The 57,671-nt window shown below is 62.6% G+C and carries 49 protein-coding genes, 1 pseudogene and 1 riboswitch (1 of these 51 running past the window's edge); of the genes and pseudogenes, 20 read left to right on the top strand and 30 right to left on the bottom strand.

The window, feature by feature from the left end:
- Window positions 1–231 carry the 5' portion of a bifunctional 3-(3-hydroxy-phenyl)propionate/3-hydroxycinnamic acid hydroxylase gene (locus NH14_RS03600; protein WP_035521457.1) on the bottom strand. Its footprint begins 1,629 nt before the window's first position, so the window shows 231 of its 1,860 coding nt (coding positions 1–231); the start codon lies at window positions 229–231; its stop codon lies off the left edge, out of view.
- A 192-nt stretch (window positions 232–423) separates the two neighbouring features.
- On the opposite strand from NH14_RS03600, the gene NH14_RS03595 reads away from it, so the two are divergent.
- Entirely contained in the window at window positions 424–1,224 is an 801-nt protein-coding gene (locus tag NH14_RS03595; RefSeq protein ID WP_035521459.1) for a DNA-binding transcriptional regulator, read from the top strand.
- A 33-nt stretch (window positions 1,225–1,257) separates the two neighbouring features.
- Here NH14_RS03595 and NH14_RS03590 read toward each other — a convergent pair whose 3' ends face one another.
- Window positions 1,258–1,749: an SRPBCC family protein gene (locus tag NH14_RS03590; RefSeq protein WP_035521460.1), complete on the bottom strand. Its 492-nt coding sequence runs from the start codon at window positions 1,747–1,749 to the stop codon at window positions 1,258–1,260.
- A 220-nt stretch (window positions 1,750–1,969) separates the two neighbouring features.
- On the opposite strand from NH14_RS03590, the gene NH14_RS03585 reads away from it, so the two are divergent.
- Window positions 1,970–2,575 carry a LolA-like protein gene (locus tag NH14_RS03585; protein WP_035521463.1) on the top strand — a complete coding sequence of 202 codons (606 nt, stop codon included), beginning with the start codon at window positions 1,970–1,972 and terminating at the stop codon, window positions 2,573–2,575.
- A gap of 86 nt (window positions 2,576–2,661) precedes the next feature.
- Here the strand turns inward: NH14_RS03585 and NH14_RS03580 are convergent, their stop codons facing one another.
- Window positions 2,662–2,958: a cupredoxin domain-containing protein gene (locus tag NH14_RS03580; protein ID WP_152617064.1), complete on the bottom strand. Its 297-nt coding sequence runs from the start codon at window positions 2,956–2,958 to the stop codon at window positions 2,662–2,664.
- Window positions 2,959–3,044: 86 nt separating this feature from the next.
- Complete coding sequence (locus tag NH14_RS03575) at window positions 3,045–3,989, bottom strand: metallophosphoesterase family protein (protein ID WP_035521466.1); 945 nt, start codon at window positions 3,987–3,989, stop codon at window positions 3,045–3,047.
- A gap of 335 nt (window positions 3,990–4,324) precedes the next feature.
- On the opposite strand from NH14_RS03575, the gene NH14_RS03570 reads away from it, so the two are divergent.
- The 5 genes from NH14_RS03570 (at window position 4,325) to phaC (ending at window position 9,347) form a co-directional block, all read left to right on the top strand.
- Window positions 4,325–4,666 carry an H-NS family nucleoid-associated regulatory protein gene (locus NH14_RS03570; RefSeq protein ID WP_035521468.1) on the top strand — a complete coding sequence of 114 codons (342 nt, stop codon included), beginning with the start codon at window positions 4,325–4,327 and terminating at the stop codon, window positions 4,664–4,666.
- A gap of 222 nt (window positions 4,667–4,888) precedes the next feature.
- A complete protein-coding gene (locus tag NH14_RS03565; protein WP_035521469.1) occupies window positions 4,889–5,836 on the top strand; it encodes a pseudouridine-5'-phosphate glycosidase in 948 nt (315 codons plus the stop codon).
- A 179-nt stretch (window positions 5,837–6,015) separates the two neighbouring features.
- Window positions 6,016–7,017 (top strand): AraC family transcriptional regulator, encoded by a 1,002-nt coding sequence (locus tag NH14_RS03560; RefSeq protein ID WP_035521470.1) that lies wholly within the window; start codon window positions 6,016–6,018, stop codon window positions 7,015–7,017.
- Between the two features lie 155 nt (window positions 7,018–7,172).
- Window positions 7,173–7,637 carry a MaoC family dehydratase gene (locus tag NH14_RS03555; protein ID WP_035521472.1) on the top strand — a complete coding sequence of 155 codons (465 nt, stop codon included), beginning with the start codon at window positions 7,173–7,175 and terminating at the stop codon, window positions 7,635–7,637.
- 18 nt (window positions 7,638–7,655) lie between these two features.
- Complete coding sequence (phaC, locus tag NH14_RS03550; RefSeq protein ID WP_035521474.1) at window positions 7,656–9,347, top strand: class I poly(R)-hydroxyalkanoic acid synthase; 1,692 nt, start codon at window positions 7,656–7,658, stop codon at window positions 9,345–9,347.
- Window positions 9,348–9,504: 157 nt separating this feature from the next.
- Here the strand turns inward: phaC and pqqE are convergent, their stop codons facing one another.
- The 6 genes from pqqE to NH14_RS03520 form a co-directional block, all read right to left on the bottom strand.
- Complete coding sequence (gene pqqE, locus NH14_RS03545) at window positions 9,505–10,623, bottom strand: pyrroloquinoline quinone biosynthesis protein PqqE (RefSeq protein WP_035521476.1); 1,119 nt, start codon at window positions 10,621–10,623, stop codon at window positions 9,505–9,507.
- A gap of 1 nt (window position 10,624) precedes the next feature.
- Window positions 10,625–10,906 (bottom strand): pyrroloquinoline quinone biosynthesis peptide chaperone PqqD, encoded by a 282-nt coding sequence (gene pqqD / locus NH14_RS03540; protein WP_035521478.1) that lies wholly within the window; start codon window positions 10,904–10,906, stop codon window positions 10,625–10,627.
- Entirely contained in the window at window positions 10,903–11,628 is a 726-nt protein-coding gene (gene pqqC / locus NH14_RS03535; RefSeq protein WP_407947114.1) for a pyrroloquinoline-quinone synthase PqqC, read from the bottom strand. Before pqqC ends, pqqD begins: the two co-directional genes overlap by 4 nt.
- Window positions 11,625–12,548: a pyrroloquinoline quinone biosynthesis protein PqqB gene (gene pqqB, locus NH14_RS03530; RefSeq protein WP_035521483.1), complete on the bottom strand. Its 924-nt coding sequence runs from the start codon at window positions 12,546–12,548 to the stop codon at window positions 11,625–11,627. The genes pqqC and pqqB overlap by 4 nt, the downstream gene beginning before the upstream one ends.
- Window positions 12,549–12,614: 66 nt before the next feature.
- A complete protein-coding gene (gene pqqA, locus NH14_RS03525) occupies window positions 12,615–12,689 on the bottom strand; it encodes a pyrroloquinoline quinone precursor peptide PqqA (protein ID WP_006485436.1) in 75 nt (24 codons plus the stop codon).
- A gap of 353 nt (window positions 12,690–13,042) precedes the next feature.
- Window positions 13,043–15,025 (bottom strand): sigma-54-dependent Fis family transcriptional regulator, encoded by a 1,983-nt coding sequence (locus tag NH14_RS03520; protein WP_035521484.1) that lies wholly within the window; start codon window positions 15,023–15,025, stop codon window positions 13,043–13,045.
- A 324-nt stretch (window positions 15,026–15,349) separates the two neighbouring features.
- Between NH14_RS03520 and NH14_RS03515 the strand changes: the two genes are divergently transcribed.
- The 3 genes from NH14_RS03515 to NH14_RS03505 all read left to right on the top strand — a co-directional run bounded on the left by NH14_RS03515 (window position 15,350) and on the right by NH14_RS03505 (window position 19,801).
- Window positions 15,350–16,420, top strand: coding sequence for an alpha/beta fold hydrolase (locus NH14_RS03515; protein ID WP_052147759.1), 1,071 nt, complete (start codon window positions 15,350–15,352; stop codon window positions 16,418–16,420).
- Between the two features lie 316 nt (window positions 16,421–16,736).
- On the top strand, window positions 16,737–18,464 hold the full coding sequence (locus tag NH14_RS03510) for a methanol/ethanol family PQQ-dependent dehydrogenase (RefSeq protein ID WP_035521485.1): 1,728 nt from the start codon (window positions 16,737–16,739) through the stop codon (window positions 18,462–18,464).
- A gap of 98 nt (window positions 18,465–18,562) precedes the next feature.
- Window positions 18,563–19,801 (top strand): c-type cytochrome, encoded by a 1,239-nt coding sequence (locus NH14_RS03505; protein ID WP_035521878.1) that lies wholly within the window; start codon window positions 18,563–18,565, stop codon window positions 19,799–19,801.
- 87 nt (window positions 19,802–19,888) lie between these two features.
- On the opposite strand, the gene NH14_RS03500 is transcribed toward NH14_RS03505, so the two are convergent.
- Complete coding sequence (locus tag NH14_RS03500; RefSeq protein WP_035521486.1) at window positions 19,889–21,313, bottom strand: aminotransferase-like domain-containing protein; 1,425 nt, start codon at window positions 21,311–21,313, stop codon at window positions 19,889–19,891.
- 325 nt (window positions 21,314–21,638) lie between these two features.
- Here NH14_RS03500 and cyoA point away from each other — a divergent pair, with 325 nt between their 5' ends.
- The 4 genes from cyoA to cyoD are packed head-to-tail and all read left to right on the top strand — an operon-like array spanning window position 21,639 to window position 25,570.
- Window positions 21,639–22,550, top strand: a complete 912-nt coding sequence (cyoA, locus tag NH14_RS03495) for a ubiquinol oxidase subunit II (RefSeq protein WP_052147760.1) — start codon at window positions 21,639–21,641, stop codon at window positions 22,548–22,550.
- 6 nt (window positions 22,551–22,556) lie between these two features.
- Complete coding sequence (gene cyoB, locus NH14_RS03490) at window positions 22,557–24,578, top strand: cytochrome o ubiquinol oxidase subunit I (protein WP_052147761.1); 2,022 nt, start codon at window positions 22,557–22,559, stop codon at window positions 24,576–24,578.
- 3 nt (window positions 24,579–24,581) lie between these two features.
- Entirely contained in the window at window positions 24,582–25,187 is a 606-nt protein-coding gene (gene cyoC / locus NH14_RS03485; RefSeq protein ID WP_035521487.1) for a cytochrome o ubiquinol oxidase subunit III, read from the top strand.
- A complete protein-coding gene (gene cyoD / locus NH14_RS03480; protein WP_035521488.1) occupies window positions 25,184–25,570 on the top strand; it encodes a cytochrome o ubiquinol oxidase subunit IV in 387 nt (128 codons plus the stop codon). Before cyoC ends, cyoD begins: the two co-directional genes overlap by 4 nt.
- Window positions 25,571–25,688: 118 nt before the next feature.
- On the opposite strand, the gene NH14_RS03475 is transcribed toward cyoD, so the two are convergent.
- The 3 genes from NH14_RS03475 to NH14_RS34095 all read right to left on the bottom strand — a co-directional run bounded on the left by NH14_RS03475 (window position 25,689) and on the right by NH14_RS34095 (window position 29,378).
- Window positions 25,689–26,984, bottom strand: a complete 1,296-nt coding sequence (locus NH14_RS03475; protein WP_035521489.1) for an NRAMP family divalent metal transporter — start codon at window positions 26,982–26,984, stop codon at window positions 25,689–25,691.
- A gap of 690 nt (window positions 26,985–27,674) precedes the next feature.
- Window positions 27,675–28,667 (bottom strand): D-alanyl-D-alanine carboxypeptidase family protein, encoded by a 993-nt coding sequence (locus NH14_RS03470; protein ID WP_084225018.1) that lies wholly within the window; start codon window positions 28,665–28,667, stop codon window positions 27,675–27,677.
- A 66-nt stretch (window positions 28,668–28,733) separates the two neighbouring features.
- Window positions 28,734–29,378: an Hsp20/alpha crystallin family protein gene (locus tag NH14_RS34095; protein WP_084225020.1), complete on the bottom strand. Its 645-nt coding sequence runs from the start codon at window positions 29,376–29,378 to the stop codon at window positions 28,734–28,736.
- Window positions 29,379–29,477: 99 nt separating this feature from the next.
- On the opposite strand from NH14_RS34095, the pseudogene NH14_RS33330 reads away from it, so the two are divergent.
- From NH14_RS33330 to NH14_RS03450, 3 genes and pseudogenes are all read left to right on the top strand, one after another.
- Window positions 29,478–29,573: pseudogene (locus tag NH14_RS33330) on the top strand (diguanylate cyclase); the annotation flags it as partial.
- 62 nt (window positions 29,574–29,635) lie between these two features.
- On the top strand, window positions 29,636–29,824 hold the full coding sequence (locus tag NH14_RS03455) for a hypothetical protein (RefSeq protein WP_035521491.1): 189 nt from the start codon (window positions 29,636–29,638) through the stop codon (window positions 29,822–29,824).
- Window positions 29,825–30,025: 201 nt separating this feature from the next.
- Window positions 30,026–30,571: a hypothetical protein gene (locus NH14_RS03450; RefSeq protein WP_035521493.1), complete on the top strand. Its 546-nt coding sequence runs from the start codon at window positions 30,026–30,028 to the stop codon at window positions 30,569–30,571.
- Between the two features lie 27 nt (window positions 30,572–30,598).
- On the opposite strand, the gene NH14_RS03445 is transcribed toward NH14_RS03450, so the two are convergent.
- The 6 genes from NH14_RS03445 to NH14_RS03420 all read right to left on the bottom strand — a co-directional run bounded on the left by NH14_RS03445 (window position 30,599) and on the right by NH14_RS03420 (window position 39,495).
- The gene (locus NH14_RS03445) at window positions 30,599–31,438 is read right to left on the bottom strand and encodes a 4Fe-4S dicluster domain-containing protein (protein WP_035521495.1); all 840 of its coding nucleotides are present in this window, start codon (window positions 31,436–31,438) and stop codon (window positions 30,599–30,601) included.
- Between the two features lie 10 nt (window positions 31,439–31,448).
- Complete coding sequence (locus NH14_RS03440) at window positions 31,449–34,427, bottom strand: molybdopterin-dependent oxidoreductase (RefSeq protein WP_035521497.1); 2,979 nt, start codon at window positions 34,425–34,427, stop codon at window positions 31,449–31,451.
- A gap of 108 nt (window positions 34,428–34,535) precedes the next feature.
- On the bottom strand, window positions 34,536–35,240 hold the full coding sequence (locus NH14_RS03435; protein ID WP_035521499.1) for an OmpW/AlkL family protein: 705 nt from the start codon (window positions 35,238–35,240) through the stop codon (window positions 34,536–34,538).
- Between the two features lie 242 nt (window positions 35,241–35,482).
- On the bottom strand, window positions 35,483–37,438 hold the full coding sequence (locus NH14_RS03430; RefSeq protein WP_035521501.1) for an acyl-CoA synthetase: 1,956 nt from the start codon (window positions 37,436–37,438) through the stop codon (window positions 35,483–35,485).
- Window positions 37,435–38,391, bottom strand: a complete 957-nt coding sequence (locus tag NH14_RS03425) for a fumarylacetoacetate hydrolase family protein (protein WP_035521503.1) — start codon at window positions 38,389–38,391, stop codon at window positions 37,435–37,437. The genes NH14_RS03430 and NH14_RS03425 overlap by 4 nt, the downstream gene beginning before the upstream one ends.
- Window positions 38,392–38,424: 33 nt before the next feature.
- The gene (locus NH14_RS03420; RefSeq protein ID WP_035521505.1) at window positions 38,425–39,495 is read right to left on the bottom strand and encodes a VOC family protein; all 1,071 of its coding nucleotides are present in this window, start codon (window positions 39,493–39,495) and stop codon (window positions 38,425–38,427) included.
- A gap of 335 nt (window positions 39,496–39,830) precedes the next feature.
- On the opposite strand from NH14_RS03420, the gene NH14_RS03415 reads away from it, so the two are divergent.
- Window positions 39,831–40,586, top strand: a complete 756-nt coding sequence (locus NH14_RS03415; RefSeq protein ID WP_084225022.1) for a TetR/AcrR family transcriptional regulator — start codon at window positions 39,831–39,833, stop codon at window positions 40,584–40,586.
- Window positions 40,587–40,725: 139 nt separating this feature from the next.
- On the opposite strand, the gene NH14_RS03410 is transcribed toward NH14_RS03415, so the two are convergent.
- The 3 genes from NH14_RS03410 to NH14_RS03400 are packed head-to-tail and all read right to left on the bottom strand — an operon-like array spanning window position 40,726 to window position 46,498.
- A complete protein-coding gene (locus NH14_RS03410; protein WP_035521509.1) occupies window positions 40,726–42,195 on the bottom strand; it encodes an efflux transporter outer membrane subunit in 1,470 nt (489 codons plus the stop codon).
- A gap of 2 nt (window positions 42,196–42,197) precedes the next feature.
- The gene (locus NH14_RS03405) at window positions 42,198–45,371 is read right to left on the bottom strand and encodes an efflux RND transporter permease subunit (RefSeq protein ID WP_035521510.1); all 3,174 of its coding nucleotides are present in this window, start codon (window positions 45,369–45,371) and stop codon (window positions 42,198–42,200) included.
- Window positions 45,368–46,498, bottom strand: coding sequence for an efflux RND transporter periplasmic adaptor subunit (locus NH14_RS03400; RefSeq protein ID WP_407947125.1), 1,131 nt, complete (start codon window positions 46,496–46,498; stop codon window positions 45,368–45,370). Before NH14_RS03400 ends, NH14_RS03405 begins: the two co-directional genes overlap by 4 nt.
- Here NH14_RS03400 and NH14_RS03395 point away from each other — a divergent pair.
- Both NH14_RS03395 and NH14_RS03390 read left to right on the top strand, forming a co-directional pair.
- Window positions 46,425–46,706, top strand: a complete 282-nt coding sequence (locus NH14_RS03395) for a hypothetical protein (RefSeq protein WP_162531581.1) — start codon at window positions 46,425–46,427, stop codon at window positions 46,704–46,706. The two genes, NH14_RS03400 and NH14_RS03395, sit on opposite strands and share 74 nt — an antisense overlap.
- A gap of 35 nt (window positions 46,707–46,741) precedes the next feature.
- Entirely contained in the window at window positions 46,742–47,512 is a 771-nt protein-coding gene (locus tag NH14_RS03390) for a TetR/AcrR family transcriptional regulator (RefSeq protein WP_035521512.1), read from the top strand.
- A 222-nt stretch (window positions 47,513–47,734) separates the two neighbouring features.
- On the opposite strand, the gene atzF is transcribed toward NH14_RS03390, so the two are convergent.
- The 7 genes from atzF to NH14_RS03355 all read right to left on the bottom strand — a co-directional run bounded on the left by atzF (window position 47,735) and on the right by NH14_RS03355 (window position 57,419).
- Window positions 47,735–49,549 (bottom strand): allophanate hydrolase, encoded by a 1,815-nt coding sequence (gene atzF, locus NH14_RS03385; protein ID WP_035521513.1) that lies wholly within the window; start codon window positions 49,547–49,549, stop codon window positions 47,735–47,737.
- Window positions 49,550–49,567: 18 nt separating this feature from the next.
- Entirely contained in the window at window positions 49,568–53,167 is a 3,600-nt protein-coding gene (gene uca, locus NH14_RS03380) for an urea carboxylase (protein ID WP_035521515.1), read from the bottom strand.
- Window positions 53,168–53,339: 172 nt separating this feature from the next.
- The gene (locus NH14_RS03375) at window positions 53,340–53,981 is read right to left on the bottom strand and encodes an urea amidolyase associated protein UAAP2 (protein ID WP_035521517.1); all 642 of its coding nucleotides are present in this window, start codon (window positions 53,979–53,981) and stop codon (window positions 53,340–53,342) included.
- Between the two features lie 14 nt (window positions 53,982–53,995).
- Window positions 53,996–54,700 carry an urea amidolyase associated protein UAAP1 gene (locus tag NH14_RS03370; RefSeq protein ID WP_035521518.1) on the bottom strand — a complete coding sequence of 235 codons (705 nt, stop codon included), beginning with the start codon at window positions 54,698–54,700 and terminating at the stop codon, window positions 53,996–53,998.
- A gap of 13 nt (window positions 54,701–54,713) precedes the next feature.
- Complete coding sequence (locus NH14_RS03365) at window positions 54,714–55,502, bottom strand: ABC transporter ATP-binding protein (protein ID WP_035521520.1); 789 nt, start codon at window positions 55,500–55,502, stop codon at window positions 54,714–54,716.
- Window positions 55,499–56,314, bottom strand: a complete 816-nt coding sequence (locus NH14_RS03360) for an ABC transporter permease (protein WP_035521521.1) — start codon at window positions 56,312–56,314, stop codon at window positions 55,499–55,501. Before NH14_RS03360 ends, NH14_RS03365 begins: the two co-directional genes overlap by 4 nt.
- A 34-nt stretch (window positions 56,315–56,348) precedes the next feature.
- Window positions 56,349–57,419, bottom strand: coding sequence for a putative urea ABC transporter substrate-binding protein (locus tag NH14_RS03355; RefSeq protein ID WP_035521523.1), 1,071 nt, complete (start codon window positions 57,417–57,419; stop codon window positions 56,349–56,351).
- 58 nt (window positions 57,420–57,477) lie between these two features.
- Window positions 57,478–57,577: riboswitch (guanidine-I (ykkC/yxkD leader) on the bottom strand.
- Between the last annotated feature and the right edge of the window lie 94 nt (window positions 57,578–57,671).

The raw sequence follows: 57,671 nt of genomic DNA, 5'->3' as shown, positions 1-57,671 counted from the left end.
GTCGGCGAGGCCGATCGACTGGAACACGCGCAATGCTTCGTCATCCAGACCAATGGCGCGCGGGTAGTCGATGATCTGGTCGAGCTTCTCGACCAGCGTGACACGCACGCCTTGCAGGCCGAGAATATTGGCGATGGTGAGGCCGACCGGGCCTGCGCCGATGATGGCGACGTCGGTGGCAATCTGGCGGGGGCGGATCGGATCCGCCGCCTGGGCGAGGGGGGTGTTCATGTGTCTCCTTCTCGCGCGACGTGTGCGGTCGCTGCGGCTGCTGACAGGTCGTGCCTGAAAACGGATCACCCGGTTGAACGTTTGTCGAAGCCCGGTGAATGGAAGCGAGTCTAGGTTCCACCCGTTGCGCGCTCAACATTTTTAGAGAAATGTGCATAGAATGCACATAGTTGATTTTTAAGGCGTTTTCCAATGACGAAGTATGCAAACGTGCGCGGGCTCGCGCGCGGTCTCCAGGTGCTCCAGGCGCTCAACGCCATGGAGAACGGGCGCGCGACGAGCCAGCAGCTGAGCGAGGCCACGGGCCTGCACCGCACGACGGTACGGCGCTTGCTGGAAACCCTGGTGGAAGAGAAGTTCGTGCGCCGCAGCGCTTCGGACGACAGCTTTCGTCTGACGATGAACGTGCGCGGCCTGAGCGAAGGCTTCACCGACGACGAACTGATCGCGACCATCGCGCCGCCGATCATGGCGCAGATGCTCCAGCGCACGGTGTGGCCTTCGGACCTCACCACCCCCGACGGCGATGCCATGGTGATTCGCGAAACCACGCACCGCTTCAGCCCGCTTTCGTTTCACCGCGCGATGGTGGGCCGCCGCCTGCCCATCCTGCTCACGGCCGCGGGGCGCGTGTACTTCGCGACGTGCCCCGAGGCGGAGCGCGAGGACATTCTTGAATTATTGCGCGCGGGCGCGGGCGGCGAGCAGCAGCAAAAACTCGCGGCGGACCGGGCCTTCGTCCGCAATCTCGTGCGCCAGACACGCGCGGACGGCTTCGGCTCGAATCACGGTGACTGGGCGGACCAGCGCAAGATCGGCGCGCTCGCCACGGCAATTGAGGCGCACGGGCGGGTGCTCGCGAGCCTCAATGTGATCTACCTGGAGCAGGCCATCAGCCCGGCCGAGGCGGTGCGGCGCTTCGTGCCCGAATTGCAGCGCGCCGCGCAGGAAATGGTGGCGGCGCTCGAAGCGCAAGGAAACGCCGTCTTCTAGCATCCGAACCTAAAACCCCGCCGATGTTTGCATTTATCGCGGCTTGCCGCTGCACTCGACCGGCCGTGCCTCGAGCAGGCGCGCGAGCGCGAGGCCGCCTTCGCGCATGATCGAATCGTGATTCCAGCGAAATGCCAGCCGCACAGGAGGCGCGAGCGCGAGCGTGTTCATCCAGGCGCGGGTCGTCCTGACATGCCAGTCATAGCGCACCACCGTGCGGCTGCCGTCGGCGGCGAAATGCCAGCGGCCCACGCCTTCCAGCTCGCCGCTGGCCTCCCCCTCCAGCGCAACGAGCGGCGCGACGCGCGTTACGCGCACGTCGATGATCACGCGATAGGGAAGCACCCCCTTCCACGTATAGCGATGCACGGCGCCCAGGCCATCGGTTTCACCGGCCTGCAACTCGCGCACCGCTTCGACGTTCTTCCACCACTTCGGCCAGTTGATCGAATCGTGGACCGCGTCCCACACCTGCTGCAGCGGCGCCTCGATGCACCACAAAGTGGTCAAACGGAATTCCGCCATCGTTCTCCTCCCCCTTGCCTGCGATACGCTCACGCGCATTCACAGGCAGGCCCGGCACGTGCGCATAGGTCTGCGCGAACATTGCGTGGCGCAAAACCGTGTTCAAGGACTACCCTTTAATCCACGTCCGCATATGTTCGAGTATAGGAGGCACGATGCGCATACAGGTAATCGGCGCGCGCCGGAGGGGGCTCGCGCTTGCGGCGGGCGTCGCTGCGCGATGAGCGACGCACCGCCACCGGGCCGCGATCTCGTTGCCGACGCACGGGAACGCTTCAATGCGCTCGCAAACTATAAGGTCACGCTGAAATCGATATCGGCGGGAACGGAAGCGGTCGAGGTGCGCTATGCCTGGCGCAAGCCGGGCTTCGTCCGGATGGACTTCATCCGCCCGCACGCCGGCGCGACGCTGACCTACAGCCCTGAATCAGGAAAGGTCAAGCTTTGGCCGTTCGGGTTCGACACGTTTCCGAGGCTCATGCTGAACCCTGATAGTCGCGTGATCCAGAGCCCGCAGGGTCATCGCATCGACCAGTCCGATATTGGTACGCTGCTCCTGCGCGTGCGTGAGCTTCAGCAGCATGGCGACACGCAGATCGTTGGCGTCGAGACTATCGGCATGCGCCGGGCGTCGCATGTGATCGTGACGTGCGAGCCCGGACGCCTGATAGCCGGCATATTCCGCTATGAGTTGTGGTTCGATGTGGTCCATGGGCTGCCGGTCAAGGTCGCGAACGAGGACGCGTCAGGCAAGCCGATCGAAACGGTGTTGATGGAGGATCTTCGTATCGACTTGCCAGCGTCGCAACTCGATTCGTTTGGCTAGCCTCATTTCGACTTCCTAAATTGATAACCGTAAATCCTGGCCGATGAAGGCGGAAAACACCCCGCATCGACCAGACGTCAATCCACCTACTGCACCGTGATAGTTGCCTTCATGTACGGGTGGATGCCACAAAAAACCTTATAGACCCCCGGCTTGTCGAACTTGAACTGAAAGGTATCGTCCTGGTCGAGCGCCGCGGAGTGGAACACGCCTGCGTCGTTGACGATCGAGTGCGGCTCGCCATCCATGTTTTTCCAGGTCACGGTCGTGCCGGCCTTGACCGTCAGGGACATCGGCGAAAACATGAAATTTTTGATGACGATCTCGTCGGGACCCTGGGCGCGCGCGGCAGGCGACGCCGCGGCCAATGCCACGATGAGCATCCCGCTCCAAACCGAGGGAATGAAAGTACGACGAAGGAAAGCGGATAGCATGGCTTCGATCCTTGTTCAATGAATGAATAGCGTCCTCAGGCGAGTGTCGTGTCGGTAAGCGACGCGGCGAGCGGGTGGCGCGAGATGCTGATGCTGGTTACGCCAAGCATCTTTCGCAACTGATCGCCTGGCACTACAAGCGGCCCGGGTCCGGGACCGTTGCCGGCCGTCGGCTGCGGATAGGCGGTCGAGCGCGCGGTATGGAACGTGATATTGCCCTCCACCTTCGAAACGATCTGATGAATATGACCGTTGATGACGGTGACCGAACCGAAGCGCTTCAGATACTCCATCGCCTGGCCCGCATCGCCGGTGCCCCAGCCCCAGGGTTCGTAGATCGTCCACATCGGCATGTGCACGAACACCACGATCGGCGTGCTGGACGTGCGGCCCTTCAGATCGTTTTCCAGCCAGGCAAGCTGGTCCTCGCCCAGACTTCCCAGCCCGTTTTGCTTGAAATGCATCACGTTGACGAGCCCGACAAAATGCACGCCATGGCTGTCGAAGCTGTAATAGCCCCGGTTGCCTGACGCCTGCCCGAAGCGCTTGAAGTATTCGCCTTGCGGTCCGTCTGTTACGTCGTGCTCGCCCGGCACCGTGTGCAACTCCGTGACGTTCAGCCCGGAGAGCAACTGGGACGCGAGATCGAACTCCGCCGGTTTGGAAAGATGGGTGATATCGCCCGTGTGAATCGCCAAGGCAGGTTTGACCGGCATGGCGTTGACGTAATCAATCGTCTGTTTGAGGGTGCCCGCAACATCGGGATTGGCTTCCTTGTTAAAGCCAATATGCGAGTCGCTGATCTGCAGGAACAGCGGAACGCCGGAAGCCGCCGACTTGTCCTCGGTGCTGGCAGCAAGGGCTAGCTGCACGGGCGTGAGGACGCCTCCGGCGAGGACAAACACGGTGCCCGCGCCCCCGAAGGCGAGACATTTCAGGGCATGGCGGCGCGACGGTTGGGAAGGAAGATCTGACGACATGATGTCCTCTCGGCTGGGTTCAGGAAGCCGCCCGCCGGTTCGATCCGGAGCGCTTCCAGGGCGGGTTTCAAGTGCAATACCGCCCATGCCGCCGCTTTATTCCCGATCCCGCACACGAATTGGGGGCGGCGTCGCGGCGAGGATCCAGGTACTTTCAAGGAGCGGTCAGGAACGGAATGCAACGGATCACGCGCTTCAGGCAGGCGCGTTATGCCGACGCGGACGACAAACACGCGCGATTGCCCCAGGTCCCACGGGCGGGACTGTGTGCTATCCTGGCGGCATGCGACCTGCAATAACCTGCTCGCCAACCGGGCTGAGCGGAGAAGATTTGGATGGATGAGAGAAAGCGCGAAAGCATAGTGGCCTATCTGCGGCGACGGATGGCCGAATTCGGTATTGAGCCTCAGGACATCGCCAGTTCAATAGCGGCTGACCAGGAGCGGATGCGTTCGGTGCGTTACAGGGACGCCTTTGGGCATACCTGGGACGGCGAGGGCGCCCCGCCTCAGTGGGTTGTTCAAGCGACGAGCGCCGGGCAATCCCTGGAACATTTCTCGATTAACGGGAAGCCAACGCAAGAGTCGGCCAAACGCGACGGCGTGGACTGGCGCAATGACCCATTTGCCGGTACGAGATTGGCCACCCAAAAAGCGGAGCGGCTGGGCGTCGCCTGAGAGTTACGCTGGCGCGTAGTGCGATGGCACGAGCCTTGTCGCCGCTCGTGCGGCCATGTCTGACGAATCCGCAGTTGATCCGGCTGTGCCAATCTTGATACCTTGCACGATATCGGTCTGAGCTACAAAACGGCCCCGGTTCCGTGGATGGCCTCAAGCAGGTTATCGCGACGCAGGCCTATGCTGCATACTCAAGTTCAAGATACCCAAAGCCCCCAGAGCATGGCCGCAGACCTCGCACATTCCTGGTTGACGCTCAGTCCCGCAGTCGCCGCCGCAAAGGCCGCCGGTCGCCCGCTAGTCGCACTGGAGTCGACCATCATCGCCCACGGCATGCCCTACCCCGAGAACGTCCGCACCGCGCGCGAAGTGGAAGCGCTGGTGCGTGACCTGGGCGCCGAACCCGCGACGATTGCATGCATGAGCGGCCGAATCCGCATCGGTCTTTCCGACGACGACCTGGAACTCCTCGGCAGCGCGGCGCAGGTACTCAAAGTCAGCCGTCGCGATCTGCCAGCAGTGCTCGCCAGCGGCGGACTCGGCGCCACGACGGTGGCTGGCACGATGATATGCGCCGCCCTGGCCGGCATCGAGGTCTTCGTCACCGGCGGCCTTGGCGGCGTGCATCGCGGCGCGCCGGAGACCTTCGATATCTCCGCCGATCTTCAGGAGTTGGCGAGGACATCGGTGGCCGTGGTCTGTGCCGGCGTGAAATCCATTCTGGATATCGGGCTCACGTTGGAGTATCTGGAAACGCATGGCGTGCCGGTGCTCAGTTGCGGGCAGGACAATTTCGCTGCGTTTTATACGCGGGACAGCGGCTATCGCGCGGATTTCAGGCTGGACGACGCAGCGGACCAGGCGCGTTTCATCCGCACCAAGTGGGACCTGGGCCTCGCGGGCGGCGTGGTGTTGAGCACGCCGGTGCCTGAAGCCGCAGCGATGCCGGGCGAAGAGATCGAGGCCCTGACCCGGCAGGCGCTGGCCGAAGCGCAGGCACAAGGCATTACCGGCAAGGCCGTGACGCCCTTCCTCCTCGCACGCATCAAGGCGCTAACAGGCGGCCGCAGCCTGGCGACAAACATCGCGCTCGTAAAACACAATGCCGAAGTCGGAACGAGGCTGGCGCTCGCGTTGGCAGGCGCGGCACATGGGGCGGGCAAGGAGTAGGTCGTTGAGGATGGCAACATACGCCGGTCTCGCGATACACTTTTGCGATTAGACGCCATCGTTTTAGCGCTTCGTTCGTGCCGCCAGGTGTTCACGCCAATCCGGACAATCCGTGCTAAAACGCGACCGCTGCCGAATGACGACGCGCGGCAAGCCAGATGCGTGGGGGACACACAACCATGGAAACGATGCTGCCCACGGGCGCAATGAGCGGCTATTTCGACGTGGCGCGGCGGGCTGGATTGAACCCGGTCGAACTTGCTCAGGAGGCCGGCATCGACGCTGCGGCGCTCGCGAATCCGGACGGGCGCATTCCCGTTGCCGCCGCCTGCCGGGTGCTGGAACGCACGGCCGAAAAGGCATCGTGCCCGACCATCGGGCTGCAAATGGCCGAAACGCGGCAGAAGTTCGGCACCGGCCTCATCAACGTTCTGCTCGCGCACAAGCGCACGCTGCGCGATGTGCTGCTCGCCGCGGCCGAATACCGACATCTGCTGAACGAAGCGCTCGCGATATATGTCGAGGACGCGGGTGAAACGGTGACCATCCGCGAGGAACTGGTCGTCGATGCGGGCATTCCGACGAATCAGGCAATCGAACTCACTGTGGGCGCGCTCGCGCGCCACGCCAGCGCCCTGCTTGGCAGTCGCTGGAAACCCCGTTCCGTTCATTTCGTTCATCAAGGGCCAGCCGACCTCACGTTTCACCGCCGTTTCTTCGGCTGCCCGCTGCAATTCGGCAGCGACTTCAACGGCCTCGTATGCACCGCCGCCGACCTCGACTACCCGAACCCCGCCGCCGACCCCGAGCTGGTGCGCTACGCAGAGAGCCTCGCCGATTCGCTCAAGGTGGCGGGCGTCGACTCTGTCGCGCTCGAAGCGCGCAAGGCGATCTATCTGCTGCTGCCGCTCGAACAGGCCACTGCTGAGCGAGTGGCCGCGCATCTGCATCGGAGCGTTCGCACCATGCAGCGCCAGCTTGGGCTCGCCGATACGAGCTTCACGCGCCTCATCGAGGAAGTGCGCTCCGAGCTGGCCGTGCGCTACATGAATAACCCGCGCTATCCGATCGGGCGGGTTTCCGTCCTGCTTGGCTATTCGCAGCAGGGCTCATTCACGAACTGGTTCAGCGCACGCTTTGGCATGACGCCACGCGACTGGCGCAATAGCCGCCTCAAATAATGGAAGCGGGTTTCCAGTGCTTTCAGATCCCATACTGGTGTTAACACCGAGTGTCACGGAATAATAAAACTCTGGCGTCAAATCATAAAAATATGACGCGGGATTGGCGTATTGTGCGTAGCAACGCATGAATATCCATCCTTTAGAGAGACCTTATGAACGAGCTTTCCGGTTACGACTTCGAAGACTTGAAACCCGGTATGGAGGCGAGCTTCGCCAAAACGATCACCGAAGCAGACATCGTGCTGTTTGCCGGCGCGTCGGGGGATAACAACGCCGTCCATCTCGACGAAGAATTTGCGCGGGGCACGCAGTTCGGCGGCCGCATCGCACACGGCATGTTGACTGCAAGCGTGATCTCCGCGGCGATCGCGGGCCGGCTGCCGGGACCGGGCACGGTCTATCTCGGGCAGAACCTGCGCTTCAAGGCGCCCGTCAAGCCCGGTGATACGGTTCGGGCAACGGTGACAGTCCGCGAACTGATTCCGGGAAAATGCCGCGTCGTTCTGGATACCGTGTGTACGGTGGCAGGAAAAGTGGTCATCGATGGCGAAGCCGTGGTCATGCCGACATCACTCGGGAAGCGCAGTAGCGCCGAGTTGAGCGTGGTGGCGCGATAAATACCAACGAGAGCGCAAATGACTACTCAATCCAATGTGTCGGAAGTCGCCGTTCAGGCGTGGTCCAACGCAATGCTGGACTTCATGAAGATGTTCTCCGGCGTCGCATTGGTTGCAGACACGCTTCCGAGCCCGCAACTCGACGCGAGCACGCAATACCTGCAACAAAAGCTGACGCTCTGGGCCGCCACGTTAACCCGTTCCGTCGGCATGGAAGCGCCGCCTGCGATCAGCCCTGAGCGGCACGATCGCCGGTTTCAGGCAGACGAATGGTCGAACAATGCCTGGTACAGCTTTCTCAAGCAGAACTACCTGATCAACGCGCGCCTTCTCGAGCAGTGTGTCGAGGCGGTATCCCTCGATGACAAGGAAAAGCAAAAGCTGCGCTTCTTCACGCGCCAGTTCATCGATGCGGCCAGCCCGGCAAACTACGGAATCACGAACCCGGAAGCCCTGCGGACGGCGCTGGAGTCCAACGGGGAAAGTCTTTTGGATGGCATCGCCAACCTGCAGGAGGACTTCGCTCGCAAGACCATTTCCATCACCGATGAAACCGCTTTCGAAGTGGGCCGCAACGTGGCCGTATCGGAAGGTTCAGTCGTATTCGAGAACGATCTCTTTCAGTTGATCCAGTACGCACCGCTAACCGCGCAGGTCGCGAAGCGGCCATTGCTGATCGTGCCGCCCTGCATCAACAAGTTCTACATTCTCGATCTGCAGCCCGAGAACTCGTTTGTGCGCTTTGCCGTCGAGCAGGGGCAGACTGTATTCATGATTTCGTGGCGTAATCCCGACGCCGATCTGGCACGCACGACCTGGGACGACTATCTGGAATCCGGCGTCATGCAGGCGATCGACGTGACGCTGGCGATTACGGGCGCGGACAAGGTCAACACCGTGGGCTGGTGTGTGGGCGGCACGCTCCTTTCGTCGGCGCTGGCGGTGACGCGTGCGCGCAACGAAGACACGGTCGCGAGCCTGACGCTGCTCACGACGATGCTCGACTTTACCGATCCCGGCGATCTCGGTGTTTTCATCAACGAGCCAACCGTTTCGCAGCGGGAACTGACGATCGGGCACGGCGGCATCTACTCGGGCCGCGAGCTTGGCTTTACGTTTCAGATGCTGCGCGCCAACGACCTTGTCTGGCCTTATGTCGTCAACAATTATCTGAAAGGCAAGACGCCGTCGGCGTTCGATCTTCTTTACTGGAATGCCGACAGCACCAATCTGCCGGGACCGATGTACACGTGGTACCTGCGCAATATGTATCTCGAGAACAATCTGCGCGTGCCCGGCAAGCTGAGCATGTGCGGCGTGCCGGTGGATCTCGGCCGCATCGACGCGCCCGCCTACGTGCTGGCCACGCAGGACGATCACATCGTGCCGTGGCAATCGGCATGGCGCAGCACGCAGCTGCTTGGCGGCGACGTGAACTTCGTCCTCGGGGCTAGCGGTCACATTGCCGGCGTCATCAATCCGGCGGCGAAGAACAAGCGCAGTTATTGGGCCGAAGGCGATCTCGACAGCGATGCGCAAGGCTGGCTGGCCTCTGCGGAGGAAATGCCGGGGAGCTGGTGGAATCATTGGGCCAGCTGGCTGGCGAGTCACTCGGGCGGCCGGGTCAAGGCTCGCGCGCGACTTGGGAATCGCAAGCACGAGCCGTTCGAGCCGGCACCGGGCCGCTATGTCAAGGTGCGGGCGGACTGAGCAACGCGGCATGCTCGAGTCCGGCATCGACGGTCCAGCCGACTTCGGGATGGCCGTCGCAGACTGATCCGCTGCGCATCCGTGCGTGCGGTTTGGCGCCGGGAGGGCTGCATGCACGCTCGCTGCCGGCTGCGAAACGGCTCATACCCGTTCGCGTTCAACGCGCCAGCGAATTCTCTCTGCTGCGAAAGATGAGCGGCCGCTCCTCCACCTTCCCCGGTTGCCGGGCGAACTGCACCGTCTGCACGACCTGTTCGTGATGCGGTGACTTTTCGCATACTGGATCGGCCGCTGCCGGGTCACCGGTCAGCATCCAGGCCTGGCAGCGGCAACCGCCATGATCGGTGTGGCGCTCGTCGCAATCGCGGCATGGCTCGCGCATCCAGGCGTGGCCGCGAAAGGCGTTGAATGCGTCGCTCTCGTACCAGATCTGGCTGATGGGCATGTCACGCACGTTCGGCAACACGAGTCCCGGCAGTGAGCGCGCCGCGTGGCAAGGCAACGCGGCGCCGTCTGGAGCCACGCCAAGAAACACCGAGCCCCAGCCATTCATGCAGGCTTTGGGACGCCGCTCGAAGTAGTCGGGCACCACGAACAGGATCTTGCAGCGCCCGCCAATGCGCTCGCGATAGCGATTGACCGTCTCTTCAGCCTCGACAAGCTGTTCCGCCGTCGGCATCAACTGGTCGCGGTTGAGCATGGCCCAGCCGTAGTACTGCGTGTTGGCGAGTTCGAGGTAATCAGCGCCCAGATCGAGCGCCATCTCGATGATCTGCGCCACATGCGGCAGGTTGTAACGATGCAGGACGCAGTTGAGCACCATCGGATAGCCATGCGCCTTGATGAGCCGGGCGGCCTCCTGCTTGAGGGCGAACGTGCGCGTGCTAGTCACGAAGTCGTTCAGTTCGCGCGTGGAGTCCTGCAAGGACAACTGAATATGATCGAGTCCAGCCAGTTTCAGCCGCTCGATGCGCGCCGCGTTCAAGCCGATGCCCGATGTGATCAGGTTGGTGTAGAAGCCGATTGCGCGCGCATGCTCGACGAGCATCTCCAGATCGTCGCGCTGCAGCGGCTCGCCGCCGGAGAAGCCGATCTGCGCCGCGCCGAGTTTGCGCGCGGCGCTGATGACTTCTATCCAGGTGTCGGTGTCGAGTTCCGCTCCGTGTCGTGCATAGTCGACCGGGTTGTAGCAGAAGGCACAGTGCAGCGGACACCGGTACGTCAATTCGGCAAGCAACCACAATGGCGCGCCAGGACGGGTAGGTTCGCGTAGCATGTCAATCCAGCCAGCCGCGCTGTCGCGCGTGATCGAGAAAACGGTAGACGTCGGGCGCAAGCTCGGCAGTGCCGAACAGCCGCTCGAGCTCGCTGATGATGTCGTCGAGCTCGTGCGCGCCGTCGCAGCGCGCGAGTATTTCGCCGGCGCTCGTATTGAGCTTCACCATGCCCTCCGGATAGAGCAGCACGTAGGCGTCTTGCGCCACCTCCCACTGCAGCCGGAAGATGCCTCGCAGGCGGGGGCGCAGCGGCACGCCGCTGTCCGCGTCACTTGTGTTCATAGGGGCCAGGCCTTTTCGACCGCATCGAGGATCGACCAAAGAATATCGAGCTTGAACTGCAGGATGTCGAGCGCACGCTGCTGCGCTTCGGGCGTACGGAAGTGGGTCAGCGTCACTTCGAGGCCGTGATCGACGTCGCGTTGGGCAAGCGGCACGCGGCTGCGGAAATAGTGCAGCCCGTCCGGCTCGATCCACGGATAATGCGACGGCCAGCCGGCGAGTCGATCGAGATGGATCTGCGGCGCGAACATCTCCGTGAGCGATGAGCACACCGCTTCCTGCCACGGCGCGCGGCGCGCGAAATTCACGTAGGCGTCCACAGCGAAGCGTACGCCAGGCAGCACGAGCGACTGGCCCCACATCGTCGCGGAGTCGATGCCCACCGCTTCGCCCAGGCGCACCCACGCATCGATCCCGCCCTCGCCTTCGGCCTGGCCGTCGTGGTCCACGAGCCGCTGAATCCAGCGCCGGCGCGTGGTGCGGTCCGGGCAGTTCGACAAGATCGCTGCATCCTTGAGCGGAATGTTGATCTGATAGTAAAACCGGTTCGCCACCCAGCCGCGGATCTGCTCGCGCGAGCACTTGCCGCTATTGAGCCGCTGATTGAACGGGTGATGGATGTGATAGCGCGACTCCAGCGCGCGCAGCCGCGCCTCGAATTGAGCTGGCGTCCATGGCGCGTCGTGCAACGCCTGCGTGGTGAGCTGTGCGTTCATCTTCATACCTGCAGAACCATGCCGTCGTGCGCGACGTCGATGCCGCGAGCGCGCAGTTGCGCGTGCTCATCGGAATGCGGGTCGAGAATCGGATTGGTGTTGTTGATGTGCGTGAGAACCTTGCGCGTACCGCGCGGCAATGCTTCGAGCCAGTCGATCATGCCGCGGCGTCCGACTTCACCGCATTGCGCGAGATGCCCCATATCGTCCGCGTGTTTCGTCGAAATACCCAGATCTATCATCTCCGTAGCAGTCCAGAACGTACCGTCCACGAGCACGAGATCGGCGCCGCACATCGTGGCATGAATCTCGTCCTGCATCTGCGCGAGGCCCGGTGCGTAGAAAGCCCGCGTGCCTTTGATTCGATCTTCAATCAGGAGGGCGATATTCGTGCCGTCGATGCTGCTTTGGCGAAATGGCGAATAAGGCGGCGCCTTGCCGTCGACAGCAATAGGTGTAAATCGCAAACCCTCGCACGCGGAAATCGTAAAGTGCTTTCCTGGCACAATCGCATGCGTTTGCACGCCGCAGTAGTGACCGAGCAGCGGCACGAGCGGCAGCCCGGTCGAGAGATCTTCCAGCACGGGGGCGCACGCATAGAGTGGCAGTGGCGTGGTGCGCTCGCGCAGCATCAGCAACCCGGTCACGTGATCGATCTGCGCGTCGCTCAGCACGACCGCCGCGATGCCGCTGTCGCGCAGGGTCCGCGCAGGCTGCAGGTCGGGATGCGCGCGCAACTGCGAGAGCAGGTCCGGAGACGCGTTGACGAGGATCCAGTCGACGCCGTTGTCGCTGACCGCAATCGACGATTGCGTGCGTGGCAGCACATCGCCGGAACGGTTGCGCGCGCTGCGGCAGTTCGCGCAGTTGCAGTTCCATTGCGGGAGGCCGCCGCCCGCGCCCGAACCCAGTATCTTGATCTTCATGGTCGTTGCTTCCGGGTGCCGCCCGCCACGCCGTTCGGGCGCTGCGAGCGGCGGGCCCCAGCCCGCTTAGCGATTGGCGATATACATCGTGATTTCAAAGCCGAAACGCAGGTCCGTGTATGACGGGGTGGTCCATTGCATGACATGTCTCCTTGTGTGCAATTGATTTGCGATTGGATGGAAGAACCGCACTTGATGCGCGGCCGGTTCCTTCGAAGCAAGGTGCGTGCCGATGGCGATAGATGAAGCGTGCAAGCTGCATTAGCGGGGCTTCGCGCGAGCACCGAAAAAAACATTTCCGGTTTGCAGACGCAAGCAACCCGAACGCGTCATGGCTTCACGCGTTCGGAACATGCGCACTGTTGATTTTTGGAACAGTGGTGTTGCACGATGCAACACGGTGTGACAGGTCGCTCGCGAAATCTGCGTGGCGAGCGCGATGGGGAGCCCGGCTGCGCGAGTGCCGCGTCGATGAGGTTAGCCGGTTAGCCGGATCAGATATCGTCCGCGGCGCGGCCCGGATCGACAGCAGGCATCTTGCGATAGATCGTATTGCGCGATACGCCTAACTCGCGTGCAGCCGCCGAAACGTTGCCGCCATGCCGTGCGAGCGCAGCGCCAATCACCGATACGGTCACGTCCTGGAGGCGCCCGCTCTCCGGCAGGAAAGCGTCCGGTGCCGTTGGCGCATCCAGTGCTGCACTTTGCGAGGCGCCGCAGCGCAGGTCATCGAAGAAGTCGTCGGGCAAATGTTCACGCCGAATCTCGCCGTCCGTGTCGACCATGGCCGCGGCCGTGCGCAGCAGGTTGCCGAGTTGCCGGAAATTGCCAGGCCACGCACAGCGCTCGAACATCGCCATGACGTCCGGCGCAACGCTGAGCCGCTGCGCATTCCCGGCAGCGATCGATTCGCGCTGCAGCATCTTCTCGATCACAACCGCGAGGTCGGTGCGCTCGCGCAGCCGTGGCAGCCGCACCACGAGGCCATTGAGCCGGTAATAGAGATCCTCGCGAAAGCGGCTTTGCGCGATCATCTCGCGCAGGTCGCGGTGCGTTGCACAGATGATCGCGATGTCCACCGCGATACTCTTCGTCGAACCGAGTGGGTTGACGACGCGCTCCTGCAGCACACGCAGCAGCCGCACCTGCAGCGGATACGGCATGTCGCCGATTTCGTCCAGAAACAGCGTGCCGCCGTTTGCCTGCAGCAGTTTGCCGACGGCGCCCTTGCGCCGCGCGCCGGTGAATGCGCCCTCCTCGTAGCCAAACAGTTCGGATTCGATCAGCGTTTCGGGAATCGAGGCGCAGTTCACCGCCACGAATGGCCCCGCATGCCGCGGCGAATCGTTGTGGATGGCCTGTGCGAGGAGTTCCTTGCCCGTGCCGGTTTCGCCGTTGATCAGGATGGGAATGTCCTTGCCCATCACCCGCCGCACCTTCGCGATGACTGCGGCAACCTGCGGATCGCCGGTGTCCAGATAGCTCAGGCGCGAGAGCCCGGGCGCCGACGGCGGCGCCTGGCGCGCCACGGAGCGTGCGCCGTCGTGCACCGCCACCGGGCGGCTGCCCTCCGCAAGCGACGCGCGCTTGAACTGCACGCGCGCGCATACGACGGCTCCGCTGCTCAAATTGAGCATCAGATGCGGCTCCAGCCCCACACTCGTGCGGTCGATCAGTTGCGCACTCGTGGTCTGAAATAGCGACGAAAGCGTATGTGCCCGCAGCGCTGCGAGCGACATGCCAAGCTGGAACTGGGCGCTGCGATTGGCCGACAGAAAACGGCCATCGCACGTGAATGCCACGATGCCCTCCATCAGCGTGCCCAGAAACTCAGGACGGCTATGGAACGATAGCTGCAACGTCTCTTGAAAGGTGGTCGTAAAGAGATGATTCTCGATCATCTGCACCGACATTTTCGCGAGCGCCATTGTGTGCTGGTGATAGCTCCGGTAGTCGCCGGTCACGTCGAGCACCCCAATGACGTCGCCATACGGATCGAGAATCGGCACGCTCGAGCAGGTCAGGAAGCGATTCGCCGCCAGGTAGTGCTGGTCGCCGTGCACGACCATCGCGCAACGCTCGGCCAGCGCCGTACCGATCGCGTTGGTGCCCTGGCGATCTTCGGCCCAGTTTGCGCCGGGCCGCAGCGCGACCTTCTCCGCACGCGCGAGGAAGTCATCGTCGCCAATCGAATGCAGGATCAAGCCTTCGGCATTGGTCAGCACAATCATGCTTTGCGTGTTGACGATCTGCTCGTGCAGCGTTTCCATCACCGGCATCGCGTGCGCATACAGCACGCGGTTCTGCTCGCGCGTGAGTTCGAGTCCCGCACTCGAAAGAATTTCGTAATCCGGCCGCGCCGATGCACAGAGACCAAACGTCTCGGAACGCTCGTGCGCTTTCTGGATTGCCGGAGCGGGCCAGCCATTGGACAGCACGGCCGCACGAGCGGCGGCCGGGTATTCGTCATCGCGCATTCTCTCCTCCACGAAAGTCTGGTGCCTCGCCAGACTTTTTCCTCGCCCTATCAAGCAAACTCCGGGCCACATAGTTGGCGCGGCTCAGACGGGGCGCACCATATGGGTGCGCGATGCGCAACACGTCATATCAGCGCCACGCGGCTGGCATTACGCGCTCGCAGCGCCTGACGGTGTATTACCGCAAATACCTCACGATGCGATATGCGGACTCACCCCAATTTATACCGGTTGCTACACCGCGCGCGATTTTTGCTTGAGCGCTTTTTCACGCTCTTTTCACGCTCTTTTCAAATACGCGCGCTCGTACTGAGCGGCCCACTCATGAACAGACGAACTTCCGGTTGGCCCACTTCGAGCGTCCCGTTGCGCCACCTGCGCCTGACTAGAGATGGACACGCAATCGCATTCACGGTTGCCGGTGACCCGGCAGCGCCGGCAGTCGTCGTGCTGCACGGCGGCCCGGGCAGCGCAAGTCAGCCCGGCATGCTTGCCTTGTTCGATCTCGCAAAAACGTGTGTCGTGTTCGTCGATCAACGTGGCGCGGGCCAGTCGCTTCCACGCGGCGGGTTGCGCGCCAACCGCACGGACCACCTCGTTGCGGATCTCGAAGCGATTCGCCGCGCGCTTGGCATCTCCCGCTGGGGTGTCGTTGGTGGTTCATGGGGCGCCGCGCTCGCGCTCGCGTACGCGGGTCAGCATCCCGCAAGTGTGCTGGGCGTCGTGATGCGCGGCCTCTTTCTGACTTCGCGGTATGAAGTACGGCGCCTGTTCGTGACATCGCGCCGCCGGGCGCCGGGCGCCTGGCAGCGCCTGTGCGCTGCCGCAGGATGCACACGCGCGAACGCGTTGCTCGCACGCTGCGCAAAGCGCTTGCGCCCCGGCGTGGCGTACGCGCGCCAACGTGAGGTCGCATTCGCATGGCGCGCGTACGAAGAAGCGATACTCGCCTCGTCGCGGCCCGGTGGTGCGGCGGCAGCTCGCCCACACCGCGCAACGTCGCCGAAGGCCGCGCGCACGCTCATCGCCAAGTACCGGATCCAGGCGCATTACCTGTTGCACGACTGCTGGCTTGGCGAGCGGCGCTTGCTTTCTTTCGCGCGCACGGCAGAACAAGCAGGAGTACCAATCTATTCCGTGCATGGACTGCGCGACCCCGTATGCCCGGTGCGCAACGTCGACCGTCTCGCGGCGGCCGCGCCCACCGCGCGCATTGCACGCGTGCGCGGTGGACATCTCGCCAGCGATCCCGAGTTGAAGCAGTCTGTCGTGCAGGCGGTGCGCGCCATGCTCGCCGGCGCGCCCGAGTCGGCTGGCGCCGCGCTCAGTCCCACGCGTAGCGCAGTCCAACCCGGACGCCGCGCGGCGCACCCGCGCCGACGAACTGCTCATTGACGACCTTGCTCATTGACGACCTGCGAAGCCGGTACGCGAGCGACGCGGGGCAGCGCTGTTGCTCCTCCATTGCCCCTCCACCGCCCCCCAACTGTCCTGTTTCTCAACACTGCACTGCCGGCGTTGTACCCGGATGCAACACCTGACGCACTGCGGCTTCATCACAAGCGCCCTCGCATGGCAGGCACGTCGGGCCCGCCACCTCGCCGGCGCAAATGGCATGCGAATTGCAATAACGACAGCGCAACCGGACCGGCACCGACATGAGGGCTGCGACTTCACCGGCACTGCATCGACAAAAACTCAGGAGACGACCATGAAGAAACGTTCGGCTGCCGCAAGCCGGCTGGCTATCTATGGGGCGACCACCGCCATCGCGGTGACGCTGAATGTGGCTCCGGTGGCTGCCGCCCCGGACTATCCCGCCGTGACCTACGAGCGTCTCTCCAACGCGCAGAGCGATCCGGGCTGGCTCACTTACTACCGCACCTATAGCGGCCAGTCGCATTCGCCCCTCAAGCAGATCGATGCCTCGAACGTCGCCGGACTCAAGGAGGCGTGGAGCTATCGGTTCCCGGCCGACCTCAAGCAGGGTTTCGAGGCGACGCCCATCGTCAACGGCAACTATCTTTTTGTAAGTACGCCAAAGGATAACGTCTACGCTTTCGATGCGAAGACCGGTACCCAGTTGTGGAAGTACGAGCCGAAGCTCAGCCAGGAATCGTTCAGGACCGCGTGCTGCGACGTGGTGAACCGCGGCGTCGCGCTATACGGGAAGAACGTCTACGTGGCCATGCTGAGCGGCGAAGTTGCCGCAATCGACGCGCAGACCGGCAACCTGGTCTGGAAGAAGCAGATGTTCGAGCCGGGCCTCGGCTACGCGTTCTCGCTTGCGCCGCTCGCGCTCGACGGCGCGATCGTCGTGGGCACCTCCGGCGGCGAATATGGGATCCGCGGCTATATTGCCGCGCTCAGCCCCGAAGACGGCTCGATTCTCTGGAAGCGCTACACGATCCCCGATGCTGGCGAAAAGGGCGCCGAGACATGGCCCGACGGCATGCAGGCACACGGCGGCGGTGCCGCGTGGCTGACCGGCACCTACGACGCCGCAACGCACACGCTGTACTGGGGCGTCGGCAATCCGGGGCCATGGCTCGCCGCATTGCGTCCCGGCGATAATCTGTACTCCGATTCACTTCTCGCGCTCAATCCGAAGAACGGCGACCTGAAGTGGCACTACCAGTACACGCGTAACGACACGTGGGACTATGACGGCGTCAACACGCCGATCCTTGCCGACATCAGCTACAAGGGCAAACAGTATGACGCCATCATTCACGCCGACCGCAACGGCTTCTTTCATGCGATCGATCGCAAGACCGGCAAGCTGATCTACGCCGAGGCGTTCGTCAAGGCCGAATCCGTTACGGGCTACACGAAGGATGGGCAGCCGATTGCCGACGCCAGCAAATATCCGAAGGCCGGCACGACGATCAACACGTGCCCGAGCTTTCTCGGCGGCAAGAACTGGTGGTCGGTGTCCTACGATCCTGACCGGCACATTGCGGTCGTGCCTGCGCTGCATGCTTGCATGAGCTTGTCAGGCAAATCGGTGAGCTATATGGAGGGCCTGCCCTACCTCGGCGAAGGCTTCGAGATCCAGCCCGAGCCGGGCAGCAAGGGTTATGGCGAGCTTCAGGCCATCGACGTGAATACCGGCAAGAAGCTTTGGGGTCACTGGACCAAGATGCCGTGGAACGGCGGCGTTGCCACGACGGCCAGCGGGATTGCCTTCAGCGGCTCGCTCGACGGCCATCTGTACGCGTTTGATATCTCCACGGGCAAGGTGCTGTGGGAGAGCCCGCAACTGGCGAGCGGCATCATCGCGCAACCTTCCGTATTCGAAGTCGACGGCAAGGAATACGTGGCCGTGCTCGCAGGCTACGGCGGTGCGAATCCGATCTGGGGCGGCCCGATGGCCGACGTGGCAAAGGATGTTCCGCGCGGCGGCACGCTCTACGTTTTCGCGCTCGATCACAGCTAAGCCGCTGCGTTGGCTTTACATCGGCTAATCGCCATTTGCCGCGCCCGCACGCAGTCGACGCGGGTGCGCTGTTGCCGCCATCAATGGAACGCACCACCATGAACCTTCGACTCACCCACATTGCTCTGGCCGCCGCGCTCGCAGCCGGAGCCGCTCAAGCATCCACGCAGTCATCCACGCAAGCGGCGTCCAGCGTGCGCGTGTGCACATTGCCTGGCAGTCCTTCGGCCGAGCTGGACATGTCCGTTGCGCGCGCCGTGCTGGGCACTGCTGGCATCACCGCGACATTTGCCAGCCGTGGCATCGGCGACGAAAGCGGCGACGACGGTATTTCCGCGCACGAGCTCGCCCAATCCCTGCAGCGCGACTGTGATGTGATCGCGGGCTTTCCCCGCTCCAGCGTTGCCGACGAATCCAGCTCGCACCTGCTTTTCTCGCAGGGCTACCTCGATTCCGGCTACGTGAGCGTCACGCTGCGCGACGCGCATGCGGCACGCACCAGCGTGTCGCCCGCCAGCGGCAAGGTCACCATTGCCGCGACCTGGTCGAGCCCGTCGCAATTGATCGCGGTGCAGGAGAAGAACGCGCGCTTCGATCTCGAGAACACCTCGGCGCTCACTGTCGACGCGCTCGCCAGGGGCCGCGCACAGCGTGCGATCGTCTGGTATCCGGCGGTGGTTGCGTACCGGCATGCGCACCCTCATCAGCAGTTCGAAGTTACGGCGGCCGAGTCGCCCTACGCGGACTGGCATCTCGTGTTCGCATCCGGACCCGGTACGCAGTCGCTGCAAAAGCGCATCGACGCGGCGCTCACGCGCATGCGCAACGACGGCCGGCTCGCCGCGCTGACGCGCAACTGGGCGCTGCCCGCCGGCAAGACAACGGCCAGGACAACCGGCGTGACGCAGACGTTGCCACGCGCGGACGTATGGAAGGTGCGCGGCGTACCGGCCGGCGGCAGCTTCATCAAGATCGCCGCCACAACTGGCGGCGTGCCGCCCTCGTTCGACCACGACCAGGTCACGCACGGCGAGCATCTTTATGCGGACTCCTGCGCGAAATGCCACGGCGCCAAGCTCGAGGGGATCACGGCGCCAGCGCTCAGCGGACCCGCGTTCGCGCCCGCAGCGAACTCGCATCTGACGATCGGCGGCATTTACCAGTACATGTCGACCAACATGCCCGCTGATCGCCCCGGCAAGATGACCGACGAGGAATACGCCGACTTGATGGCTTTCCTCCTCTACACGAACGGGTACGAAGCCGGAAGCGCGAAGCTGACCGCGCAAGCCGCGCAAACCTCGACAACGCCGCTCAACGCCGGACCGCGCGAGTAGCCACGGGCACGGCGCTTTGCGCCGCTTGAACTGGCATGGCGGCCATTGCGCAGCAAGGACAGTCCCTGGCCCTTCTGGGTGCCAGCGTCAGACCAGCACTTGCGCGGGCGCCGAGCGGTCGCTCGCGAGCAATGCGGAAAGTCGCCGCAGCGCGGCTTGCAGACGCGCGCGCTCGGCCGTTGCGCCCAGCGAGACGCGGATCGCGTTGGCGGCGGGCCTGGCCGTGCCCGTGCCTTGCTCGAACGCCGTGGAGGGCGCCACGGCAAGGCCTTCGGTGCTCGCCGCAGCTGCGAGTTCGCGCGCCTGCCAGTAGCTCGGCAGCGCATACCAGAGATGAATGCCCGCATTCTCGCCCGCCGCCGGGCCGAGCATTTGCGCCGCCATGCGTTGGCGCGCCTGCGCCTCGGCGCGCACGCCTTCGAAGATGTGCGCGGCCGTGCCGTCTTCGATCCATTGCAGCGCCAGCGCGTTCGTGAGCGGCGCGGCCATCAGCGAAAACGTGCGCAGCGCGGCCAGCACGCGTGCGTGCGAGGCCGCGTCGGGCAGCGCGAGAAACGCCGTACGCAGGCCGGGCGAAAGCGTTTTCGAGAGCGTGGAGAGGTAGCAGACCTGCCCCGGCGCCAGGCGTGCGAGCGGCGGCGGCGCCTCGGGCGCGAAACGCCAGTAGGGATCGTCTTCGACAATGCGCAGGCCGCAGCGCGCCGCCACCTTCAGGATCGCGTGGCGGCGCGCCTCCGGCATGGTCGTGGCGGTGGGATTCTGCAGCGTGGGGTTCAGATACAAGAGGCGCGCGCCGTGCAGGAGGCAGGCGGCTTCGAGCGCGTCGGGCAGCATGCCTTCCGCATCCGTTGCCACCGTTTCGAGGCGGCGCCCCAGTTGCGCGACCGCGTGCGGCAGCCCCGGATAGACGAGCGGCTCGCTCAGCACCGCTTCGCCAGGCCCGGTGAACGCGATGATCAGCGCCGCCAGCGCCGCCTGCGCACCGGGACACACCGCCACTTGCGCGGCGTCGATCTTGCCGAGCATCGGTTCGAGCCATTTCGCGCCCTTCACGCAATCGGCCGCGCTGCCGCCGCCGATGTGATACGTCATCAGCAGGTCGGCGTCGCTGCGCAACAGCAGGCGCGAGAGGCCTTCGCGCAGCAGCGCGTCGGTGTCGATGCCCGCGGGCGGCGGCGGGATGTTCATGCTCAAGTCCACACGCTGCTCGAGCGCCGCGCGCGGCACCGCGATGAACGTGCCGAGCGGCCCGCGCGCCTCGATCAGCGCGCGCCGCCGCGCCTCGTTGAAGCCGCGCGTGACGGTGGTGAGATCCACGCCAAGCAGGGCCGCAAGCGCGCGCTGCGCGGGCACGCGTTCGCCGGGTGCCAGTGTGCCTTCGGCCACGGCGCGCTCGATGAAATCGACGAGCCGCAGGTAGCGCGGCCCGCTGCCGCCCTGTAGCGCCGAAGCCCAGGCCGCGGCCCATGCGGGACTCGCCTTGTCTGGATCGATGGAGTCGTTTCGCGTCATTTTGTCGCTGATGCATGGATTATGTCTTACTCTAGCATGCGGACACGAAGCGCGTAAATCCATACATTCAGGCTATGTATGATTCTCGGGCCGGCGGCGTCTGGCTGCCGGTCGCGAAAAGCGGTGTGAGCACGTATGGATGGGTTTGCGCGATCGACAACCATGGAACCCCGACATGCGCACCTCCCCCATACGAAGAGGACCGGCCGTCGAAGCCGGCCCGCCGCTACCTCAACCCGACCGCCGATCTTTCCGCGAGTTTTTCCGTCCAGGCTCACCCCGCCAGCGCCCCTCAAGTCCGCGCGGTCATGCACGCACCGCAGCCATGATTGCGGGCACGGGCGCGCTCGCACTGCTCGGCGGTTGCAGCTCCGTGCTGCTCGACCCGAAGGGCGACATCGGCGTGCAGGAGAAGAACCTCATCCTGATCGCGCTCGGCCTGATGCTGCTGGTGGTGATTCCCGTGATTGCGCTCACGCTCTGGTTCGCGTGGCGCTATCGCGCCTCCAACCCGAACGCGACCTATGCGCCGAAGTGGGCGCATTCGACCGCCATCGAAGTCGTGGTGTGGTCGATTCCCTGCGTGATCGTGCTGATGCTCGGCGCGCTGATATGGCGCACGACGCATTCGCTCGATCCGTATAAGCCGATCGAATCGCAGCAAAAGCCGATTCGCGTGGACGTGGTCGCGCTGAACTGGAAATGGCTCTTTATCTATAGGGATTACGGCGTTGCTTCGGTCAACCAACTGGCGATTCCGGTCGACACGCCGGTGTCGTTCCGCTTGACCGCCGATTCGCTGATGAACTCGTTCTTCATTCCGCAGCTCGGCAGCCAGGTCTATGCGATGTCGGGCATGCAGACGCAGCTGCATCTGATCGCGAACCATCCGGGCACCTATGCCGGCCGCTCGGCGGCATTCAGCGGTCCCGGCTTCTCGGACATGCATTTCGATACGCTCGCCACGAGCCGCGCCGACTTCGACGCGTGGATCGCGCGCGCGAAAGCCTCGCCCGCGGTGCTGAGCCGCGGCGCGTACCAACAGCTCGCGCAGCCGGGCGAGAAGACGCCCGTCACGTTCTATTCGAACGTCGCACCCGGTCTCTTCGACGGCGTGGTCGGCCAGTACATGCGCGACGTCCACGGTAATCCAATTTGCGGCACGGGCGCGAACGTTCCCGCACTCACCCTCGAACGCAGCGGGGCACGCGCGCCCGCCATCCTCGCAGCGGAGTAATCAAACATGTTCGGAAAACTCACGCTCGATGCCGTTCCCTGGCACGAGCCGATCATCATGGGCACCGGCGCCGCCGTGGCGTTCGGCGGCCTTGCCCTGCTGGCCGCGATCACGCTCGCGGGCAAATGGGGCTATCTGTGGCGCGAGTGGCTCACCTCGGTAGATCACAAGCGCATTGGCATCATGTACATCGTGCTCGCGGTCGTCATGCTGCTGCGCGGGTTCGCCGACGCGATCATGATGCGCGCGCAACAGGCCATCGCCTATAACGACGCGGCGGGCTATCTGCCGCCGCATCACTACGACCAGATCTTCACGGCGCACGGCGTCATCATGATCTTCTTCGTGGCCACGCCGCTCATTCTCGGGCTGATGAACGTGGTCGTGCCGCTGCAGATCGGCGCGCGCGACGTCGCGTATCCATTCGTGAATTCGCTCTCCTACTGGCTTTCGGTGGTGGGCGCGGTACTGGTGATGGTCTCGATGTTCGTCGGCGATTTCGCCGCGACCGGCTGGGTCGCGTATCCTCCGCTCTCGGAGCTCGGCTACAGCCCAACTGCGGGCATGGACTACTACATATGGTCATTGCAGATCTCGGGCCTTGGCACCACGCTCTCCGGCATCAACTTCATCGTCACCATCCTGCGCATGCGCGCGCCCGGCATGGATCTCATGAAGATGCCGGTGTTCGTGTGGACGGCGCTCATCACCAACATCCTGATCGTCGCGGTGTTTCCGGTGCTCACCGGCACGCTCGCGCTGCTCACGATGGACCGCTATCTCGACATGCATTTCTTCACGAACGAGCTAGGCGGCAACGCGATGATGTACATCAACCTGATCTGGGTATGGGGCCACCCCGAGGTGTACATCCTGATCCTGCCTGCATTTGGCGCGTTCTCGGAGATCATTGCGACGTTCTCCGGCAAACCGCTGTTCGGCTACAAGTCGATGGTGTACGCGACGTCCTCGATCGGCATACTCTCGTTCTTCGTGTGGCTCCATCACTTCTTCACGATGGGCTCGGGCGCGAACGTCAATGCGTTTTTCGGCATCATGACCACGATCATTTCGATCCCGACCGGCGTGAAGCTCTTCAACTGGCTCTTCACGATGTACCGCGGCCGCATCCGCTATCACAGCGCGACGCTCTGGACCATCGGCTTCATGGTGACCTTCGCCGTGGGCGGCATGACCGGCGTGCTGCTCGCCGTGCCGGGCGCGGACTTCGTGCTGCATAACTCGCTGTTCCTCGTCGCGCACTTTCATAACGTGATCATCGGCGGCGTGGTGTTCGGCTGTCTCGCGGGCATCAGCTTCTGGTTCCCGAAGGTGTTCGGCTTCACGCTCAACGAGTTCTGGGGCAAGGTGTCGTTCTGGTGCTGGCTGATCGGCTATTGGCTCGCCTTCACGCCGCTCTACATCCTGGGCTTCGAAGGCATGACGCGCCGCATGAATCACTACGCAGTGCCAGGCTGGCATCCGTGGCTCGTGGTGGCGCTCGTGGGCGCGGTGTTCGTGGGCCTCGGCATCCTCGCCTTTATCGTGCAGCTTTACGTGAGCATTCGCGGCCGCGAGGCGAGCCGCGACCTCACCGGCGACCCATGGGACGGCCGCAGTCTCGAATGGTCGACGGCCTCGCCCGCACCGTTCTACAACTTCGCCGTGCTGCCGGAGATCACTTCGATGGAGCAGCATTGGGACAACAAGGAAGCGGGACGCGCGTACGTGCAGCCGCGCGCCTACGAAGACATCCACATGCCGCGCAATACGGGGGCGGGTTTCATCATCGCCGCGTTCAGCCTGCTATTCGGTTTTGCCGCCGTGTGGCACATGTGGCTGTTCGCGGCGGTGGGGCTCGCTGGCATGATCGCCACGTTCATCGCGCGCAGCTATGACCAGGACGTTGACTATTGGGTGCCGGCGGCGGAGGTCGAGCGTATCGAGAACGCGCGCTTCAGACAGCTGGGTATTGCAAAGCGTTTCGATGGAACCGTGCAAGTTGAACAACTCGAGGAGACCGCTTGAACCATGGCACACGCTGCTATATCCCACGCTCATGGTCATGACCACGGCCATGACGACAGCACCAAAACCACGCTGGGTTTCTGGATCTACCTGATGAGCGACTGCCTCATCTTCGCGACGCTCTTCGCCACCTTCGGCGTGCTCGCGAATGCAACGGCAGGCGGCCCCGGCGCCAGACAGCTCTTCGAACTGCCTTACGTGCTGGGCGAAACGCTGCTGCTGCTCGCGAGCAGCGTCACGTTCGGCATGGCAATGCTGGGCCTGCACGCAGAGCGCCGCGGTCAGGTGATCGTGTGGCTGGCGATCACGTTCGCGTTCGGCGCGGGCTTCGTCGGCATGGAGGTGAACGAGTTCGCAAAGCTCATTGCCGACGGAGCTGGACCGCATACCAGCGCGTATCTTTCGGCGTACTTCACATTGGTCGGCACGCACGGCCTGCACGTCACGGCCGGCCTGCTGTGGATCGCGATCATGATGCATCAAACCTTGAAGTTCGGCCTCACTGGCGCGACGCGACGCCGTCTCGCGTGCCTGAGCCTCTTCTGGCACTTCCTGGATCTCGTGTGGATCTGCGTTTTCACCTTTGTTTATCTGCGAGGCATGCTGTGAGTCCAACCAACACTACGCATTCGAGCGGCCACGACGCCAGCCACGGCGATTCGCACGGCAGCCTCAGGAGCTACATGGTCGGCACGATGCTCTCGCTCGTGCTCACGCTCGCGTCGTTCGGCGTGGTGATGTTCCATGTGGTGCCGCCCGCGGCGGGAATCGCAACCATCGTCGTGCTGTGCGTTGCGCAACTCGTCGTGCAGCTCGTGTATTTCCTGCACATTGGTGCCTCGCGCAGCCAGCGCGCGAACACCGGCATCTTCGTGTGCACGGCGTTTCTGATCGCGGTCATCGTCGGGCTTTCGCTGTGGGTCATGCACAACGCCAACGTGAACATGATGCCCACGCAGATAAGCATCGAACGCGCGATGGCGCACGACTGATCGCGCGCGCCCGCTCATGGCAACCGGGCTGGCAACGCGCATTGCGCGCGTTGCCCGATGTGACAGGTATTGAAAATCGGCTTTCAATTTACGAGGCGCGATGGCGTGCAGATGAGGACTACCCTGAAACGAACATGGCGCAGGCCGCGACGGCCATCAGGGCCGTGGCAAGCCAGCCGCCCACTTTTAGCAGGCCCGATATCGCGAACCGGCCCATGATCTTGTCGCTGCTGGCCATCAGCATCACGACAAACATGACTGGAACGGCAGCCACACCGTTGATCACTGCGCTCCAGTAGAGCGCCTTGACCGGATCCAGATGCATGAACGTGATAGCCACGCCGCCCGCGATGGCTACCGCGATGACCGAGTAGAACTCGCGCGCGAGCGACAGATGCAGCGATAGACTGCTGCGCCACCGGAGCGCACCGGCAGCGCCATACGCCGCCGAGCCGGCCAGCACAGGCAGCGCGAGGAGCCCCGTGCCCACGATTCCGGCGGCAAATATCAAGGAGGCGAACCGCCCCGCAACGGGCGCGAGCGCCTGTGCCGCATCAGCTGAGGTATGAATGGCGATGTGGCGGACATTGAGCGTAGCGGCGGCCGTCAGCATGATAAAAAAGCCGACGCCGTTGGACACCGCCATGCCGATCCAGGTATCCGCCGTGATCCTGTCTATCTGCCGGTAAGCGCGGAACGAGGAAAGCCAGCGCAGCGGGCGCTCCCCTGGCTTTGCGCGCAGTTCCTCCACCTCCTGCGATGCCTGCCAGAAGAAAAGGTACGGGCTGATGGTGGTGCCCAGCACCGCGACGACGGTCGTCAAGTAGTCGCCAGACAGGTGTGCGCCAGGCCGAACCAGCGAAATCGCAACTGTGCTCCATTGCACAGGCACGATAAAGACGACTGCGACGTAGGCCAAAAGCACGAGCGTCAACCATTTCAGATAGCGCGCATAGCTTTCGTACGGCAGGCAAATCTGCACGACGGCCGAAAACGTACCCAGAATAACGACGTAGAGCTGTTCCGGTCCACGAACGAGCAAATGGATCGCAGCGCCCATCGCAGCCAGGTCCGCCGCGATGTTGATGGTGTTCGCGACGGCAAGCAGCAGCACCAGAACAATGACGACCCATCTGGGTCCGAAGGCTCGCATGTTGGAGGCCAGTCCCTTCCCGGACACCCGTCCGATGCGGGCGCTGATCATCTGAATGGCAGCCATGAGCGGCCAGGTCAACGGGAGCGTCCACAGCAGCGTGTAGCCGAACTGTGCGCCGGCTTGCGAGTAGGTACCGATTCCGCTCGGATCGTCGTCTGCCGCGCCCGTGACCAGCCCGGGCCCGAGCCGCGACAGCCAGGAACGTTCCGTTTCATCGGTGACCGCAGCCTCAGGCTCCAGTCTTTCGGGATCGCCCACGCACCCTCCGTATCACGACGCATGCGATGCGGACATGCAAGTAGCGAGCCTGCGTACCGGTTGTGCATCGCTCTTTCCCGCCTGAACCCCAGCCGACAAGGCGGCGACCGTCGAATGGCTCATACCAGGGCGCTATCGCGAAGGCGCGCTGTAACAAAGACGCTAGCCGCCCTGTAAAAATAGCGCACCGGGAAGAGCTCGACGCACCGAGCCCGTGAGACGTCATCTGCCGGAATCGGGCATGCGTCGTGCGGGGCACCCGACCCACGACGATGATCGAGTGCGCGCACGCGTTCGGGCGCCCGGTTTATCCGTATGAATGTATAGCTATCCAAACTATCTTTCACTCGATGCCCGACAGGTCAGTTCAAATGGAAAGACGGTTGGCAGGTTGTCTTATGAACGTGTCTATGGCGGCTTCGCGCACGCTGAAATCGAACGCGACGGCCAGCATGCGGTGGCGCGATCCGTCTCAAGCTCTCGCGCTGCGTCGGCTGGAATGGCCGTTGCGGCAGTGCAGCCAGGCGCTGCCATAACTGGGCCGCGTCGAATCGCAATTCGGCCACCACGAACCGCAAAGGAGTCGTGCATGACCGACAGCACCATCGCATTGTCCCGCGTCCCGTCCGACGATACAACGAAACCGCGCCGTTCCGATTAAGCTGTCGAAAGCGCGGTCCAGCGCGATCATCACGCCCCCGAAGAGGCAACGAGCGTACGGTGTTCGCGCTTGCCGGCATGGTGCCTGAAGGTCTGCCAATGAGCGCCGGGCGCCGGGGCGCCCCGGGTCGAGGCGAACCGCACGTTGGCGCGATGCGAGCGCGCGGATATCAAATGGCGATGATGCAGCCGCGTGTCCGCATACCAGTGCGGCGCGACGACCGGCGTATCATCGCCGCTCAGCCACCGGCGTATCGCGACGAGATCCGCCGAGCGCCCCCACGATGTCTGCGAGCCGAGCAGCACGATCATCACCTGGCCGCCCGGCATGTTGGCATCGACCACGATGCAGCGTCCCGCCTCGCGGGTATAGCCGGTCTTGGCGACCAGCACATCCCAATCGGCTGAGCGGACGATCGGGTCGGTGTTGTGATAAAACCGCGTCCTCGTGCCGATCTGCTCTTCGTAACGCGGGAGCGTCGTGTATTCGCTGATCAATGGATAGTGCGACGCAGCGGCCGCCATCTTCACGACGTCGCGCGGCGTCGAGAGATTGTCCGGCGAGAGCCCGCTCGGATCGCCGAAGTGCGTATCGGCCATATGCAGCGCCCTCGCCTTTTCATTCATCTTCCGTATGAACGCCGGCTGGCCGCCGGGAAATGCACGCGATAACGCAGACGCCGCGCGGTTCTCGGACGCCATGAGCGCAAGCCGCAGCATCTCCGCGCGCTCGAGCGACACACCAATCGGAATGCGCGACCCGGAATGCTTGAGCCTGTCGATATCCTCATCGTCGACGCTCACCGTGTCTCCCAGTGGTTGACCGCTGTCCAACACCACCATCGCGGTCATCAGCTTGGTGAGCGAGGCGATAGGCTGGGCGTCGTCGGCGTTCTTTTCCAGCAGGACCCTGCCGCTCCCGACATCGTAGACGATCGCGCCATGCGAATGGAGCAAGGGCGTTTGTGCCGACGCGACGAAAGGCGCGGACGCGCACACTAGTGCGCCGAGGAAGTGTTTCATGGCACTCACACCCTGGAGCGGCAATCGAGCGATGGCGGCGCCACCGTGCAGAGCGATTCCCGACAATTAAACTGTAGTTGCTAGTTGCACGAATGAGTGTGGGAAAGAGGACAGAATTTGGGCTCCAGGATTCAACTGCTCGTCAAACGGTCTTCCGGCCTCGCCAACGCTCACCTCGATGCGTCGCGGCTTTGCCTCCTCACGACGAGGAATGGTGAGTTTCAGGACGCCATCGCCCACCTGCGCGTCGATGCGCGAGACATCGAAATCGGGGCTCAGCGTGAAGGCGCACCAGAAGTGCGGGTGGCGCAACTCACCATGCTGCAGGCGCAGCCCGGATGGGGCCGGGATCACCGCCTCGGCCTCGATGCTCAGGCTGCCGTCCTGCACTTGCACATTGAGCTTGTCGCGCAAGCGTTCCCTGGCGTAGATGCGCGTCTCGTCATCCGCTTCAGGTAGGGGCAGCTTGCGTTCGCCGCTAATCGTCAGCAATCCCTTGTCGATAGAGACGTCGATTGCTGCTGGATCGAGTCCTGGCGCGAACGCGACGATCTCGATGCTGTCGTCGGTGCTGCCGATGTTGACGGGAGGAAAAGTTTCGCTGCGCATGGCGCGCAGGCTTGCGGGGAAGCCCGCAAAGACGCTGGCCATCTGCCGTTGAAGGCGGTCGAATTCGCCCAGCAGATTGGTGCTGAAGAAAAGATCTCTCATGACTGGCTCCTTGAAACCGGTGCCCCTCACGAAAAAGCGAACTGGACCACGCGCTCCAGTTCGCCTGCCGGTGGGAGACCCCTCTGACAAACAAATCGAAACACGCCGCTCATCGCCATACTCCACTGGCACGGATTCCGGCGCGCGACGCCGCTTTTCCTGCCCGGCAGCGATATCCCTTCACGACCGGTTCCGGATATATTTCGAACCGGCTCCCTGCTAGACTATTAGCTCTCCCTAAAACCATGGAGGGAAACATGAGAACCGTCTACGTGGTGAAGACCGGTCAACAGTTCCTCTGCTGCGCAGAAGACGGCGACATTGGCATGGCGCCGGAGATTGAAGGGGCCAAGTCCTTTATCTCGTATGAGGAAGCGGAAAAGGCGGCGAACGAAAACGCCGACCCCGGATACCAAATCGTGGCTATCAGCGTTACGACACACTAACGCTGTTCTGCATCTGCTTACTGGAAATCGCCATCTTCCGGTACGGGATTCGCCCGCCCTCCACACGCGCGCAACGACGCTCAGGAAATCGGCGGGCGTAATCCCAATCGACGCAAGAGCGATCGTGCGCGTGCAGACGCCGGTCGTTTCATGCCGGCCAGCCACGTTCGTCCTAGAATCAATATGAGGGGGCGAGGCGACATGAATCGCGAAGTGGTCACTGGTCTACTGTGCGGCGCACTACTCGCCGGTTGCGTGTCAGCCGGTGTCGAGGTGAGGCCAGAACAGATGGCGAACTTCAGGCACGGCGTGACGACACTGCAAGACGTGACAACCGCGCTCGGCCCGGCATCCGTCGAGACCGCGCTGGACGACGGCTCGACGCTGCTCGTTTACACCTACGTGACATCGCGTCCGCACCCGGAAAGCTATCTCCCGTTCATCGGTTCGCTCATCGCCGGCGCCGACACACACTCGTCCGCGGCCGTGTTTCTTTTCGATTCGCACGGAGTCCTCAAGAGCGCGAACACTACGAGCTCGAACGTCGGCACGGGCATGACCGCCGCCCACACCGCGCAGCCCCGACCGCCGGAGCCAGTCCCAGAGGCGCCCGTCGTGATCAAAAGCGTCCCGCCTCCCGCCGTTCAAAGCGAACAGCCGACGCCGGAGGAAGACGTAGCGCCCGCGGCGCTAGTGCCCAGCGAACCCCAATTGAAAATTGACGTTCAGCCGCCTCCCGTCGAATAGCCATCCGAGGGACAGTCGTAGAGCACATTAAATCGCGAGGCTGATTACGCCCAGGTACACACTTTCGCCGACCACACACTCGCGCGAGGCATGGCCAAGAGCGTGTCGAATCTCGATCCGGTACATGCCACTATTTTTCTCGAGACCACCGAACCGAAAATCGCCGAACGCGTCCGAGACAGTTTCGGCGACCCGTTGATCGCCCGAGTACAGAACAACCGCCGCGTCAGCGACACATTCAACTACGCCCCCGACCGCAGCACTGACGCTTCCGCCTATGAAGCAGCGGCTCCACCGCTTCAAGCCGCTATACCACACGCGAGGTTTCGTCTCCAGATGGGGCCGCAAAACCTCGAGCCCCTCACGCCGGGCTTTTTCCACCATGGCTGCATCATCGAGCTTGACTGTCTCGAACACGCCCGTGGGGCAAGCCTGCTCGCAACGCGGATGCTGCCAACCCTGGTCGAGCAGATGCGCGTCGAAGATCCAGGTCTGCGGCAGTTGCCGTTCCACGTTCCAGACTATCGCCTTGTACGGACAGGACTTGACGATGTCTTTGCGCCCTCGCGCTTTCTCTGGATCGATGATGACTATGCCGTCGGATCGTTTGCGGATCGCATCGCCACCAACGCGCATGCAGGGCGCGTCGTCGCAGTGATTGCACATCACCGGCAAGTACGTCGTTTGGACCATGTGGGAGTCGCCCTGCACACGACGCAGGATGCGAATGGGACTTTCGGCGCTGGCCGCGGCGGGCGCGGCGTAACCAGGAAAATCATTGCCCACGTGCTCATCCCGTGCGGCGATGACGCAGTTCTGGCAGTTCTCGCATTGCCCGACCTTGATAACCAGATTCCACTTGCTCATCGTGTGCTCCTCACGCTGCGCGACGGATCATGAAAGCGTCCGCGCCCTTCCACTTTTCAACCTGCACAAGACATGAATTCGGACTCATGCTGCTAGTACCCACCGTCTGGGGCCGATCCGGGGTCAGCAGGTTCATGCAGCCGCCAATTTCGACGCGCTCGCCGTCTATTTCGATCATCTGGAACTCAGCGCTCGCCTCGTACGATTTGACTACCCCGGCAGCGACCAGAGGCGAAACATCCACCGCACAAATAACCGCACCCCGGTCGTTGTAGACCTTGACGAGATCGCGATGAGCAATTCCCCGGGCCGACGCGTCGGCAGGCCCGAGCCGCAGCAGCCAGAAGCGATGTCCGCCAATCAGCGCACGATGATCTTCGATGCTGTTGACCGACGAGTTCTTGCCATCGCAATGAGTGTGGAAACTGTAACGGCTATGTGTGGCGATCAGTTGCAGTGGATACTGCTGGGCCAGTGGAGAACGCAAGCCCTCCCACGACGGAATGTATCGATTCACCGACGGCCGCTCGGGGTTATCCGCCGTGTGCCGCTTCAGCAACTCGGGTACGAACTCGAGCTTGCCACTGGGCGTCTGCAAGCCCATGCCAAACTTTTCGGCATATTGCGACGGCATCGGATGCGGTTCGTGCAGATCCTTGCGCCGGCCTTCCGCGAACCAGCGCATATCCACCGGATGTCGCAATTCCGGCTTTTCGGTCGGTACAACGAAATAGCCCTTGCGGCAAAACTCGCGCCACGAAATGTGATCAGGCAAATCCGACGAGTTGAATACCCGCTTGACCCAGTCCAGCTCGCTGCAGCCCTCGGTGAACACGCTGCCGAGTCCCAGACGGGTCAGAATCGCGGTGAAGATGTCATAGTCGGAGCGAGATTCGCCCAAAGGTTCGATGCATTTATGCTGCAGCGTAATCATACGGTGGTTGACCGTATTGAAGCCGTGATGCGCGTAGCCGCCGGAATTGGACCATTCGCCGATGTCCCACCGCTCCAGCGATGTGCACGCAGGCAGAATGATATCGGCGAACTGCGCTTCGCCTTCCATCCAGATCGACTGATTGACCACGAACTCGATGCTCGGGTGACGATAGGCGTCGGCCCAGCGCCCCGATTTCGTAACGGTGCTGAAGGCAGATCCGCCATAGCGATAGATCATGTGGATTGGCGAATAGCCGGGCATCGGGTAACTGAACGGTGCGAACTGCGCTTCCTGGGACATGCCGTCCCACAGGTACCCTGTCGCATGCCCGTTGATGATGGCATCGGGCAATTGCTGCCGCGGCACCATCTGCTTGACCGGATTCATGGTCAGGATGTGCGGCATGCGTTGGTAGTTGTTCACGGCATTCGCGGTCCACGCGAGTTCGCCCGACATCCCACCGTCCGCGTAGCCCGGGAAGTAGAAGTTGAGGTCGTGCGGAACGCCAATTTCGAGGCAGCCGAAATTCACGCCCGGCTTGCCCCATCCCTGCATCGCCATCATCATGATCATGCAACGCGCCCATTGCGCCCCCGTCGCACCGCGTCCAGCCCCGCCGAATCCCGCGCCCGTCATTCCGACGGCGAGATACACCTTCCTCGTTCCCCACCGCCGCGCGAGGGCTCGAACGTCCTTGGCGGGCACGCCGGTTTCCAGCTCCTGCCATTCGGGCGTTTTGGGCACGCCATCCGTCTCGCCGCTCAGGTAGGCCCGCCATTCGTCGAACCCAGTTGTCCGGTTGGCCACGTAATGCTTGTCATACAGCCCTTCCGTGAGCCACACATACATGACGGCGGTGGCGAGGGCCGCGTCCGTTTGCGGTCGGACCGGGATCCATCGGCCACCCAGCAACTGGGCGGTCGGATTGCAATGCGGATCGATATGGACGAACTCGATTCCCAGTTCCTTGGCCCATAGACGCCGCGGCGTGCCTTCGAATCCGGCGTAGGCGCCATTCGTGCTTTCGGGGTCGCTGGACCAGAAGACGATCATTTCGGCTTCCTTAAGACAGTCCTCGATTCCGCCATAGCCGGAGGGCACCCCAACGCGCATCGAGTTGCCGAAGTGATGCATGGCGCCCCAGTACCAACCCTCCCAGCTGTCCGGATTCGCGGCCACCCGTGTGAAGCCGATCAGGTTGGCAAAACGCGTGAGCGCGCTAAGGTAGTAACCAATATTGCCCCACTGGTGGTGCGACGACATGGGAAACGTGATCGAGCCCGGGCCGTGAATACGCTTTTGGCGGTTGATCTCTTTCGCGACGATGTCCAACGCCTCGTCCCAGCTGATCGGCACGTAGCCGGACTTGCCGCGGTTTTGCGGATTGCGTTCGCCGTCAGGGTCGAAATCGACCCGCTTCATCGGTTGAAGGATGCGCTTCTCCGAATAGACGAGCGATTTGATCGACAAGGCGTGCGGTGCGACCAGGCCGCGCCGTGGCGGGCTGAACCGGCGCCCGCGAGCTTCGATCTCCCAGCTCGGAGCATCCTTGCTGTCGAGATCGACCGGCGTCACGCGAACGATGCGTCCATCTTTCACGTACACGAACAAAGGTCCACCGTTGGTGCACGTGGTGTAGCGCTGCGTGCCGTCGCGCATGCGCGTGCCCATCGGCAGGCCGATGGTTTGCATCATGCTCAGCGTTTGCATGAACCACACCAGCAGCTCATCGTCGCCTTCAGTCATCACCTTGAAATTTTTCGCCGCGTGGATGATATCCAGGTAGTCCGGACTGGGGGAGAGAAATTTCAGGGCCGTGGGCACGTCCTTGAACAGCATGCGCACGTCGGGCTGCGGATGCCTGCCGGCACACGACCGGATGCGGCCATTCTCGAGCTTGATGACTCGACCAATGCTTTGATCCATGAGCCCGATCCACGCGACGAGATTGCGCTCCTTCAGCCGATCGCGATAGGCAGGGAAGCGGCGTGCCGTCAGGTCCAGAACCTTGGGCATGGCGAAGAGAATGGTCTTGAGGATCTGTCGTTTCACTTTTTGATTCAATGGTAAGGCTGCGCAGATGATGCAGGCATCAGGGAATTACCGACCGGCTCCGCCGAGCGGGCAAGCCGCTCGGGCGGGCGCGGGCCGCCGTCCCCGCTAGAATGTGTAGGCGACGTTCACAAAAACGTTAATGGGTTCGATTCGGAGCGTCGACTTCGAAACGATCTGCTTTCCGGTTGCCGTCTGTCCGTATATGGTCATGTGCGTCTGGAGCGGCATATAGCCAACTGACGCTCCGACCGACCAGTGTTTGGCCAATGCGTAGCTTGCCCCGACCTCGAACACGGGGTTCCACGATGCACTGAGGGTCGCGCGTATGGATCCGCCGGGACCGACACTATCGGTGATGAACTGGTTGTTGGTTGCGCGAACCTGGGTGAACCACGTGTAGTTCACGCCCAATCCGGCGAAAGGACGAAATTTCGACTGGGCCTCGAACAGGTGATATCGAAGCTCGATGGCGGGCGGCATCGGCCTCGTCGTGCCGAGGGTGCCGTACTTCGAGAGCGTCCCGTCGCCAACCAGATTCACTGTTATTGGCAGGCCAAAGAGAGTGGCAATGCCAATGTGGTCGGTCACGTAGTACTCGGTGGTGATGCCGAGCGTATTCGTCGACGACGCGTGCGCGCCTGTACCCGTTAATTGCTGATTGACCGGCATACCACCCACACTTTCCACGGTAAGCGGCGTGGCATGACCCTGTGGAGCTACGTAAAGCCACCCTGTCGCCAGCGTAAAGCTACCGGCCGATTGCGCATTCGCATTTCCAGCAAGCGCAGCCGAACAGATATAACCCGCCATCACGGCAGGCCGGACATTTCTCCTGTAGTTCCTCACGCGTCTTCTCCTGCCTCATCGGCTAAATATCTTTTATCGTGCACACGGAATTAACGATCCGCCCATTTCTCGTTTCCGTTGGATCGGCCCTCATATTTCTATTCTCAATCCGAAAAACATCGCTTTTTTAATAGGTATGCTAAATATAGGGCTGTGATCTATCCCGATCCCAGCGTTGATATTCCATTGCCGTCGCCGCTGCTCCTCTAACCCTGCGCGATAGCGATTGAAAACGCGAACGGAAAGCGTCCGAGCGCGGAAGCCGCCAATGACTCGAGTGCTGTTCCGGGAACCTCGACGTGAACTGAAATTCCACGCAAGCCATCATCAGCGATGCTAATGGTTGCGCCCTCGACGCCAGCGTCCGCGAGCGCCGTTCGCAGCGCGTCCACCGTCTCAAGCCGCTTGAGCGCGGGCTTGAATATCTTGCCGACACCCGTCAGCGGCATTGTTTCAACGATCCGGATGCCCTTGGGGAACGCAGCTCGCTCGCTGATCTCGTCACGCAGGAACGCGGCCATTTCTGCTTCATTTGCCGATGTGCCTGGCTTGAGCTGGACATAGGCGACTGGCAGTTCGCCTGCGTGCATGTCCGGGCGCCCCACCGCCGCGGCAATCTGGACCGCCGGATGGCGATGCAGCGCTTCTTCGATCGCTGCAGGATCGATGTTGTGTCCGCCACGAATAATCAGTTCTTTCTTCCGCCCGGTGAGCCAGAAGTAGCCGTTTGCGTCGCGGCGACCGAGATCGCCTGTATTGAGCCATCTGCCGCCGTCAGCCAGGTCCAGCCAGATGCCGTTGTTCTGCTCCGGCCGCATATAGCCGATGAAAACATTGGGGCCGGAGATCACCAGTTGACCAACCTCGCCCGCGACGCAGTCGCGCACATAACGGCCCGCTTCGTCGACCATCACGGCTTTCATGGCCTGGCCCGGAACCCGAAGGCCGATTGAGCCGACCCGCCGTTCGCCGAGCGGCGGATTGATGCTGCTAATGCAGGTACCTTCCGTGAGGCCGTAGCCTTCGAGGATCCTGATTCCGGTTTGCGCCTGGAACGCGCGCAGCAACTCCACGGGCATCGGCGCGGCGCCGCACAACCCGTACTCGAGCGAACCGATATCGCGCTCGCCCACCGGAACGTCCAACAGCGAGCCGTAGAGGGTCGGCACGCCGCTGAAAAAGTTGATGCGGTAATGCTCGACAATATCCCAGAAGCGTTGGACAACACCGTCTCCGCGATAGCCCTGGGGCGTGCCCATCACGACATGCGCGCCGCGTGAAAACGGCAGCAGTCCCGTCACCATGACCGCGTTGACGTGAAAGAGCGGCAATCCGCAGAAGATCGTCTTGCCCGGACCCACGCTTTCGCCGAGGAATTGTCCGGCACTCCATGCATTGGCCACTTCGTTGCCGTGCCGGCGCATCGCAATTTTTGGCAGCCCTGTCGTGCCGCCTGTGCAGAAATAGGACGATACGTCGCCGCTGTTCATCCGGTACGGTGTGCAGAGTTCCACGCCCGTCTCCCGTGCGACGACTTCGCCGAAGTCGTGGATGCCAATGTGCGACGGAACTGCGCCTCGCACCCCTTCCTCGCCATGCAGCCTCGAGCATTCGCCGCGCTGAAGCATTCGGGCCGCAGTACGCTGGTCGCCCGGCGCATGGTCGGCAAGATTGATCAGCACGAGATGCTTGAGCGACGCAACCTTGCGCAAGACCGACTGCACTTTCGGCCACAGGTCCATGCCGGGATACGGCGCCAAAGTGACAAGCACACTGGCGCCCGAGGCATTGAGCAGTTCGCCTATCGCGTCGCCTTCGAGCAGTGGATTGATCGCGCAGACAATGCCGACCGCCTCGCCGCCCCAGACCACGAAGTGCGTTTCGGGCAGATTCGGCAATACATAGGCAATGACCGTGTCTCGCTGCACACCCAGTCGCGACAACATGTTTGCCGTGCGCGTAATATCGCGCACCAGTTCGCTGTAAGTCCAGCGCTCCGGGTTCGCGTAGCCTTGCGCTGTTGCGAAGAACGAAAGCGCGGGTGCCGATGGATTGATCGCGGCGCCCCGGCAGATCATTTCGTAGGTGCTAGACGCAAGATCGGCCGGTTGCCCATGCGATTCGATAGCGAGGACATCCTGCTCGTTAGCGACGGCTTTCATACGGCCTCGGCGACGACGACGTTGCGCTGGGTGCCAAGATCAATCGAGCCATCCTGGCTAACGATACGTGCTTCGACCACATCGCCATCCTGAAGGTATTGCGCACGCTCAGCTTGCAGCGCGAAAAAGAGTCGCCATTTCTCGGCTTCGGGCAGCTGCGCCGCGGCGCGTTGCTTTTCCGGCGACGGAATAATCAGCGCGCAACCGGACGGCGTACCCGTTGCGAGCAAGTCGCCGGCGTGCAGGTCCTGGACGCTGGACAGCTCGGTCAATGTCTCTGCCGGACCGTAGACGAGACCCGAAGAGGAATCGTTCTGCCGAACCGTTCCATTGACAGTCAGCGTCAGCACGAGGTCCTTGAGCTTCGGTAAGTCGTGCTTTTCGAGCAGGCAAAGATACGGTCCGACCGGGCCGAACGTACGATAGCTCTTGCCCTTGTAGAACTGCATCTGTGGAATCTGGACATCGCGTGCTGAATAGTCGTTCACGATCACGGCACCGGCGACGTAGTCGTGCAGGTTCTCATCGGTAATCGTTGCGCGGGACGTGACATCGCGCTTGAGGACAAGACCGAGTTCGATCTCGTAGTCGAGGAACCGCACCGAATTCGGCTTCACCAGCCTGGAGTCCGCAGGAACGATGCAGCTCGTGGCCTTCGTGAAGATCATGTTGAACTTCTTCGCATCCGGGTCCATACCGGATTCGATCATGTGCTGGCGGTAATTCGCGCCCTGGCAGATGAACTGCTGATTGGCAGTAACGGGCGAGAGCCATTGCACATCCGCTTCGGCAAGCGTGGCGCCATCCAGCGTCAATAACCGCTCGACCGGATTGGCGTGGATAAACTCGGCGGTCGTCTTGAACTCGCCGGGAATCGGCGTGATGGCGTTGTTAGCCACTACGCCCCATTGGGCGCGACCATCGTGCAGATAATGCAGAACGTGAATTGCCATGTTGTCTGTCTCCGGATTCGATAAGGGGGGGCGTCAGGCAAAAATCTTGAACAGTGCACGGAGCCTCGCCAGCGTGACGTCGGGGCTTCGGCGCAGGCTTGCAATCAGCGCCGCGATGCTCGCAAGCGTCAATCGGGGCTTGGTGAAGCTGCTCGGCATCGTTGGCCCCCATTGGGCCATCGCCTCGCGGCTCACGGTATGGATTCCCGTGGGCGCGCCGCTGGTGAAGAGATCGCCATCGCAGTAGTGCTCATGCTTGTCTCCCCACGGGTCCTGCCAGTAGTCGAAAATCTGGCTCCCGAGGATATGCCGGCCGATGCCCCACGCATGCGTCCATCCGCTATCGCGCAGGATGCGCTGGCCCATCCCGACCGCATCCGCATCGACGAGCTCATAGGCGCTATGGCTGTATTTCGGGGCGAACGTCTGTGCAAGCGCGAGCGTGTGATGATCGGCCGGCTGGTCGCCGAGATCGAGCCGCATGAATGTGACAGCCGGCGAACCATCGGGCAGCACCTGCACGTCGCTGGGGATAAACCCGAAATGGCGCGTGTACCACGCGCAGGTTTGCTGATAATCGGCGAGTTCCAGCACCACGTGCCCAAGCTTGATGATTTCAGGGGCACTCTCGGGGGGGCGCTGCGTGCCGTTGATGCGAATGGCGGCATCGACGGAATTGAACGCCAATGGCAGCCGGTGCGGCAACGCAGTGGAAGGCGCCTGGCCCCAGATCGCATCGACACGAAACCCCGACGGATCCTCCAGTTGGACCACGTAGCCGCCACCCGGCAGCGCGGTCGCTTGCACCTCAGACGCACCTGGCAGCCTGGCGAGCGCGTGCAGTTCGGCTTCGCTGCCGACCTGCAGACCAAACCCAACGAAGCGCGCTTTGGACGATTTGCGCACGATATAGCAGAAGTGCGACGCGCCTGTGCCGCGCAGAAGCAGCATCTCTTCGCCACGCGTGACCGTTCGAAGCCCGAAGTCATTGAGAAACCGTTCAGCTTGCCCGAGATCCGGGCGGTCGAACATGAGGTACGCCAATGCAATGGCTTTTGCCGTTGGATCGGGGTGACGAGCCGGCTGTGCAGTAGTCAGTTTCATGGCTAACGGTAATCAGGTAGTTGGGATCGGTGATGCAGCACGCAGCGCTGGCGCGCCGCCCCCCGTCGCCTCGCGAGCACGCGCAGGCTCACCGGGCAGCCAACCTGCCGGCGAGGGATGGATAGCGGGCCGGAAGGCCCGGATGGTCGGATGGGTAAGGTGATGCCGGCCGCTGGGCGCGATGCCGGTTTCGATTGCTGTCTCCACAATCACTCCGTCTGTTTCTGGTTTGATCGGCTCCTGACGCCGTTGATGACATTAAACTCATCGCTGATAGTTTTGTCAATAAAGACATTCGAATCTATACTGTGGTTATGCCCAGATTTGGATCCACCATGACAACCACGACAAAGCGCGCGGCAGCGAGGCGCTCTGCGCCTGCGGCGCCCGCCTCCCCCGCTCCCGTCATCGAAGAAAAAGAGCCTCGCGGGGCGCGCCGCAAGCGCGAGACGCGCGCCCGTCTGCTCGACGCGGCCCTCAGGCTGATGGCTGAAAAAGGCATGGAAGGCGTGGCGATCAACGAAATCACCGAGGCCGCCGATGTCGGCTTTGGCTCGTTCTACAACCATTTCGAGTCGAAGGAGGCGATCTACGCGACGCTCGTCGACAACGTGTTCGAAGAGTTTGCGAACGTGCTCGATCGCCTCGCGGAGGGCATTTCCGACCCGGCCGAAGTGGTAGCCGTCTCGGTGCGCCACACGGTCCTGCGTGCGCGGCACAATCCCGTGTGGGGACGTTTCCTGATACGCGAAGGGTTTTCTGAGCGCGCGCTGAGCCGCGGGCTAGGCCAGCGGCTCCTGCGCGACATTCGAAACGGCATTGCTGCCAAGCGATTTGTCGTCGCCGACCCGTTTATTGGCTATCTCGCGGTGGGTGGCACCGTGCTCTCCGCCATCGCGGCCGAATTGAACTATGTTGCGCCGGGCGCAAGTGGCGCGGGCATGCTGAAGGAGCTGGGTTTCAACGGCGAGCACTTTCCAGAGCGCACGGCAGCCATGCTGTTGCAAATACTCGGCCTGAAGCGCGCGGAAGCGGAAAAGATTGCCGCGCGTCGACTGCCCGTTGTCGAGGTAGCCGACGAGGCAGCTTGAGATCGGCCAGCCCGGATGTCATGCCGTTCGCGCGCAACTCGATCATAGGTAAATAAAGCGGAAATCCGGCGGCATTCACACTGGCGAAACGGCGAAGGCGTTCCTGGCGGATCGCCCTCGCGTTTCAAGAACGCCCAGGTCAATGCGTTGATGCTGTCGTCTGCGGAGCCGGCTGAGCCGGGGGCAGTTCCCCCATCGCCTGGAACAGTGCGGCTGTATCGCTCATGCGCCGGCCCGCTGCTCGCACTGCGCCGATCTCCGCGTTCAGATAGCGCGACTCGCTCGCATGCGTTGCAGCGGAAGGCAGCGAGCCCAGCCGGTGGCGCGACGACGTGTCCTCGAATGCCGTCCGCGCAGCGTCGGCGGCAACTTCGCTCGACGCGAGGCTCTGTGCGTCGTTATCGAGCGCGGCGAGCGAATTCGCCACGTCCTGGAACGCCGAAAGCACAGTGGACTTGTAATGCAGCACGGTGGCGTCGTAAGTATCGATCGCCGCGCGGCGCTGCGCGAACAGCGCGCCGCCATGGAAGATCGGCTGCGAGAGGCTCGCGCCGATAGCCCACAGCCCGCCCGCACCCGAAACCACCGCCGGCCAGCTGAAGCCGCCGCGGCCCATCGCGCCCGTCAGCGACAGGCTCGGGAAGAGTTGCGCCGTTGCCTCGCCCACATCGGCGGCCGCCGCTTTGACGGCGGCGTCGGCTGCCTGGATGTCCGGGCGCGAGCGCAACAGGTCCGAAGGCACGGCGACGGGAACGTGCTCGGGCAGCGACAGGCTGTCCAGATCCGGCACGCTCGGGGCATTGTCCGGCGTACGGCCTATCAGCACCGCCAGCGCATGAACCGACGTCGCGCGTTGCTGACGCAGTTCGGGCAACGTCGCCGCGATGGAAGCCGCGTCCTGTTTCGATTCGAGCGCCTGTACACGTGAGGCCGAGCCGAGCGCGTAGCGCTGCGCATCTTCATTCGCAGCATCATCCGATACGGCTACGAGCCGCTCGGTGAGCGCAATCTCCCGATCGAGTGCCGCCACATTGATCGTCGCGCCAACGATGTTTGCAGCGAGCGCACGGCGCGACGCTTCCTGTTCAAACGCCTGCACATTCACACGGGCCGCGCTCGCCGAATTCATGTAGCGCGTCTGGCCGAACAGGTCGAACGTGTAATGCGCGAGCAACTGCCCGGCAAAGAAGTTGTATTGCACCTGCTCGGGGAGGCCAAGCTGGGGCGCGACCGGTGATCGGGCGCGCTGGACCTGCGCGGCGCCGTCAATCGATGGCAGCGTCGATGAGCCGACCTGCGCGCGCAGCTGCTCTTGCGCCGCGGCAAGCGTACGCTGCGTCGCCGCAAGCGTCGGGCTGTTACGCAGCCCTTCGTCGACGAGTGCGTTCAGCGCGGCGCAGTGGTAGAGCTGCCACCATTGCGGCCCGGGCGTGGCGCCGAGATCGAAGGTCTGCGCCACGCCAGCCGCTGCCACCGTCTTCGCCGGCTGCGCCTGCGCACCGTAATGCTCGGGAGACGGCATCGCCGGCGGCTCGCCGCTGGGCCCGAACGAGCACGCCGTCATGGCGAACGCCGCCGCAACCACGGATGCCTTGTAAGTAAGACTCATGATCAACCCTCCGTATGCTCGACGACGACCTGTTGCGCGCCACGCTCGTCACTACGGACCCCGAAGCAAGTCGCGTAGAGGGCCGGCAGGAAGAACACAGTCAACAAGGTAGCGACGGTGATGCCGCCCATCAGCGCAGTCGCCATCGGCCCGAAGAAGCCCGAGCGCAACAGCGGAATCAGCGCGAGCACGGCGGCGGCGGCAGTCAGCATGATCGGCCTGAAACGCCGCACCGTTGCGCCGATAATGGCGTCGAAGCGCGCCTGCCCCGCCGCGATGTCCTGATCGATCTGGTCCACCAGGATCACGGAGTTGCGCATGATGATGCCGAACATCGCAATCACACCAAGCAGCGCAACGAAGCCGAACGGCTTGCCGAACAGCAACAGCGCCGTCACCACGCCGATCAGACCCAGCGGGGCAGTAAGCACGACGATGAAGGTGCGCGCGAAGTTCTTAAGCTGAATCATCAGCAGCGTCAGCACCGCGATGATCATCAGCGGCATTTCCGCGTTGATCGACGTCTGGCCCTTCACGCTCTCTTCGACCGCCCCGCCCACCTCGATCCGGTACCCGACAGGCAGCTTCGCGCGCACCGTCGTGAGTGCCTGGTCGAGGTTGCGCGTCACGTCGATGCCCTGCGCGTCGCCGCGCACGTCGGCCTGCACCGTGATGGTCGGCTGGCGATCGCGCTCCCATATCACGCCGTACTCGAGCGTGTCGCGCACATGTCCGAGCGAGCCGAGCGGAACCGGCCCGCCCGGTGTCGGAATTGCAAGGCTCGTGAGCTTTGCGGGGTCGATGCGCTCGCTCTTCGGCGCACGCAGATCGACGTTGATCAGCTTGTCGCGCTCGCGGTACTGCGTAACGGTGTAGCCCGACAGCGTCATGGCGAGGAAGCTCGAAACGTCCTCTGACGTGACGCCAAGCTGGCGCGCCCGGTTCTGGTCCATTTCGAACGAGATCGAACGTTCTGCCGGTTCGTCCCAGTCGAACTGGACGTTGCGCGTGCGCGAGTCGCCACGAACCTTCTCTGCGACCGTTTCCGCGATCGACCGCACCGTCGCGATATCGTCGCCGCTCACGCGGAACTTGATCGGGAACCCGACGGGCGGCCCGTTTTCGAGTCGTGCCACACGTGTGCGAACACCGGTAAAGTCTTTCTCCAGTTTCGCGTCGAGCCAGTGCATCAGTTCCTCGCGTGTTTCGACGTCTTTGGCCGTGATCACGAACTGCGCGAAATTCGGCTGCTGCAGTTGCTGGTCGAGCGGGAGATAGAAGCGCGGCGCGCCCGTGCCGACGAAGTCGACGAAGTGGTCGATCCCCGGCTTGCCATCGAGAACCTTCTCGAGGCGCTTTGATTCACGTAACGTCGCCTCGAACGAAGCGCCTTCCGGCAGCCTGAGGTCGACCAGCAGTTCGGGCCGCTCGGAGTTCGGGAAGAACTGCTGCGGCACGCGCGTGAATGCCCCCATCGCAATGACGAAGAGCACGGCGCTCACCCCGAGCACGACCCAGCGCCGGACGATACACGACGCAACCCAGCCGGACAGGCGCCGGTAAAAGCCTGTGTTGTAGACATCGTGTTCATGGCCGTGGCCGCCGCTCGCGTGAGCCTTGCGCTCCGGTAGCAGATGGAAGCCCAGCAATGGCACCAGCACAACCGCAGCGAACCACGAAACGATGAGCGCAATGGCCGATACCTCGAAGATCGAGCGTGTGTATTCACCCGTGCTCGATTTCGCAAGCGCGATCGGCAGGAAGCCCGAAACCGTGACGAGCGTGCCCGTCAGCATCGGAAACGCCGTGCTCGTGTAGGCAAAGGCCGCCGCGCGCATGCGGCTCCACCCTTGCTCCAGCTTCACGGCCATCATTTCGACAGCGATGATGGCATCGTCGACGAGCAGCCCGAGCGCGAGCACGAGCGTGCCGAGCGAAACCTTGTCCAGACCGATACCGAACAGATGCATGCAAAGCGCCGTCACGGCCAGCACAATAGGGATCGTGATGACGACAACCATGCCGGTGCGCAGGCCGAGCGAAACAAGGCTGACAACCAGCACGATCGCCACCGCTTCGCCAACCGCCTCGACGAAGTCGTCCACCGAGTGCTTGACCGCGTGCGGCATGCTCGAAACCGGCTCGAGCTTCAGACCGGCCGGCAGCGACGCCTGCAATTGCGCCGTCTTCGCATCGAGTGCCTTGCCGAGGTCAATGACGTCTCCGCCCTTTTGCATCGTCACACCGATGCCGAGCACTGCGTGGCCGCCAACGCGCATCTGCGACACGGGCGGATCGTCATAGCCGCGCCTGATGGTTGCGATATCGCCAAGTCTGAACGAGCGGTTGTTGACGGTGATTAGCGTGTCGGCGAGCGCCTGTTCATTCTTGAACGCGCCGCTCGGCCGCACGAATACCCGGTCGTCCGCCGTCGTAATGGTGCCGACGGGTGCGACGGTGTTCTGCGCGTCGATTGCACGAGCGAGTTGCTGCGGCGTGATCGACAGACGCGTGAGCTGTGCATTCGAAATCTCGAGGAAAATATGCTGATCGGGGTCGCCGAAGTAATCGACCTTCGCGACGCCCGGCACGCGCAGCAGAACCGTGCGCAGCTGGTCCGCATAATCGTGCAGTTGCGCGGGCGTAAAGCCATTGCCTTCGAGCGAATAGATGTTCGTGTAGACGTCGCCGAACTCATCGTTGAAGAAGGGTCCTGCCGTTCCCTTCGGCAGCGTCGCAGCGATATCGCCCACCTTCTTGCGGACCTGGTACCAGGTCTCGGGCACCTCCTTGACAGGCGCCGCGTCCTTCATCGCGAAGAAAATCATCGACTCGCCGGGGCGCGAGTAGCTCTTGATGTTGTCGACATACGGCGCCGCCTGAAGCTGCCGGCCAATGCGGTCCGTGATCTGCTCCTGCACTTCGCGGGCGGTCGCGCCCGGCCAGTACGTCTTGATGACCATCGTCCGGAATGTGAATGGCGGGTCTTCCGATTGCGCAAGATGGGTGTAGCCAATCACCCCGAAAAGCGTGGCCAGCCCGATCAGAAAAATCACGAGCTGCTGGTGCCGCAGCGCCCATGAAGAGAGGTTAAAGCCCGTACCGCCGTCGCTTTCCTCGACAGAAGCGTTCGCCGGCGCGCTGTCGAGCGCGTGTTCGTGGTCGCGCGCGTTCATACCGAAGCGTCCCCTGAATGCAGCGGAGGCACCACTTGCACATGCTGCCCTGAACTCACGGCATGCACGCCCTGCAGGACGACGCGCTCGCCATCGTGCAGTCCCGAACTGAACGAGACAGTGCCCTCGTCGTACCGCTCGATCGTCACCGGGCGCAACTCGAGCGTGTCGCTGCCTTTACGCACCACCCACACGGCCGGATCATCACCCTTGTGGAAGAGCGCCGTCACCGGCAGCGTGAAGACCGCGCCGGCATCGTCCGCTGCGCTGAATGCCACATTCGCGGTCATGCCAAGACGCACCTCGGGACTCGGCGCTGTCAGCGTGAGCTTCACGCGCCACGTGCGGCTTTGCGGATCGGCTGCAGCCGAAACCTCGCGCACGTGTGCTTCGAAAGTCTTGCCGGGCAGCGCGGGCAAGGTGACGCGCGCGTTGCTACCGACAGCAAGCGCGTTCAGCGTTCTTTCAGGCACGTCGCTAACGACATCGACATCGCCCGTCCAGTCAAGGTGATACACGGCCTGGGTTGCCTGAACGTTCTGGCCGGTATCCACATCCTCGGAAGTGATGACGCCGTCGTGGTCTGCGGTGAGCGTCGCGTAGCGAAGGTGATCCGTGGCGAGCGTCATCTGGGCGAGCGCGGAAGTGCGCTGCGCAAGCGCCGAAGCGTAGGCATCTTCGGTCTGCTCCAGCTGCGCGGGAGCAATCAGGTTCGCACGTGCCTGAGCCTGATCGCGGTCGAGCTGCTGCCTGGCAAAAACGAGGCGATGCTCGGCAGCGTCGAGCTGCGCGCGCGCATTGACGAGGTTGTTCTGCAGATCGGTCGGGTCGAGCAACGCAACCGTCTGTCCCGCCTTGACCGTATCGCCGATATGCACCCGCCGCTCTATGACCTTGCCTCCCACCCGGAACGACAGAGGCGTGGAATAACGCGCCTGCACCTGTGCCGGCAACGAGTTGCTCTCAGCGTGCCCATCCGGATGAACCGCAAGCGCAACGACGGGCTTGGCCTCCGGGCTGATTACCTCGTGCTGGCGGCATGCACCAAGAACGATGGCGCTGCACGCCGCAACGACGACAGTCAACTTCTGTGACGATGTAAAGAAGGAAGGCAACAAGGAGCGCACTCGTTTCAGCGCGACAAGACCGGGATGTTTCACGATGTTCACAAGGCAGATGATGAATTCAGGTGGAAAAGTCGTCCACGCCGATGGCCAGTCGCGCCTGCAAGAAGCGCGCGTTGCCAGAAGCGCGAAAACAAAGCCATTGGCGTGCTTCGAGGCGACGGGTGACATTAAACCCATTACTGATATTCTTGTCAACTATGACAGTTAAACATAAAATATGAGGGATATACAGGAGGAGCTAACATGACCAACGTCCCGCTTTCCCGCACGAGCCGTCGGCGACAGGCGAAGACGCCAGTCCCCGGTCGCGAATCCATCGCAACGCGATCGCCGCGCGTGGCCCGACGCAAGCTCGAAACGCGGCTTCGTTTGCTCGATGCCGCGTTTGCGCTGGTGGAGGAAAAAGGAATGGACAACGTCACGATCACAGAGATTACGAACGCCGCCGACGTGGGATTCGGGTCGTTCTATAACTACTTCGATTCGAAGGAAGGGATCATTGCTGCGCTCGCGGACTGGTTGTTCGAGGAGTTCGCGAGTACGCTCGATCGTCTCGCAGCCGGGTTGTCCGACCCGGCCGAAGCGATCGCAATGTCGGTACGTCATACGGTTTTGCGCGCATATCGGAAGCCGGTTTGGGGGCAACTACTGATACGCGAAGGACTATCCACGCGAGTCCTGATCGAGGGGCTGGGTCAGCGACTACTGCGGGACACGAAGAGGGGGATTTCGGAACGCCGCTTCGTGGTCGCGGACGAACTGCTGTGTACGTTTTCCGTGATCGGCACTGTCATCGCCGCAATAGCTGCTGAGCTTCACCTCTCCGGATCTTCAAAGCGGGCGGTTCGCTCACGAAAGGCCCTTCGATCCAGACACGAGAAGTTCGCCGAAAGCACGGCGGCCATCGTGCTGCAGGCGTTTGGCATCAAACGTTCGGAAGCCGAAACGATTGCTCGCCGTCCACTGCCCGCGCCGCCTCAAGCGGCGAGCGTATCAAGCGATCCGGCGGCATGACGCGACTGCTTCAGCGGCGGCAGCCTCTGGCAGGCAATCAAGCAACATCCGCTGTGTGCCGATGCACTGCGCAGCGGCCGCGGATTTCAAAACGATCAGTTCCGGTAAAGCGTGCTTGCACAATAGCCCAGCTTTACTTCTGCGGATTTGGCGAACCTGGGGCACCAGAATCTAGCCCCTTCAGCCGGGCTCAGGGCGCCTTACCCCTTCCCTGCCGGCCCGTCACGCATCGATGCTGCGCTCGCTTGCAAGCCACGCTCGCCATCCACCAAATTCCGATATATCCGTTCCCGACAGCACGCCATAGGGTTCGCACAGGAAGCCGGTTACCCACGAGCCGTCTGACAATTCGATCTTCCCCAGCACCAGCGGAGACGGCACGGTTGCGATGAACGAACCGAACTCGACGCTTGGCATTTCCCACACTTCGAGCGCAACCTTCGCGCCGTTCTCAGCCACTCGCCACATTCCCGGGCGTCTCGTGCCGTCCGCAGAAGCCGGCAGCGCGGCCAGCCGATAATGCGCAGCCGTGTGCGTTGCCTGAACCCTATGCGCGCCTCGGGAAACCAGATCCTTGTTCAGCGGCAGCCCTTGCATGTGAGCACCGCACACCGCGACGCGAATCCGATCGTTGGTCGCCACTCGCCGCGCGCAAGACTCCGGGCGGTTTCCACCGACGAATTCGATGCCGCTCGCCGTTTGCAGCATGTCGGCGACGCCCAACAGATACTGGTCGGTGAAGGCGCGGCCGAAGACGGTTACGCCCCACGGCAGCCCGTTCTTCATGAACCCGGTTGGAGTGGCGACCGCTGCGTAATCCAGCAGATTCATGAAGTTCGTGTAGTAACCGAGCAACGAGTTCGGCCCGATGGGGTCTTGCGCCAGTTCAGCCAGTGTCACCGGGCGAGGATAAGTCGGCGTCAGCACGAAATCCAGTGAATCGACCACCGCGTCACAGGCGGCCTTCAACGACTGCAAGCGATATTGCGCGCGAAATAGTTCAACCGCTGTCGCACCCGGCGCCTTGGCCAGCACGTCTCGAATGACGGGAAGCACGGCGTCCGGCGTCGTTGACATCAACTCGCCTGCTACGCTGTAACGCTCGGCAACCCAGGGCCCCTGATAAAGGAGATTGGCGGCTTCGACAAAGGGCTCGAAATCGATCTCCACCGCCTCGCCGCCTGCCGTTTCCAGGCGTGCACGAGCGCATGCGAACAGCTCCGGACTCTCCGCGCATCCCGCGAATTCAAGGCGCGCCGGAACCCCAAACCGGAACGACGAGGGCTTGCCGAACGCACTTGCCGAGTTCCACTGCGGGTTCTTGCGACTGTATGCATCGCGGGCATCGGTCTGCGCGGTCAACGAGAGAAGCTCACTAGCCTCTTCAGCCGTGGCAGTGAAGAATGTCACGCAATCGAGCGTGCGGCAGGCGGGGACCACCCCCGCCGTCGAGAGGATGCCCTTGGTCGGCTTGAGTCCGATGAGATTATTCAGGCCGGCAGGCACACGACCAGAGCCCGCCGTGTCTGTCCCGAGCGCGAAGCTCGCCACGCCCAACGCGACGGCAAGAGACGAACCCGCGCTCGAGCCGCCCGACGGGTAGTCCGCAAGCACACTGTTGCGACATTTGCCGTATGGCGAACGCGTGCCGTTCAGACCCGTAGCGAACTGGTCGAGATTGGTCTTGCCGAGCGGAATGGCGCCAAGCGAAATCAGCTGGCTGACAAGGGTCGCTGACTCCTGCGGCGTGTACGCAAAGTCGGGGCACGCGGCGGTTGTCGGAATTCCAGCAAGGTCGATATTGTCCTTGATGGCGAACGGCACACCGTACAACGGCAGACGCCTCAAGTCTTGCTGCTCGAGCCAGTCAAGGTACGGCGCGACTTCGCCTTCGGTCAGAAGATGAATGAAGAGATTGAACTCCGGATTCAGTGCGCTCGCTTTCTCGAGCAGTTCGGCCACAAGCTGGCGCGGCGTGAGTCGCCCATTGCGATACGCACTACGGAGCGTGGAAAGTCGCAGGTCGAATGACGGCATGGTTCTCTGTCCTTCCAATTATTGACGTTCAATGACTGCGACTCGTTGCCCGGCGCGCACGGGCGAGCCAGGCGCCACATGAATGTCGGCGACCGTACCCGCACACGAGGCACACACCGAGATCTCCATTTTCATCGACTCGACGATGAGCAGCACGTCGCCCGCGGCAACGACATCTCCGGTCTTCACCTTCACCTGCCAGAGGCTGCCGGCGATTTCGCAATCCACCGGGACCTGCCCGTCGTTGAGGGGAGCAAGTTGGGCATCCTCCGAAGCGTGCGGCTCGATCGCTTCCTCCGAAGTGCCCGCTTCGCGCCACCGCTCGCGCTCGGACTGAAAGGAGGCGTACTGTCGTGAACGGAACGTGTCGATGCTGGCCGCTTCGCTCGCAAGGAACGCCTGATAATCCGGCAGAGAAAGTTCGGACTCCTCGATCTTCAACGGATAACGTCCAAGCGGAAAATCCGCGCGGATGCGAAGCAGTTCGTCAGCCGACACTTCGTAGAAGCGGATCTGATCGAAAAACCGCAGCAAATAGTGCTGGCCGGCGAAATCCGCGACCTTGCGATAGCGATTCCACATCTGCAGCGTTCGGCCGACGAATTGATAGCCGCCGGGCCCTTCCATACCATACACGCAGAGATACGCGCCGCCGATGCCGACCGAGTTCTCCGCCGTCCAGGTGCGGGCCGGATTGTATTTCGTCGTCACGAGACGGTGCCGCGGGTCAAGCGGTGTGGCAACGGGTGCGCCCAGGTATACGTCCCCGAGACCCATCACGAGATAGCTCGCGTCGAAAATGACCTTTTTCACGGCATCGATCGATTCGAGGCCGTTGATCCGGCGAATGAACTCCAGGTTGCTCGGGCACCATGGCGCGTCTTTGCGCACCGTCGTCATGTACTTCTCGATCGCGAGCTGGCACGCCGGGTCATCCCACGAAAGCGGAATGTGAACGACGCGAGAAGGCACACGCAGGTCCTTTTTCAGCAAGACCCGCTCCCACGCCTCGCTTACCACATCCAGCAGTTGCGCGAGCGGCAATTTCTCCGGCCGATAGTGAATCTGGAGCGAACGAATGCCAGGCGTCAGATCGATGACGCCGGAAAGCGCCATTGCCTCGAGAGTTTGCATGAGCGCGTGCCCACGAAAGCGCGAGACGAGGTCAAGTTCGGCAGGGCCAATTTCGAGCAGCAGGTGCGTGTCGCCCGATACGCGCGCAACCAGCCGCTCGCCACCCGAGCCTGTGTCGAGCACGATGGGCGATGTCAGCGACGACCGTCTTGGGGTTGGCGCGGTCGCCTCGATCTCGAGGCTTTCCAGTTCGCGGGTGCGTTGGCGTGCCGCTTCACGCGCTTCATCCACCTCCACCGGAACGAAGCGAATCTTGTCGCCGGCCTTCAGCTGACCGATGTGCCAGAGATCAGCCTCGATGATGGTCACCGGACAAACGAAGCCGCCCAGGCTCGGGCCGTCGGGTCCGAGAATCACAGGCATGTCGCCGGTGAAGTCGACGGCACCGACCGCATAGGGGTTGTCGTGAATGTTCGAAGGGTGCAGGCCTGCCTCGCCGCCGTCTTCGCGAGCCCACTCCGGCTTCGGGCCGATCAGGCGCACGCCGGTACGGCTGGAATTGAAATGCACCTCCCAATCGGTGTCCAGGAACCGCTCGATGTAGCTGGCGCTGAAGTACTCGGGCGCGCCATGCGGACCGTAAATCACCCGAATGGTGCGAATGGCTTCGAGCTTCGGCACGTCATGCAGCGTCTTGCCCGCCTGCGCGTTTTCGAGCGGGTAGAGATGAAGCACGTCACCTGCGCGTATTGCACGACCGCCATGCCCGCCGAACTGACCGAGCGTAAAGGTGCTCCGGCTGCCGAGATAAACGCCGACGTTCAAACCCCCGCGTATGCAAAGATACGCGCGTGCCCCAGCGCCGCGAATGGTACCGAGCGACAGCGTCGCGCCCGCCGGAACAAAGAGGCTCGTATTCAACGGTTGCTCGACGTCATCGAGCTGCACGGGAATTTCAGCGCCCGTGATGGCAACGACCGAGTCTGTATTGAAGCGCAGCGTCGGACCGGTCATCGTGATTTCGAGCGCAGCGGCGTCGGCGGCGTTCCCAAGGAGACGGTTGCCGAGCCGCATTGCGCGATCATCCATCGGCCCCGAAGGCGGGATGCCGACCGCCCAGTATCCCAGGCGGCCCGGGAAGTCTTGTACCGTCGTTTGCGTCCCGCCGCTCACGACTTCGACGGTGCTGGCCAGGTACTTGAGCCCTTCCAGGCACCGGGTCCACGGTTCGCCCGATGCAAACGGCTTGTCGTCCAGGATCTGGAGCAGATAGTCGCGATTCGTCTCGACGCCGTAGATGCATGTGTTCATCAGCGCGTTATTGAGCGCGTGGCGCGCCTCGTCGCGAGTCGGCGACCACGCGATCACCTTGGCGAGCATCGGATCGAAGTACGGCGGCACTTCGCAACCGGCCTCAACCCACGTGTCGATGCGCAGCGCGAGACCATCCGCTGGCGGGAACGCGACGTCGGTCAGCAGGCCAGGGCTTGGCTTGAACTCTCTACCTGGGTCTTCCGCATAGACCCGCGCCTGAATTGCGTGGCCGCGCGGCGTCAATTCCGCTACGAGCTCCTGCAGCGGCTTGAGTGTGCCTGCCGCCAGCTCGATCATCCAGCGCACGAGGTCGACACCCCACACCTGCTCGGTCACGCCGTGCTCCACCTGCAGGCGCGTGTTGACTTCGAGGAAATAGAACTGCTCGGCGGCACTGTCGTACACGAACTCGACGGTGCCAGCGGAGCGATAGTCCACCGCCTTCGCGAGCTTCACTGCTGCCGCGCACAGGGCTTCGGAAATTCCATCCGGCAAGCACGGGGCAGGCGTTTCCTCAAGCACTTTCTGGTTGCGCCGCTGCACCGAGCAGTCGCGTACGCCGAGCGCAATCGCGTCGCCCTTCCCGTCGCCGAAGATCTGCACTTCCAGGTGTCGTGCCCGCTCGATGTACTTTTCGAGGAACACGCCAGAATCGCTGAAATTGTTCTCGCCAAGTCGCTTCACGGCGTCGAAGTGCGCGCCGAGTTCGGCGGCATTCCAGCAAACGCGCATGCCGATGCCGCCTCCGCCGGCCGTGCTCTTCAGCATGACCGGATAGCCAATTGCTTGGGCGGCTTCCAGCCCCGCCGTCACGTCACCGAGCAAGCCGGTGCCCCTGAGCATAGGCACGTCTTCCTTCTCAGCGATTTCACGCGCCGTGTGCTTCAGGCCAAAGACACGCAGTTGCGCGGGCGTTGGCCCGATGAACGCAATTCCCGCCGCTTCGCACGCCTCTCCGAAGGCTGCATTCTCGGACAGGAATCCATACCCGGGATGAATGGCCTGTACGCCCTCGCGACGAGCGATCTCGAGGATCTGTTTCGTGTCGAGATAAGTCGTCGCCGCGGGGCCATCGCCCAGGCAGTGCGCGATGGGCGCCTCGCTCACGTGACGGCTCGCTCTATCCGCCTCCGCAAAAACGGAGACTCCGGTGACACCGAGTTCGCGCAGCGTTCTAAGAATCCGGCACGCGATAGCGCCACGATTGGCGATAAGAATCGTCTCGAACATGGAAGGAATTCTGATTCGGAGGCGGGCCGTCCCGCCGTGGGAGATGCGAGCCGCGGTCGTCCACGGCCGTATTCGCGTTAGCGATTTGCCTGATTCAACTGGTCGCGCGTAAGCGTGAAATAACGTCCCGAGCGCACCAGCATGAGGAACGAGAACCAGCTGCGGATACGTTTCAGTCCCATATCAGCAGCTCCGCTGGCGTCGGGTTGTAGGCGTTGCACGGATTGTTCAACTGGGGGCAATTGGAAATCAGCACGATGACATCCATCTCGGCACGCAGTTCGACGTACTTCCCTGGAGCGGAAATGCCGTCTTCGAAGGTGAGGCCGCCTTCCGCCGTCACGGGCACGTTCATGAAGAAGTTTACGTTCGCGCCAATGTCATGTTTCGAGAGCCGGCCGTCGTGCGCACAGGCGCGCAGGAAGTTGTCACGGCAGCTGTGCATATAGCGCTTTCCCAGCGCATAGCGCACGGTATTGCTCTCCTGTGCGCAGGCGCCGCCGAGCGTATCGTGGCGTCCACAGGTGTCGGCAACGACGGTCAACATGGGATTGCCCAGATTCGAGTACAACACGGAGCCCGCGCTCAGGTAGAGGCGCTGCTGTCGACGCAAGGTGCGTTGCGGGTCGAAGCGCTCGCGCGGGTCGGCGAGACTGTAGAACAGGGTATCGACCGCCTGGTTGCCCTCCAGATCGACTATGCGCAGGGTTTGCCCCGCCTTCACTTCGTGAAGCCAGGGCTCGCCCGCAGCCACTGTCTCGCGGTAGACCGCGCTCCCAGGCTGTTTGTCGCTGACGATAAGCGTGCTAGTCATGAAGTGGTCTCCGCTCAAAGAAAGAACCGCTCGGTATTGATAAAACCGCGCACGTTTTCCTCGCATGCGGTACGACACACTTCGGCCACCTCGGGCTGTGCCTCGCTCAACGCGAGTTTCACCGCTTTGGGCGCATATTCCGGGTTCGGGTCGAGTGGGTGCTGAATCGCCGTGAGCACGACCAGCGTGTTCATCGGCGCATAGAGCTCAACGTAGTCGCCAGCTTTCGAGTTGTGGCTCACGAAATTGAGCACCCCTTCGCTGGAGACGTCGACGCGGCTGAAAAGATTGAGCGTCATTAGCAGGTCCGCAATGTCGAGCCCCCACTTGCTCATCTCGACGAGCAGATTGTCCGTGCCATTTCGGTAGAACGCGTTGCGCAGTTCCTGATAGCGGCCACGGCCGTAACGCGCAGTGACCTCCTCGGCGTTCGAGACGCCGCCGATGCTGTCGTGCCATCCACATGTGTCGGCGACGATGGCGGCGAGCACGCGGCCCATATCGGAGTACAGGCAATGCCCGGCGGTGAGCTTCGCGGTGTGCTGGCACTTGAGCGAATCCGGCAGGTTCAGACGTTCGCTCTTTTCCGTCGCATTGACCATCATGACGCTGACATTGGCGCCACCGTGCAGGTCAGTCACGCGCAACGATTGCCCCCGCTTCACGATGAGAGAGGTATGGCCGCCTCCCGGGACGGTTTCTTCAAGCAATAGCTTCATGTTTGAGTTCCCTTCATGAGACCACTTCAACGCTGGACGCGCCTTGAACCGCCGCGCGAGCCAGATGCACCGCCGACGCCGATTCGCGGCTGCGGTCGAGCGCAATGTTGTAGGTGATACGCGCTCCGTAAGCGCCTGGCGCTTGAGGATCCACGCGCACCTTGTCGAAAACCAGCACTCGGCTTCCCAAAGTGAAGCCTTCCTTCAGGTCATGCGTCACCATGAAGATGGTTAGCTTCGCTTCGCGCCACAGATCCGAGAGCAACGCGTGCATGTCCTTGCGGATGCCGGGGTCGAGTGCGCCAAACGGCTCGTCGAGCAGCAGGACGCGCGGCTTCATCATCAAGGCCTGCGCAATGGCGAGGCGTTGTTGCATGCCACCGGAGAGTTGCTGCGGGTACTTGTTCAAGGCGGCACTGAGTCCCACCCGCTCGAGCATGGCCGCTGCCTCGTCGCGTGCGGCGCGCCTTTGCGCCCCGAAGAGCCGGCCCGCCAGCTTCGCTTTGCGCAGCTCCAGTCCCAGCATCACGTTGCGCAACACGCTCAGGTGCTCGAACACCGAGTAGCGTTGAAACACGACGCCACGATGGGCTTCCGGTTCGCCGGGCAACGGTTGACCGTCCAGCAGAATCTCGCCGCGCGTCACTTGCTCTTGACCCAGCAGCAGTCGGAGAAACGTCGACTTTCCGCAGCCGGATGCGCCAACCATCGAACAAAACTCGCCCTCTTTGATCGTCAGATTCAAACGCTCCAGGACCACCTGGTCGCCGTACGATTTCCATACGTTGCGGACTTCGATCATCGTCCACCTCCGCCATACCACGGGAACGACCACTGCGTGATCCTGCGAAGCAGCTCATCGGTGAGCCACGCGAGCAGCGTGATCCACGCGACGTACGGGAGAATCAAGTCCATGGAGAGGTAGCGGCGCACGAGGAAGATTCGGTAGCCCAAACCGTCAGTCGATGCGATCGCTTCAGCGGCGATGAGAAAGAGCCATGCCGCACCGAGCGAGAGACGCATCGCCACCAGCAAGCGCGGCAAAAGTTGCGGCAACACCAAACGCAGGATCACCGTCCAGCTCGTGGCCCCCAACGTCTGAGCCTTGACCCAAAGTTCAGCGGGAATGTCGCGGGCGCGAGCATGCAGGTCCCGAATAATCATGGGTGTTATGCCGAAAACAATGAGCACGACCTTGGATAGTTCGTCGAGCCCGAAGACGATGAAAAGAATCGGCAGCACCGCCAGCGGAGGCACCATCGAGACGACGGTGATGAACGGCGAGAGCGTGGCACTGACGAGCGGCAACGAGCCCGTCGCGATGGCGGCGACCAGCGCAATCATCGCGCTCACGAGAAGGCCGATTCCCAGCCGCCGCAAACTCGAGAGGGTGTCGTCCCATAGCAGATATTCGCCGGTGCGTTTGTCTTCGGTGAATGCGACCGATTTCACCGCATCACGCATTTGCGCCGCGCTCGGAAGCAGCTTGTCATCGGGATTGAGCGCGAGCCGCTGTGCAGACCCTGTGAAATACACCGCAAACAACACGACGAACGGCAGCAGGAGCAGCATCAGGCCGCCGATTCGGCTCGGATGTCGATTAATGAGTCGCATGGTGACCGCCTTGCAAAAAGCGTCGAAGTCCGTCTCAGAGCTTGCCCGCGGCTGCCATCTCTACGTAGCTCGGGTCGAAACGCAGCTTCACGTTGTTCTTGTCGCCGACGACCACGTTCTTGTCGAAGGCCATGCCCACGGCATCCGCACTCTTTGCGTCCTGGCCAAGCAGACCGTGGTCAAACGAGAACTTCGCGACGCGCGACATGATCTTCGGCATGTCCGGGCTCGTGACGAACGCCACCGCTGCCTGCGGGGTGTAGAAGAGCGCGGTGGTCGAGAGCTGGCCCTTGAAGTTCACAAGGTCGGTACCGGAGGCCTTCGCCATCGAAGTCAGCGCGGTCGTGCTCGCAGCGGAATCACCGTGCATCAACGCGACCATCTCGAACCATGCGCCCGTGAGGGCTTTGCCGAGCGCCGGGTTCGCTTGCAGCGTCTTCGTGTTGACAACCATCATGTCCATGATTTCGCCGGGAATCTTGCTCGAATCGAAGACTTCAGTGACGTTCGGCTGCGCTTTCAAGTCGGCGAGCATCGGGTTCCATGTCACCGCGTTGTGAACAGCCGGAGTCGCGAAGGCACCGGAGATATCCGCGTCTGATGTGTTCACAACCTTGAGGTCGCGCTCGCTCATATGGGCGCTTTCCAGTGCACGTGCAAGCAGGTAGTGAGAGACCGAAAACTGCACCAGGCTCACCTGTTGGCCCTTCAAGTCTGCGATCTGCTTGCCCTTGCCTTTCATGAGCAAGCCGTCATTGCCGTTCGAGTAGTCGCTCACAATCAGAGCCGTCGAATCGACACCGCCCGAGGCCGGGATCGTGAGCGCATCCATATTGGTCATCGCGCAGCCATCGAACTTGCCGGCCGTGTATTGATTGATGGATTCAACGTAGTCGTTCAACTGCACGACATCGATGCTGATGTTGTACTTTTTGGCCCACTTCGAAATGATGCCCTGCGTTTTCGCTTGACCCCACGGCATCCAGCCGGCGTAGATGGTCCAACAAACCTTGAAGTCGCTGCGGCCAGCGGCGAACGTAGCGCTTGAAGCGAAGGAGGCGAGGGAGATGGCGGCAATGCCAAGACAGCGAACGAGCTTGCGCATGAGGTTGACCTCGAAGGGGACGGTTAGCAACGGCAGGGAGCAGCGCAAACATCGCGTTCTCTCCCGGGCTTTTGTCCCGCCGTGTAACCTCGCCTGAGGTCGACAGCTCTCGGACCAGCACCTGCGAGAAGCAGGCCGGAACCCTAGCTGTCCATTTCCAGATTGTCTGTCGAACCGGGGGCTGCGCCGGCTCCTTGCCCACCCGTTATAGCGAGAAGCGTGCCAAGGTGAAAAGCCCGCCATCCTGGCGCG

Source organism: Paraburkholderia sacchari (assembly GCF_000785435.2).
Classification (GTDB): Bacteria; Pseudomonadota; Gammaproteobacteria; order Burkholderiales; family Burkholderiaceae; genus Paraburkholderia; species Paraburkholderia sacchari.
Note: the sequence above shows the minus strand (reverse complement) of the source record. Positions and strands in the feature narration are given on the sequence as shown.

Bases quoted from the DNA above. Each gene is read 5' to 3' on its own strand.
- NH14_RS03590 (WP_035521460.1), bottom strand. From the start codon at position 1,749: ATGGCGGAATTCCGTTTGACCACTTTGTGGTGCATCGAGGCGCCGCTG.
- pqqE (WP_035521476.1), bottom strand. From the start codon at position 10,623: ATGCTACGCGAACCTACCCGTCCTGGCGCGCCATTGTGGTTGCTTGCC.
- NH14_RS03425 (WP_035521503.1), bottom strand. From the start codon at position 38,391: ATGGCAATTCACGTTCTGCATTATCTGCACGATGGTCGCGCCCAATGG.
- NH14_RS03360 (WP_035521521.1), bottom strand. From the start codon at position 56,314: ATGCGACTCATTAATCGACATCCGAGCCGAATCGGCGGCCTGATGCTG.
- NH14_RS03510 (WP_035521485.1), top strand. From the start codon at position 16,737: ATGAAGAAACGTTCGGCTGCCGCAAGCCGGCTGGCTATCTATGGGGCG.
- NH14_RS03370 (WP_035521518.1), bottom strand. From the start codon at position 54,700: ATGAAGCTATTGCTTGAAGAAACCGTCCCGGGAGGCGGCCATACCTCT.
- atzF (WP_035521513.1), bottom strand. From the start codon at position 49,549: ATGCCGTCATTCGACCTGCGACTTTCCACGCTCCGTAGTGCGTATCGC.
- phaC (WP_035521474.1), top strand. From the start codon at position 7,656: ATGACTACTCAATCCAATGTGTCGGAAGTCGCCGTTCAGGCGTGGTCC.
- NH14_RS03445 (WP_035521495.1), bottom strand. From the start codon at position 31,438: ATGAGCAAGTGGAATCTGGTTATCAAGGTCGGGCAATGCGAGAACTGC.
- NH14_RS03595 (WP_035521459.1), top strand. From the start codon at position 424: ATGACGAAGTATGCAAACGTGCGCGGGCTCGCGCGCGGTCTCCAGGTG.
- NH14_RS03500 (WP_035521486.1), bottom strand. From the start codon at position 21,313: ATGACGCGAAACGACTCCATCGATCCAGACAAGGCGAGTCCCGCATGG.
- NH14_RS03450 (WP_035521493.1), top strand. From the start codon at position 30,026: ATGAATCGCGAAGTGGTCACTGGTCTACTGTGCGGCGCACTACTCGCC.
- NH14_RS03365 (WP_035521520.1), bottom strand. From the start codon at position 55,502: ATGATCGAAGTCCGCAACGTATGGAAATCGTACGGCGACCAGGTGGTC.
- NH14_RS03390 (WP_035521512.1), top strand. From the start codon at position 46,742: ATGACCAACGTCCCGCTTTCCCGCACGAGCCGTCGGCGACAGGCGAAG.
- NH14_RS03415 (WP_084225022.1), top strand. From the start codon at position 39,831: ATGACAACCACGACAAAGCGCGCGGCAGCGAGGCGCTCTGCGCCTGCG.
- NH14_RS03435 (WP_035521499.1), bottom strand. From the start codon at position 35,240: ATGGCGGGTTATATCTGTTCGGCTGCGCTTGCTGGAAATGCGAATGCG.
- NH14_RS03520 (WP_035521484.1), bottom strand. From the start codon at position 15,025: ATGCGCGATGACGAATACCCGGCCGCCGCTCGTGCGGCCGTGCTGTCC.
- NH14_RS03580 (WP_152617064.1), bottom strand. From the start codon at position 2,958: ATGCTCATCGTGGCATTGGCCGCGGCGTCGCCTGCCGCGCGCGCCCAG.
- NH14_RS03515 (WP_052147759.1), top strand. From the start codon at position 15,350: ATGAACAGACGAACTTCCGGTTGGCCCACTTCGAGCGTCCCGTTGCGC.
- NH14_RS03430 (WP_035521501.1), bottom strand. From the start codon at position 37,438: ATGAAAGCCGTCGCTAACGAGCAGGATGTCCTCGCTATCGAATCGCAT.
- NH14_RS03405 (WP_035521510.1), bottom strand. From the start codon at position 45,371: ATGAACGCGCGCGACCACGAACACGCGCTCGACAGCGCGCCGGCGAAC.
- NH14_RS03585 (WP_035521463.1), top strand. From the start codon at position 1,970: ATGAGCGACGCACCGCCACCGGGCCGCGATCTCGTTGCCGACGCACGG.
- NH14_RS03355 (WP_035521523.1), bottom strand. From the start codon at position 57,419: ATGCGCAAGCTCGTTCGCTGTCTTGGCATTGCCGCCATCTCCCTCGCC.
- cyoA (WP_052147760.1), top strand. From the start codon at position 21,639: ATGATTGCGGGCACGGGCGCGCTCGCACTGCTCGGCGGTTGCAGCTCC.
- NH14_RS03575 (WP_035521466.1), bottom strand. From the start codon at position 3,989: ATGTCGTCAGATCTTCCTTCCCAACCGTCGCGCCGCCATGCCCTGAAA.
- NH14_RS34095 (WP_084225020.1), bottom strand. From the start codon at position 29,378: ATGAGAGATCTTTTCTTCAGCACCAATCTGCTGGGCGAATTCGACCGC.
- NH14_RS03505 (WP_035521878.1), top strand. From the start codon at position 18,563: ATGAACCTTCGACTCACCCACATTGCTCTGGCCGCCGCGCTCGCAGCC.
- NH14_RS03410 (WP_035521509.1), bottom strand. From the start codon at position 42,195: ATGAGTCTTACTTACAAGGCATCCGTGGTTGCGGCGGCGTTCGCCATG.
- NH14_RS03560 (WP_035521470.1), top strand. From the start codon at position 6,016: ATGGAAACGATGCTGCCCACGGGCGCAATGAGCGGCTATTTCGACGTG.
- NH14_RS03570 (WP_035521468.1), top strand. From the start codon at position 4,325: ATGGATGAGAGAAAGCGCGAAAGCATAGTGGCCTATCTGCGGCGACGG.
- NH14_RS03555 (WP_035521472.1), top strand. From the start codon at position 7,173: ATGAACGAGCTTTCCGGTTACGACTTCGAAGACTTGAAACCCGGTATG.
- NH14_RS03455 (WP_035521491.1), top strand. From the start codon at position 29,636: ATGAGAACCGTCTACGTGGTGAAGACCGGTCAACAGTTCCTCTGCTGC.
- cyoB (WP_052147761.1), top strand. From the start codon at position 22,557: ATGTTCGGAAAACTCACGCTCGATGCCGTTCCCTGGCACGAGCCGATC.
- NH14_RS03375 (WP_035521517.1), bottom strand. From the start codon at position 53,981: ATGACTAGCACGCTTATCGTCAGCGACAAACAGCCTGGGAGCGCGGTC.
- uca (WP_035521515.1), bottom strand. From the start codon at position 53,167: ATGTTCGAGACGATTCTTATCGCCAATCGTGGCGCTATCGCGTGCCGG.
- cyoC (WP_035521487.1), top strand. From the start codon at position 24,582: ATGGCACACGCTGCTATATCCCACGCTCATGGTCATGACCACGGCCAT.
- pqqD (WP_035521478.1), bottom strand. From the start codon at position 10,906: ATGAACACAAGTGACGCGGACAGCGGCGTGCCGCTGCGCCCCCGCCTG.
- NH14_RS03565 (WP_035521469.1), top strand. From the start codon at position 4,889: ATGGCCGCAGACCTCGCACATTCCTGGTTGACGCTCAGTCCCGCAGTC.
- NH14_RS03470 (WP_084225018.1), bottom strand. From the start codon at position 28,667: ATGAAACACTTCCTCGGCGCACTAGTGTGCGCGTCCGCGCCTTTCGTC.
- pqqB (WP_035521483.1), bottom strand. From the start codon at position 12,548: ATGAAGATCAAGATACTGGGTTCGGGCGCGGGCGGCGGCCTCCCGCAA.
- pqqC (WP_407947114.1), bottom strand. From the start codon at position 11,628: ATGAAGATGAACGCACAGCTCACCACGCAGGCGTTGCACGACGCGCCA.
- NH14_RS03395 (WP_162531581.1), top strand. From the start codon at position 46,425: ATGGCGCTGCACGCCGCAACGACGACAGTCAACTTCTGTGACGATGTA.
- NH14_RS03420 (WP_035521505.1), bottom strand. From the start codon at position 39,495: ATGAAACTGACTACTGCACAGCCGGCTCGTCACCCCGATCCAACGGCA.